The following is a 57,671-nucleotide window of genomic DNA, read 5'->3' as shown; positions in this document are numbered from 1 at the left end:
TTCAAACGCAGACGGGGTTAAGCTACAGCGAGTGGGTAAGAAGGGCGAGATTACTGGAAGCGCTACAGCGGCTGGCGCAGGGCCAGCCTGTGTTACGTGTGGCTCTGGATCTGGGTTACGGCAGCCACAGCGCCTTTACGGTGATGTTTCGCCGGGTGATGGGAATTTCACCCAGCGATTACTTCAAAGACAGCTAACTGATGGCGTTCAATAGTGCCTGAAGAGACGCGCGTGCCACGTCGCTGTCAATGCCGACTCCCCAGCGGCTACTGCCGTCCTGGAACAGACAGCGGATATACGCCACAGAGCGGCTGTCGCTACGTTCTCCCAGGGTATGTTCATGATAATCCTTAATCACAAACGGGGCGTTAACCCAGCGGCTCAGGCCGTTAGCGGCGGCGGATAATAGTCCATTTCCCTGGCCATCAAGCTGGCGCACTTCCCCTTGTGCGATGATGTTTGCCGTCAGACGTAACTGCCCGTCCTGCTGGCTGTCGCTAAGGTAAGATTGCAGGGAAAAGCGCGGTGTCACCACCAGTCCATAGCGGCTGCGGAACAGTTGCCACAGCGCATTCTGCGTCATCTCTTTCCCGTGTTTATCCGTTTCCTGCTGTACGTACTGGCTAAAGTCCTGCTGCAGGACACGAGGCAATTTCAGACCATGATTCTGTTCAATAAGCCAGGCGCTGCCGCTTTTACCGGACTGGCTGTTCACGCGGATCACCGCTTCGTAAGTACACCCAATATCCTGCGGATCGATGGGGAGATAAGGCATCTCCCAGCGTTCGCCGGGGCTACGGGCATCAAAGCCTTTTTTGATCGCATCCTGATGTGAGCCCGAGAAGGCGGTGTAGGCCAGTCGTCCTGCCCACGGATGGCGCGGATGCACTGGCAACTGGTTGCAGGTTTCCACGACTTCCACCACGCGGTTCATATCGCTGAAGTCCAGCTCAGGGCTGATCCCCTGGCTGTAGAGGTTCATTGCCAGCGTTACCAGACAGACATTACCCGTGCGCTCTCCATTGCCAAACAGGCAGCCTTCGACACGGTCAGCTCCTGCCATTACCGCCAGTTCGGCACTGGCGACGCCAGTGCCGCGATCGTTATGCGGGTGAACGCTAATGCAGACATCGCGACGACGGCTAAAGTGGCGACAGAAATACTCAATCTGGTCGGCATACACATTCGGCGTATTCACTTCTACAGTGGCGGGTAAGTTAATCACCATCGGTCGCTCATGGCACGGCTGCCAGATTTCCGCCACGGCTTCACAAATCTCCAGCGCAAACTCCGGCTCGGTAAAGCAGAAGGTTTCCGGGGAGTATTCATACTGCCAGCGGGTGTCGGGGTTCTCTTCACAAAGCTTACGGATAAGGTGCGTGGAACGGGTTGCCAGCTCGACGATCCGGGCTTTCTCCATACCGAACACCAGGCGGCGGAACAGCGGTGCAGTCGCGTTATACAGATGAACAGTAGCCTGCTTCGCGCCGCGCAGGGAGTCAAAGGTGCGAAGGATCAGATCTTCCCGTGCCTGCGTTAATACCTGGATGGTCACATCATCCGGGATGCGGTTTTCTTCGATCAACTGGCGAACAAAGTTGAAGTCGGTTTGCGAAGCGGAAGGGAAGGCGACCTCGATCTCTTTGAACCCGCAGCTTAGCAACAGATCCCAGAACTGCAGCTTGCGTGTGCTGTCCATCGGTTCGGCGAGGGATTGATTACCGTCGCGTAAATCGGTAGAGAGCCAGCGCGGCGCATGAGTAATGCGTTGCTCAGGCCAGCGACGGTCGGGCAGAGAAATGGCGGGAAAAGGCTGGTATTTGTCGGCGGGTGTGTTCAGCATGATGCGCTCCTGTTGTCTTTTCACTATCGTGAATTGATCTCAGGAGCGCTGCTTTATCGGAACTGACAATCGCTGTCGCGTTTTGGACAACGTGGGTTAGTGCGCACCACCACCACCGCTACCGGCACCAAACGGCGGTCTGGCAAACCACACCAGGCCGAGCAGAATGATAAAGATCCCTGCCGATATCCAGAAAATCTCATTTGCAGAGATAATCAACCCCTGGTTAGTGATCTGCTGTGCAATCCAGCCGGAGGCCTGCTGCTCCGTCATTCCCATTCCCTGAAGCTGGTTATACATCTCCCGGGAGTTCGGGTTGAACGGGTTCACCGCTTCGGTCAACTGGGCATGGTGCATCGATTCACGGTTGGTCCACAGGGTGGTGGTGATCGACGTCCCGATGGAGCCTGCCAGCGTACGGGTAAAGTTCGACAGGCTGGACGCTGCCGCCATTCGTTCAGGTGGCAAACCGGAAAGCGTAATGGTCGTCAGTGGCATAAAGAAGCATGCTACGGCAAAGCCCTGAATAAACTGCGGCCAGGCGGATGCGCCAAAGTCCATTCCCGGTTCGAACGTATACGCGCGCCAGTAGAAGCACACGGCGTACATGATAAAGCTGAACGTCACCAGCCTGCGCATGTCGAGCTTATGGGCAAAACGGCCAATAATCGGCGACAGCAGAACCGGAATCAATCCAACCGGTGCAGAGGCAAGACCCGCCCAGGTTGCGGTGTAGCCATATACCTCCTGCAGCAACTGCGGTAGCAGAACAATGGCACCGAAGTAGAGCATGTAGGCGAGGCTGATACACAGGCAGCCTATGGTGAAGTTTCGCGACTTAAAGAGCGAGAGATCGACTATCGGGTTATCATCGGTCAGCTCCCAGACAATCAGGAAACTGAGCGATACCACCGCAACAATCGTCAGGATGATGATCTCCCGTGAGTTGAACCAGTCCAGCTCTTTACCCTGGTCGAGCATCACCTGCAGGCTACCGATGCCGAGGATCAATAACGCCAGGCCCACGCTGTCAATGCGCCGCTGTTCGGTTCGCGTTTCCCTGCCACGCAGCGACTGCAACGTCATCATGACGACGATGGCACCAATCGGTACGTTGATGAAGAAGATCCAACCCCAGTGATAGTTATCGCTGATATAGCCGCCCAGAATAGGCCCGCAAATCGGCGCAACAATCACGGTCATTGACCACAGCGCCAGCGCGATAGAGCGTTTGGCAGGCGGATAGTTGTTCAGCAGTAAACTCTGTGACAGCGGAATCAATGGCCCGGCCACAATCCCCTGAATGACGCGGAAGAAAATCAGCATCGTCAGGCTGGTGGACATGCCGCACGCCCAGGAGGCGAGCACAAAGGCGATGGTTGACCAGAGGAACAGCTTCACCTCACCGACGCGCTTTGCCAGCCAGCCGGTAATCGGAATGGAGATAGCGTTCGCCACCCCGAACGAGGTAATGACCCAGGTTCCCTGGCTCAGTGATGAGCCAAGGTTCCCGGCGATAGTGGGGATCGCCACGTTTGCGATGGTGGAGTCCAGCACCTGCATGAATGTCGCCAGTGACAGCGCAATAGTCATAATGACCAGTTGCGCGCCTTCCAGCGGTTTTTGCGGCTTTTGCTGTTGCATAACGCTCACCTTCGGATTAACCGGCGTTTGCCTTCACGATGTCATCGATCAGTTTGTTGACCGGATCGAGGCTAATTTCACGGGCGTTACTTTCATAAGCCGGGCTGCTACGTACCTGGCTTGCCAGGATCTGTCCATCGCGGTTGGCAGTATCAACCGTTACCAGCGTAGAGAGGCCAATACGCAGCGGGTGGTCAGCGAGCTGTTTTGCATCCAGCTCGATACGCACGGGCAGACGCTGGACCACTTTGATCCAGTTACCGGTGGCATTCTGCGCGGGCAGCAGGGAGAAGGCGCTGCCGGTCCCCATATCCAGACCCACTACTTTACCGGTGTACTTCACGTCATCACCGTAGATGTCGCTGATAACTGTCGCCGTCTGGCCGATACGCATATGGGCAAGCTGCGTCTCTTTGAAGTTGGCATCCACCCACAGATTGTTTGCCGGTACTACCGCCATTAGCGGTGTTGTTGGGCTAATCTGTGCGCCTGGCTGGACGGAACGACGGGAGACGTATCCGGTCATTGGGCTGACAATTTTGGTACGCTGCAGGGCAAGCCATGCGTTGCGCACTTCAGTCGCCGCCTGTTTTACCGCCGGTTGGTTTTCCAGACTGGTACCGAGTACCATCGCCTGGTTGGCGTTGTACTGTTGGATCGCCACATCCAGCTGTGCCTGTGCGCTGGCAACGGCATCACGGGCGTGTTGCAGCTCTTCGCGGCCAATCAGGTTGGCGGTGCCGAGAGGAACACGACGATTGAGGTCGCTCTGCGCCTGGGTCAGCGCGGTTTTTTGCACATCAATGCTGGCCTGAAGCTGTTTACTGTTGATCATCAGCTGGCGGGTTTGACGGACGCTGGAAGCCAGCCCTGTCTGTGCTTTTTCAAACGCCTGCTGGGCGTCGGTCGGGTCGAGTGTAACCAGCACATCCCCTTGTTGCACAAAGTCGGTATTGTCAGCCCAGACTTTCGTCACGCTGCCCGACACCTGCGCCATAATTTGTACCTGGTTCCCTGCCACGTATGCGTCGTCCGTCTCTTCAGCATGACGCAATACTAAAAACCAGTAGATCCCATATGCCACGGCAATAGTAATAAAGAGCAAGGTCAGCAGAAGAAGGGCGCTCTTACGTTTGCCTTTCTTGTTGGCCGGTTGCTGCGGGGTTGCATTCTCCGCATTTGCGCTCATTGTTGTTCTCCACGATCTTCTTATTTTCACATCGGCTGAGCCGACCTGTTGTCAGAAAGGCCAGCAGTGTGACGTGCTGGCCTGTCAGTTTTCTTTTCTAATCTGGATAATCGAGCGTGTCGTCGCGTTAGCGCAGCGCTTCAAGAATAGCGCCATCTTCATCCATCTGATCCAGACGGGTAAGCAGCTTGCGAGTGATGTGCTCAAGCTGGTCGCGCTCGGCGGTGCTGAGGGCAGACCAGAGTTTGTGCAGACAGTTGTGCTGAGGTGGTAACACCTCACGCAGGAATTCGTGACCTTTTTCAGTCAGTTGCAAATGCAGACAACGGCGATCGTTGTCGCTTTCACGGCGCTCAATCCAGCCGCGTTTTTCCAGCTCATCAGCAATACGGGTGGCATTGGTACGGGACGAACCCAGCGCGCAGCTCAGCTCTGATGGCTGGATACTGTGGTTTTCCTGAGACTCCAGCGTAATCAACGCCATAAACAACGTCTCGTTAATCCCTTGAGCTTTCAGCATTTTATTTCGGTTATCCAGTAACTTCCCCTGCATGTGCATGCACAGGCGGGTCAGCAGGATTTCCTGATACGGGAAGTCCTCATGACGACTGGCGCGGAATTTAAGCATTTGTTCAATGGGCGTAAACGAACTATCCATTTGGGTATAACCTCATTAATTACAGCCGATATAGTAACGATGGTGACAAATAATGTAAATGAATTATTTGTGCGGTTATATCCGCCAAATTTATGACACCATCAGAAAGCGCCGGGTAAGTCCGTGACCCGGTGAGCACAGAAAGGACGAGGGATTTGCCCCCGGAAGAGAGGATGTGAGGACGGGGTTCTGAACTATTCATGCCGATTGTAAATATGTCACCCACATTAAAATTTCTGGGATAAATGATTACATTAACATTAACAGACTGAAAGGCCCCTTTATACCCATAAGAGGCCTAAAGCAGTGTAAAACTTAGTGGATTGACTCCTGGCGATGAAACCCACGCCACCAGACCAGCAGATTCAGTGCGGCCACAATTGCCCCTATTGCACATACGCCTGACCAGCCCGCGTGCTGCCACGCCGAAGCTGAAATTAATGAACCCGCAGCACCACCGATAAAATAGCTGGTCATATACCCGGCAGTAAGGCGGTTACGCGCCTCTGGCTTCACGCGGTAAATGACGGTCTGGTTGGTAATATGCACACCCTGCACGGTGAGGTCGAGCACCAGAATACCAACGATCAGCGCCAGTACAGAGGTATGTCCGTACCAGATAGCAGTCCAGGAAAGCAGCAGTAAAACCAGCCCGGTGGAGGTGGTCAGGTGGGATTTGCCTTTATCGGCCAGCCCGCCAGCCGGACGCGCACCCAGCGCGCCCGCCGCGCCAGCCAGACCAAACAGGCCAATCACCCCTTCGGAATAGTTAAACGGCGGCGAGGCAAGGAGAAATGCCATCGACGTCCATAAAATACTGAAGTTAGCAAAGGTGAAACATCCCAGCAGCGCGCGGGTGCGTAGCAGTTTATCCTGGGTGAAGAGGCTGAAAACCGAGGCGAGAAGCTGCGGGTAGTTCAGGTGATTCTCCGGCTTCACTTTTGGCAGCCCACGCCACAGCGCCAGCGCCATCGCCACCATCAGTACGCTGGCTACCCAGTAAACGGTGCGCCAGCCACCCAGGCTTGCCAGCAGTCCCGCAACGGTACGCGCCAGTAAAATCCCCAGCAGCAGGCCGCTCATGATGGTGCCTACCACTTTGCCGCGTTTTTCCGGCGAGGCGAGCGTGGCGGCGAGCGGTACCAGAATTTGTGCCACGACAGAGAACAACCCCGTCAGGGCGGTGCCGATAATCATCATCGTTAACGACTGACTACTGGCGGTGATCAGCATCCCGCCTGCGGCCAACAGGGTCATGGAGACAATCAACATCCGGCGTTCAAACATATCGCCCAGCGGTACCAGGAACAGCAGCCCTGCGGCGTAGCCAAGCTGTGCGGCGGTGACAATAAAACCTGCTGAGCTGGCGGAGAGGTTAAACGCGCGGGCGATGGTATCAAGCAGAGGTTGTGCGTAGTAGTTACTGGCGACAGCCAGACCCGTTGCCACGGACATTAAAAGGATGAGTGCCGGGCTAAGCCCGTGAGTTGTTTTTGTCATTAGGTTCAGGGATCGTGAATTAAGTGATTATTTTTCCAGAACCATAATAACGAATGATGGTGAATGTTGGGGGATTGTTAAGTGATGGTTTGTGCGGTTTAGCTTCCCTCTCCCGGTGGGAGAGGGAAGTGAAATGATTACTTCTGCGCGTCCAGCGCCTCCTTCAACCAACCGTCAAACTGTTTCTGGTGGGCTTTGATCCAGCCGTCGACGTGGCCTTTAACATCCGCTTCAGACGATTTTCCGTCATGCATCATGGCATTCTGGGCGTTGATGTCCGCCAGCGGCAATTTCATCACCGAAAACAGTTTTGCCGCCGCCGGGTTTTTCTCTGCCCAGGCTTTGTTGGCAACAATATGCATGGTGTTTACCGGGAAGCCGTAATTCATGCCGTTTGGCAGCTTAGTGTCGATATCTTTCTGCTCGCCTGGCAGGGAGGAGAACGGTACCTGCAGCCACACCACGTCTTTGCCCGGCTTCAGCACGTCGCTCACCCAGTACGGAGTCCAGGTGTAATAGATGACGGGTTTACCCTCTTTAAAGCGGGCAATGGTATCGGCCATCATCGCGGAGTAGTTGCCGTGGTTTACGTCGACGGTCTTCGCCAGATCGAAGGCTTTGTTCTGGTGGTTAATCACCGCTTCACAACCCCAGCCCGGCGAGCAGCCCATCATGTCGGCTTTACCGTCACCGTTGGTGTCGAACAGTCTGGCGATCTTCGGATCTTTTAGCTGCTCAATATTGGTGATGTGATACTGGTCGGCAGTTTTCTTGTCGATCAGATAACCCTGCGCTGCACCGGTTACGAAGGTCCCTTCGCGGTAGAATTTCTTGTCACCACCGGCGGCGGCATACATATCGTCGTGCAGTGGCTGCCAGTTCACGGCGGTAAAGGTCGCATCCCCGGAGGCAATCGAGGTATAGCCCACGTTGTAATCTACTTCACTCGGCGTATTGACCGTATAACCCAGCTTCTCCAGCGCGCGGCTGACGATCAGGGTCTGGAAACTCTCTTCCGAAATGGTGCTCTGCACCGGCTGCACGGTAATGCCTTTGCCAGGCAGGTCAGCGGCAAAGGCGCTGGTGGAGACCAGGGTGGCAAACGCTGTGGCAAAAAACAGGTTCTGTCGCATCGTTGTTCCTTAGTATTTGGTGAATGGACGGGTGAGTAATCCGACAGGGCCGGTGGTATACCAGCGACGGTTACCGCGACTGCGTGAATCACGACCGACAGCCTGGGTCAGGCGGTCAAGAATAATGGCGAGGATCACGATGCCTACGCCGCCCACGGTCGCCAGTCCCATATCGAGACGGCCAATACCGCGCAGTACCATCTGGCCGAGACCACCTACGGCAATCATCGAGGCGATCACCACCATTGAGAGCGCCAGCATCAGCGTCTGGTTGACGCCTGCCATAATGGTTGGCATGGCCAGCGGGAGCTGGACTTTAAACAGCATCTGACGCGGGCTGGCCCCAAACGAGCGTGATGCCTCGATAAGATCGGCAGGCACCTGGTTAATCCCCAGAATGGTCAGACGAATAATCGGCGGCAGGGCGAAGATAATGGTCACCACTACGCCCGGCACGTTACCGATGCCAAACAGCATCACGATTGGTACCAGGTAAACAAACGCCGGAGTGGTTTGCATCGCATCCAGCAGCGGACGAATAATTTTCGCTGCCCGCGGGCTTCGCGCCAGCCAGATCCCCATTGGCAAACCGATCGCCACGCAGAAGAGCAGGGCGGTCAGGACCAGCGCCAGGGTGATCATCGCCTGTGACCACGCGCCAATGGCACCAATGGCAATCAACGAGATCAGCGTAGCGATACCCATACCTGCGCTGCCAAACTGCCAGGCGATCAGCGAGAACAGCACGATAGCTACTGGTGCGGGCATCCCCAGCATCAGCTGCTGGAAGCCATTCAGGATGTAATCCACCGGGACGCGGATCCCCTGAAATACCGGACGGAAGTGGGTGACCACCCAGTCGATCCCTTCCGTGACCCAGCTATCCAGCGGGATCAGCGTTTTGTGGAACGGATCCATAATATTGAAGTGTTCTGGCGCAGGCGCTGGGGCGCTGTTGAGCCAGTCTGCCGAACTGCCATCGGCTGGCGCAGGTGTCGATGACCCCCACGCGTCGGCAGATTGTGCAGCGCTGTCCGCTGCCTCAGTGGTTCCCCACGGGTTCGATTGATCAGCCATTGTTTGCCCCTTCGCGGTCTAAAGCCTGCAGCAACATGCGTTTTGAGATGATGCCGACGTACTGGTGTTCTGCACCCACTACCGGCACGGCACACGGTGCCTGACCCACGTGAGAGAGCAACTCGCTGAGCGGCGTTTCGGCATCTACGGCAAGCGGCGCGTCGATTAGCGCCGCATCAATTCCCTGATTTTCGCTCAGTGCGGTTTTCAGGGAATCAATCGAGACGATGCCTACAAATTTATTACCGCGTTCAACCAGATAACCGTATTCGCGGTCTTCATCCTGCAAAAGCTTGAGTGCGGAGCGCGGACCGAAACCTGGTGTTTTACGGATAATGCCGTTCGGGGTACGGCGGGCAATATCTTTGGCGCTAAAGACCTGGCTAATATCCACGCCGCGAAAGAAGGTACGCACATAATCATTCGCCGGATTATTCAGAATTTCATCCGGCGTGCCGACCTGCACCACCTCACCATTTTGCATAATGGCAATACGGTCGCCAATACGCATCGCTTCATCGAGATCGTGGGAAATAAAGACAATGGTACGTTGATGTTTCGACTGTAATTTTACCAGCTCATCCTGCATCTCGGTACGAATTAACGGGTCAAGCGCCGAGAACGCTTCATCCATTAATAAAATGTCTGGATTAATGGCTAATGCGCGGGCTAATCCCACGCGCTGACGCATCCCGCCGGAAAGTTCATCCGGGTATGCGTGAGCATAATTATCCAGACCTACCTGACGCAATGCATCCAGCGCTTTTTCCTGGCGCTCATCGGCCGCAATGCCTGCTAATTCCATGCCAAAGGCGGTATTATTTAATACCGTCATATGCGGCATCAGCGCGAATGACTGGAACACCATCGCAATCTTCTTTCTGCGCACCTCACGGAGCTCAGCATCTGATATTCTGGCGATATCCACACCATCAATCAGCACCTGTCCACGGGTGGGTTCAATCAGGCGATTGAGAAGGCGAACCATAGTGGATTTACCCGAACCGGATAACCCCATGATGACGAAAATCTCGCCTTCTTCAATGGCCAGACTGGCGTCTTTAACGCCAAGCGATAGCCCGGTTTTTTCCAGAATTTGCTCTTTCGAAAGTCCTTTTTCGATATATTTGAAAGCACGTTGCGGATGCTCACCAAATACTTTATAAAGATTTTTCACTTCTAATTTAATTGCCATGCAATAGAGAATGTCCTGTTATTTGTTTATGTCGATATGATTACCATGGTAAATAGTTAGCGGGTATTACCCTAACATACTGAGAATCTGAGACAACCCTGAGGCTACTTATGGTGTGAATTTTGCTGCAGGTGAAGTGGCTGAATTTCCCATGAGTAAAGGGCTGAGCGTGGTTTGAATTTTTCTGAATTTTTTGTTGTTGCACAGGGAAATTTCACCTGAACTGGAGTGATTCAGGTGAATATGACGTGGACATTACAGTGTAGATGGTTTGGGCATATTAAGGGTAAATAATGAAGTTTATATTAAATTAATCAGTATTAATTTCCCCTCTCCCTGACCCTCGCCACTTTGGGGAGAGGGCGGATGATAGGGCGTTTTTAAAAATCCCAATCCTTATCTTCAGTCTCTACCGCTTTGCCCATCACATACGATGAGCCAGACCCGGAGAAGAAGTCGTGGTTTTCATCGGCATTCGGCGACAGCGCCGCCAGAATCGCCGGGTTTACTTCCGCCATTTCTGGCGGGAACAGTGCTTCGTAGCCGAGGTTCATCAGCGCCTTGTTGGCGTTGTAGCAAAGGAATGCTTTCACATCCTCCTCCCAGCCGCTTCCAGTGTACAGCTCTGCGGTATAGCTCAGCTCGTTGTCGTAAAGATCCATCAGTAAATCGAGCGCAAAACCTTTCAACTCCTCACGCTTTTCCTCGCTAACTTTCTCCAGCCCTTTCTGGTACTTATAGCCAATGTAATACCCGTGAACCGCTTCATCACGAATGATGAGACGAATCAAATCTGCGGTGTTGGTTAGCTTGCCACGGCTCGACCAGTACATCGGCAGCCAGAAGCCGGAATAAAAGAGAAAAGACTCCAGAAACACGCTGGCGATTTTCTTCTTCAGCGGCTCGTCGGCCTGATAATACTCCAGTACCAGTTTCGCCTTACGCTGCAAAGCGTTGCTTTCTTCACTCCAGCTGTAGGCGGCATCCACATCTTTGGTCTGGCAAAGCGTGGAGAAAATCGAGCTATAGGAGCGGGCATGTACCGCCTCCATAAAGCAGATGTTCGACATAACCGCCTCTTCATGCGGTGTCAGCGCATCGGTCATCAGCGCGGGCGCACCCACGCTGTTCTGAAGGGTGTCCAGCAGCGTCAGGCCGGTAAAGACGCGGATCGTCAGTTGCTGCTCGGCATGACTTAGCGTTTGCCAGGCCGGAATATCGTTGGAGAGCGGTACTTTTTCTGGTAGCCAGAAGTTGCTGGTCAGGCGGTTCCACACCTCCAGGTCTTTATCATCCTGGATTTTGTTCCAGTTAACGGCACTGACAAGTGACAGTTTCATCCTTTCTCCTTACAGCGCGCAGGACACGCAGCCTTCAATTTCAGTGCCTTCCAGCGCAAGCTGGCGCAGGCGAATGTAGTAGAGCGTCTTGATGCCCTTCTTCCAGGCATAAATCTGCGCTTTGTTGATATCGCGCGTGGTGGCGGTGTCCGGGAAAAAGAGCGTCAGCGACAACCCCTGATCCACGTGTTTTGTCGCCTCAGCGTAGGTATCGATGATCTTCTCCGGGCCGATTTCGTAGGCGTCCTGATAGAGCGCAAGATTCTCGTTGGTCATAAACGGGGCAGGGTAGTAAACGCGCCCGGTTTTGCCTTCCTTACGGATCTCAATTTTCGACACAATCGGGTGGATGCTCGACGTGGCGTGGTTGATGTACGAGATAGACCCCGTCGGCGGCACCGCCTGCAAATTCTGGTTATAGATACCGTGGTGCATCACATCGTCACGCAGTTGCTGCCACATCTCGTGCGTAGGAAGCGTTATCCCTGCGCGGGTAAACAGCGCCCGCACTTTCTCTGTTTTCGGCGTCCAGCTGCCTTCGAGATACTGACTGAAGTACTCGCCGCTGGCATAGCGCGACAGTTCAAAACCTGCGAAGCGCTGGTTGCGCTCGCGTGCCAGCTGCATCGAGGTATGCAGCGCATGCCAGGTGATGGTGTAGAAATAGAGGTTGGTGAAATCCAGCCCTTCGGGGCTACCGTAAGCGATACCTTCCCGCGCCAGGTAGCCATGAAGGTTCATCTGCCCCAGACCAATGGCGTGCGACGCGGCGTTACCTGCTTCAACGGACGGTACACTGCGAATGTGGCTCATGTCCGACACTGCCGTCAGCCCGCGAATGGCGGTTTCCACCGTGCGACCAAAATCCGGTGAATCCATTGTGTGGGCAATGTTCAGCGACCCGAGGTTGCAGGAGATATCTTTACCGATGCCCGCATAGTCCAGGTTTTCATCATAGGTGGACGCGCTGTTGACCTGCAAAATTTCCGAGCACAGGTTGCTCATATTAATGCGCCCGGCAATCGGATTTGCGCGGTTTACCGTGTCTTCGTACATGATGTAGGGATAGCCGGATTCAAACTGAATTTCCGCCAGCCGCAGGAAGAAGTCGCGGGCGTTGATGGTCGTTTTGCGGATGCGGTCATCGGCAACCAGCTCATCGTAAAGCTCGCTTATCGCCACATCGCCAAAGGCTTTGCCGTAAATGCGTTCAATGTCATACGGCGAGAAGAGTGCCATGTCCGCATTCTCTTTCGCGAGCGTAAAGGTGACATCCGGGATCACGACACCCAGTGACAGGGTTTTGATACGGATTTTTTCGTCGGCGTTTTCGCGTTTGGTATCCAGAAAACGCAGAATGTCCGGGTGATGCGCATGCAGATAGACCGCGCCCGCGCCCTGACGTGCGCCAAGCTGGTTGGCATAGGAGAAGGCATCTTCCAGCATTTTCATCACCGGGATGACGCCGGAGGACTGGTTTTCAATGCGCTTAATTGGCGCACCCGCTTCGCGCAGGTTAGAGAGCAAAAACGCCACGCCGCCACCGCGTTTAGACAGCTGCAGCGCCGAGTTCACCGCGCGGCCAATCGACTCCATATTGTCTTCGATACGCAGCAGGAAGCAGGAAACAAGCTCGCCGCGCTGGGCTTTGCCGCAGTTGAGGAAGGTCGGTGTGGCGGGCTGGAAACGACCTGACAGGATCTCATCCGTTAAACGTTCTGCCAGCGCTTCATCACCCTGAGCCAGCGTGAGCGCCACCATCACCACGCGATCCTCAAAACTCTCGAGATAGCGTTTGCCGTCGAAGGTTTTCAGGGTATAGCTGGTGTAGTACTTCCATGCACCCAGGAACGTCTGGAAACGAAAACCGCTGGCATGGGCCTTCTCAAACAGCATCACCACAAAGGCACGGTCATAGCGGGCGAGTACCCGCTCTTCGTAATACCCCTCTTTGACCAGGTAGTCGAGACGTTCATTTGGGTGTGCAAACGTCACGCTGTTTGGGCGGACATGGGCGGCAAAAAAGGCGTCCACCGCATCATGGTCTTTGCCAAACTGGATACGGCCATCGCGATCGTAGAGGTTAAGCATCGCGTTTAGTGCGTGGTAATCCGGTATCGCCTGAATTACGCGTTCTGCGGTTGTCGTTGCCAAAATTCGTTTACTCCTTTACGCACGTTCTCTACGTCCTGCTGTGTCCCCATCAGTTCAAAACGATAGAGATACGGCACGCCGCATTTTTGAGAGATAACATCCCCGGCGCGGGCAAATGCCTCGCCGAAATTGCGATTACCTGCCGCAATAACGCCGCGAATAAGCTGTCGGTTGTGGGGATCGTTCAGAAAGCGGATCACCTGACGCGGTACCGTGCCTGCCGTACCTCCGCCGCCATAGCTGGGAACCACCAGAATGTAAGGTTCCTCTACCTGGATCCGCTCGCGTTCGTTGAGCGGAATACGTATCGCTGGCAGCCCGACGCGCTCAATAAAGCGGAGCGTGTTTTCCGAGCTGCTGGAGAAGTAGACCAGCCTGCTCATGCACGGGTGGCCAGGCGATTAATCATATCCGGACGAAAGCCAGACCAGCTGGTTTCTCCGGTGACGACGACCGGGAGCTGGCGGAAACCTTGCGCGCGCAGGGTATCGGCGGCATCCGGGACCAGATCGATATTCACCATCTCGAACGCCACGCCGCGGTTTTCCATTGCGCGTTTGGTTGCGTGGCACTGAACACAATTGCTACGAGTGTAAATAACAATGCTCATGATTCGTATTTCCATTTAAAATGAGAAAACGGCGCGAGTCATCGCGTCAGGTTGTGTGTGTTGCGCTAAAAGAATACTATATGTAGGTGTGGTGATTTTCAACCACACAATATATGGGATGTTTGGCGTGTTATTGCCCCGGTGATGAGCACAGCGGGGCAGGGCAGACGTATCGCGACAGGTCTTTACTTACGCAGGCTGAGCAGAGCCCCTACGACGATGCCGACGGCGGCGACCGTGCCCAGGGCACAGAGCGGTCTCTCACGGACGAAGGTATTTGCACAACTCGCCGCGTCACAGGCTGCCTGCGTCGCACGATGACGGCCATGCATTCTGGCGCGGGTTTCACGCAACAGAGACTGAGCCTTACGTTTTACGGCATCCGTTTCGTCCTTTGCATCAGAACCCCAGGATTTCAGTACTTCTTCCAGCGCGTCTGCTAATTGGCTGACATCATTACGAATATCCTGGGTGTCGTGGTTAATATCATTCCGGTTCGGTCTGTTAAACATACGATCCTCCGTAATTTTACCTTCGCATTGAGTTTAGCCCAGAATTTTAATATCTGAAGCGAGTCACGACTTATCCGGCAGTTTATGGAATATTCTGAAAGCCCTGCTAATGCTGAATACGGTAAGGTTGCCCGGCAGGAAAAAATAACGAGGAAGATATATGTATTTACGACCCGATGAGGTGGCGCGCGTTCTTGAAAAAGCGGGATTCATCATGGACGAAGTGACACCAAAAGCCTATGGATATCGCCGTGGTGAGAATTATGTTTATGTTAACCGTGAAGCGAGAATGGGGCGTACGGCTCTCATTATTCATCCGACGCTGAAAGACAGAAGCCAGTCATTTGCTGAGCCTGCCTCGGATATTAAAACCTGCGATCATTATCAGCAATTCCCCCTCTATTTAGGTGGGGAAACGCATGAACATTATGGTATTCCGCATGGTTTCAGTTCGCGTATGGCGCTGGAACGGTTCCTGAAGGGACTGTTTGGCGAAGTACAATAGGTCTGCGACTGGCATACGCCAGTCGCTCCTGATCACGCTTTTGCCTGGTCGTACTGGCTGACTTTAAACAGGCGACGACAGTAGTCGAGAAAATAGCCATACACCGCGCCCATCAACATTGAAATCACAATGTTCGAGCTCACCGCAGCGGCAATTTGATGCCAGTCTGCGCCAACCGTGAGCAAAATCGCCACGTAGACCGGAGACTGGAAAGTGACATATGCCAGTACGTCTGCCAGATTTTTCACCCAGCCTGCCGGGCTCATACGACGGGCGAAACGCATCACCGCATCGCGGTATAATCCGTAAGGCCATGCAATAAGGATGTTTACCGGGATCGCCACCAGACGAGAAGAAAGCGACTGCTCGAAGGACATTCCGGAGAGGAATATTTCAATCAGCATGTTCACGACGGAACAGTAGACAACCATCGCGACGGTATCCGCTACCGCATGGCGCAGGCGAGATTGCGGTGAGAACATGTCTGAACTCCTTGAGAAGAACACGATAGTAACGTTTTACCCGAAGCTTTTAGTGCTTTAGGTTGCTTTGTTTGGTGTGTATAGCGTATATCTCTGGTTTAAAACTAACAATTAGTGATTAATTTTTATTTATTACCATTTTGTCCACAAAACTCTCTAAAATCGATTGATTTTTAATCGCCTCGTTATTTTCTTTTTCTTTATTATTTTTGTTGTTTAAAATCATGTTGTTATGATCTGTTTGCATGATTCTCCCTCCCGGATTAACCATGTTATCAGCATGGTGTTTCTTGTTTTGAACAAAAAACATTCGCTTCATGATAATTGTTCTTCATTTTTTAATTTTGCAGATAAAAATGCTGATTTTGCTCAGTCTGTTTTATTCTTCTGTGTTGCATTTTTATGCATTCGCTCATCGTGCAGCGTTATATCCCCCCATGCTTTATCCAGAATTAGAGCAATATTAAGTTTAAATATTTCAAACTATTTACAGCAATGGCTGAGAAATTAGATGGGTAGATATTGAAGGGGAAATGAATTATTCTGTTCTTTGATTTCTCGACTTACCACAAAAAAGGTTTTCAATTAATATGTCTTTGACGTTACAGAATCTAAATAATATCCGTACACTGCGTGCAATGGCGCGTGAATTATCCCTGGATGTTCTTGAAGAAATGCTGGAAAAAGTCAGGATCGTTGCGGAAGAGAAACGTAGCGAGCAGGAAGAGTTCGAGCAACAACGCGCTGAACAGCAGGATAAAATTAATGCTTTGCTGGAACAGATGAAAGCTGATGGTATTTCACCTTCCGATCTGCTCGGTTCTCAACTGGCTCAGACGGGCAATCCGGCGAAAAAACGCAAAGCGCGTGAAGCAAAATATCGCTTTATTGACGTGAACGGTGAAGAGAAAACGTGGACCGGTCAGGGCCGCACGCCGAAACCAATCGCCAGCGCACTGGCAAACGGTAAATCACTGGATGAATTTCTGATTTAATCCGTGGGCCGGGCGGAAAACTCCGCCCGGTTGCATATTTAGCAGACGCCGAAATCACCGTCTTCGGTGTACAGGGCAACATCTGCGGAGCTCAGCGTGAATTTCTCACCCTGCTCATTGCTGGCCTGCACTGCCACAATACTCTCGCCGTTCACTTCGAGAATTTTCAGTTTCGGGCCGCCTTTACGCGGTTGCACATAATCACCGACAGAAAACATAGTACCTCCTCATCGTTATCGTGTTCTCCACCTTAGCCCACGTCTGGCACTGGGTACAGCCTATTCTGCCGGGGTACTGCTTACGAGGTACGTCGGTTCCACGGCATCACTTTCAGCAGACGCGCCATTCCACAAAAACCGGTTACACCGGCAAACAGCAGCCCGGCACCCACAAAACCACTGAGCAGGAAAAAGCCGCTGGAAATGCTGTAACCAAGCACGACGCCGCAGAGAATCAACAGCCCGGCGGCAATTTGCACCTGCCGCATCAGCGGGAGCGGCTGCGATTTGTCTTCAATGGTCTGCAGCCCGGCCAGTTTCCAGCCCTGAATACCGCCTTCGACCACGTAGGCCTGAGCAGGGGATGCGGCCTGCGCCAGACGGGCGGCATTGTCTGATGTCCGTGCGCCAGACTGGCAGTGAAAAATTACCGTTTCACCAGGTTGTGTCTTCAGCCCGCCAGGCAAGGTTTCCAGCGGAACCGACTGTGCGACTGGAATATGCTCGCGGGCGTATTCGTCGGCATCACGAATATCAATCAGTTTTGCGCCGACATTGACGAGCGCATTCGCCTTTTGTGGAGAAATAAGAGGAAGAGACATGGCGGCTCCTTATGGACAATAAAGGGTTTTCAGGGTGCTGATGAGCTGATTCACCGCATCGTTTTTAATGAAATAAAGAATGCGCTGCGCCTCGCGGGTGCTATCGATAAGACCCTCTTCACGCATACGTGCGAGATGCTGAGATGTGGCGGAGGCGCTTAACCCCGTGGCACGAGCCAGTTCCCCCGCGCTGGTACCGGGAGCACCGCACAGCATGCACAGGATTAATAACCTGCGCGGGTTACTCATGGCTTTTAACAGCGCTGCGGCTTGTGCTGCGCTGGCCTGAAGTTGTTCGAGTTCGTTCATATTAGTTTAGTATTTTCTTAATTAAGGTAATGCTAAACTAATGACGCGAACTTAGCCAGTGCCAAAAGTGTAAAGAAAGGAATAAACCATCAGCTGGGCACGCCAGCGCTGAAGGCCAAACTGATCATCAGCGCCGGAAGTGACTCAATAACCTACTTTATACACCCGTCCGCTTTGTACCCCTTCCACACTGCGGCGGTAGGCCAGGGCAACGGTGGCGGCAGGAACACTTTCAAAGCCGGGGAAGAATCCATCATACGCTTCGGCGGATTCCGTCAGTACCGTTGGGCTGATCAGGTTGATGCGAATGCCGCGCGGCAGTTCACAAGCCGCAGCACGGACAAACCCTTCCAGCGCGGCGTTCACCGTAGTGGCATTGACGCCCTGCGCAATGGGTTCGTGCGCCACAATCCCGCTAATCAGGGTAATCGAGCCACCTTCGTTCAGATAGTGCTGTCCGGTCAGCGCCAGACGCACTTGTCCGAGCAGCTTATCCTGTAAGCCCTGGTTGAAGTTGCTGTCTTTCATGGTGGCGAGTGGGCCAAAGAACAGACCGCCGCTGGCCGAGACAATGGCATCCACCGGACCGATTTTTTCGAACAGCGCCTGCACACTTTCCTGAGAGGTAATATCGACCTGATGATCGCCCTGAGTACGACCCACGCGGACAACCTCGTGGCGACGACCCAGCTCTTCCGTTACTGCACGACCCACCGTACCGCTGGCACCAATAATTACGATTTTCATAGCAGACTCCTTATGTTGTGAGCCTTCATTCTTTAATAAATCAAAAGTCAGATAAACTGGGCTAAAGTTAGATGATTGCTAATCAGGGGTTTGTAATATGGATAAGCTTCGCAGTATGGAGACGTTCATTGCCGTGGTTGAAAGTGGGAGTTTTACCGGCGCGGCGTCACGGCTTGAGATGTCGGCGGTGATGGTGGGGAAGTACATTGCGTTGCTGGAGTCTCAGTTTGGTACGCGCCTGCTGGAGCGTAATACGCGTCGTCAGAGCCTGACAGATGCCGGGCGTGTCTATTTTGAAGAGGCAAAGCGGGTACTGGAGCAGGTTGCTATTGCCGAAAATGCGGTTGAGCGGCTACGCGCGACTCCCGCCGGAACCTTGCGTGTCACGGCTCCCACCTCGTTTGGCGGATGTGTGATTGCGCCACTCACCGCCACGTTTTTGCAGCGCTACCCGGAAGTTCGCGTGGAGCTGGATCTTACTAACCGGAAAGTGGATCTGGTGGATGAAGGTGTTGATCTGGCTATTCGTATTGGTGACATTCACAACGACGATCTGGTGGCGAAATTTCTTTGCCCGTACCGGATGGTGATTTGCGCCGCTCCGGACTATTTAGCACGCTACGGCACGCCGCAAACGCCTGCCGATCTGGTGGATCATCTGTGCCTGTCACATACGGTCTGGACTGCGCGCAACGAGTGGCGGCTGCCGGGTGCGGAAGGGGAGGTACGCTGGAAGCGGGATGCTATCCTGCGTTGTAACGATGGCTACGGGCTACGCATGGCGGCAAAAGCCGGGGCGGGATTATTACTGCAACCGGAAGTGCTGGTGGCAGAAGAACTGGCAAGCGGCAGGCTGGTGCGGGTGCTGGAAAACAACACCCCGGAGCCGAGGCCGGTGCATCTGTTGTGGCGGCAGGATCTCAGACCGTTACCCAAGCTCACTGAATTTATCGCGCATATTATGCAGGCGGTGCGCGACCCGGCAGATCCATAAAAGTAATTATCAAAATCGCAGACATGTGCTACTAAGATTAGGCACATCATAAAAAAGAGAAGGTAACGAGAGAATGTCTGTGAGTAAACTCGCCAGCAGTGCGCAGGGCCTGCAATCATCTGCCATCCGTGAATTATTAAAACATAGCAAAATGGCAGGCGTCATTTCTCTGGGAGGCGGCATTCCTAATCCGGCACTTTTCGATCATGAAGGCCTGAAAATTGCTGCAGATGCCGTGTTATCCCAGCATTTTGACGAGGCGTTTCAGTATGGTCTGACGGAGGGTGTTCCGGGACTGCGCGAGGGTATTCAGCAGATCTGTGCGGGTCGTGGTATTCAATGCAAGGCCGACGATGTGGTCGTTACGTCCGGCTCGCAACAATCTCTGGATGTGCTGGCGCGCGCATTAATTAATCCTGGTGATATCGTCGTTGTAGAACGTCCTACTTATCTGGCCGCATTGCAGGTATTTGGTCTGGCACAGGCGAAATTTGAATCTGTGGGGACTGACGGCGAAGGGATGATTGTCGACGAGCTGGAAACGCTGGTGGCAAATAAAACGGTTAAAGCGGTTTATATTGTCCCGACGTTTGGCAACCCGGGCGGGGTAACGCTGTCCGAAGAACGCCGCAAACAGCTGGTGGAATTATCGAAGCGTTATGATTTCGTCATTATCGAAGACGATCCCTACAGTGAAATAAATTACACCGATGAAGTCTTCCGCCCGTTAATTGCGCATGCCAGGGCCATCGGTAATGAAGACAATGTGGTTTACACCTCGACCTTTTCTAAAATTCTCGCACCGGGAACCCGGGTGGGCTGGGTGATTGTACCGGAGTGGCTGAAAAGAGCCGTGGTGAATCTGAAACAAACGACCGATCTGCACACCAGCACACTGTCGCAGCTGATGACGTATGAATATCTGAAAACCGGCCGTCTGGCTGACCAGATTAAAATGATCCGCGAAGCCTACCGTCAGAAATACCAGACATTCGCACGTGAGCTGGAAGCCGAGCTGGGTGATGTGATGTCATTCCATAAGCCAAAGGGCGGGATGTTCCTGTGGGCCAGAATGAACAATGGCATTAATACCACCCGCTGGCTGGAAAAGACGTTAAGCAACGGCGTGGTTTTTGTGCCGGGTGAATTCTTCTACTGCAATGAGCCAGATCACACGACGTTGCGTATGTCGTTTGTCACGCCAACGGATGAACAACTGAAAGAGGCGGTGAGACGCCTGAAGATCTCACTGTAAACCGGCCTGCGCATAATGGCAGTTACGCTGTTATGCGCAATACTTATCGAATTCCTGATTTCTCGTCACCAGCGCGGTGAACCACATGGCTGAATTCATTACGGGTGTTGTGAGCCACACGCCCATCTGGGTGTGGGTGCTTTTTGTCTTTCTGATTTCCCGCGGTGTCAAAGCCCGCAAACCCGCCACGGTTACCCTGGAAAAGCTTGCCATCATTCCGTCGATTTTTCTGATCTGGGATATTTACGATCTGGTGATTTACCGCCAGCTTAGTGTCGCCACCATCGCTCTGTGGATGGCGGGTATTCTGGCGGGAGCTGCGACAGGGTACGTCCTGATTAAACCGACGGCGATCAACCGCGCCGCTGCACCGCGCAGTATTTTCCGTCAGGCTGATTACACGGCACTGCCGTTTATGATGCTGGCGTTTCTGGTGAAATATGTGCTGGGCGTGATGAGCGCCATTTCACCGCAAACTTTACAACAGCCCGCCATGAGCGCATTTTCGATTGTCTCCGGCGGAGTTTTTGCAGGGGTGTTTATCGGTAAATTTACCCGCTATGTCGGTGTCTATTTTACAGCACAACCGCAGGAAACAGAGTAATGACAGCAACCCTTTTGTCACACCGCTAAGCCTGCCGTCCTGATGAACGGTCAGGCGACATCCGGCTGGCCAGACTTTTTCTTTGCCAGGATCTCCGCAACGCACTTGATACGGCCTAACTCTTCCTGCGTCCGTGAGTTGGTCTGCACTTCCCAGATGTCTACGTTCAGCTGCAGGTTCAGCCAGAATTCGATGGTGGTATCAAAGGCTTTAGCCAGTCTGATAGCCATATCGGCAGTCAGCTTACGGTTATTATTCACCAGCGCACTGATGGTGTTGCGGTGCACATTCAGCATGTCCGCGAGATCGCTGATTTTCAGATTGAGCGGTTCAAGATACTCATACTGCAACACATCACCCGGCGTGGTGGGTTTGCGAAGTGCCTGTTGGAGTGCCATAAGTCATGCCTCATTTGTATAGCGTGTATTTATGGGGTGAAAGATAGAGATCGTCTGCTTTACCCTCTACCCACCTGAATACCAGTCTGTATTGCCTGTTAACGCGAATTGAGGAAAACCCCTTTAGTGGAGGATTCAATGTTTCGTACATATTGCCTGGTGGCGATCGCAGATCCCGGTGAGATGTTGCTGCATTGATAATATCCAGCTTTCTCGCCAGTGCTGCTTCAAGGCCAGAAGGGATCACATTGCTCGATTTCCCATAAAGAAAAAAATCCTCAAGCCATTGATCGCGAAAATGATTAATCATAATGCTTGTTAGCTCCGCTCCATGAAGCTGAGTGAATTTTATTGCACTTCAGCACTGTGCGCAAGTGCATTTTTTTGGTGCTGTATGTTGTGGATGGAGAGCAGTGATACGCCTCTCTGAAGCGCTTTGTAAGGGGGATGGGCAGAATAAGTTGAGTTTGCGAGATGGCTTCAGGGAAAATGTATGGCGTTGCACAAACGGTATCCCTCTCCCCTGAAAGGAGAGGGCGTCGTATTATCTACTCTCTCACCATCGTGCGGATAACCGGCAATGCTTACCGTTCCCTCAGCGCTTCTTTTGCCCGGTTAAACGGCTTAATCATATAATCCAGCACCGTTTTCTCTCCGGTTTTGATATCCACTGTCGCAATCATCCCCGGTACAATCGAAAAGTGTCTCCCCGCTTTATTCGTCAGATAGTCCTGGCTGGTTCGGATAAACACCCGGTAATAGAACACCTCTGGTTTGGCTTCGTCCTGAATGGTGTCCGGCGAAATGGTTTCAACTACCCCGTGAAGCCCGCCGTAAATCGCGTAGTCATAGGCCGTGATCTTGACCAATGCTTCCTGGTTAGGATGGATAAAGGCGATATCACGCGGCGACAGACGGGTTTCAATCAGCAGATGATCGTCCACGGGAACAATCTCCATCAGCACGCCGTTAGGTGGGATCACACCGCCGATGGTGGTGACTTTGATGTTTTTGACGATCCCACGCACCGGGGATTTTACCGTCAGGCGTGCGACGGAATCCTCACGCCCTTTCAGGACGGCAGTGACCATATCCACTTCTGCGTTGGCTTTGGATAGCGCCTCGCGTGCCTGAACGTAATACTGCGAACGTACGTCGGTGAGTTTCAGTTCCAGATCGCTTTTTTGCCGCTGCAAGCGCAGGGCTTCCACGTGACTCGCTGCCCCGGTTTTAACCAGGCGCTGGGTGATCGCCAGCTCTTTGTTGGCGAGATCTAATGCGGCGCGCAGCTCGCGTTGCGTGTCTTCCAGCTGAGCACGTCGCGAGTTATACAGCCGGGTTTCGGTGGCTGTCAGCTCCGTCCATTTTGCCAGTGAGGGGGGAAATTTCAGCGGGAGATCGTTGACCTCGGCATACAGACGCGCGCTGGAAGCCAGCGACGCGCGGTAGCGTGCGGCACTCTCGCCGGCGTTTGATTCTGAGCGCGTCGGATCAAGCCGCGCCAGTACTTGTCCGGCCTGCACCTGGTCACCCTCGTGAACGTTGAGTTCGGTGAGGATCCCGCCGTCCAGCGATTGTAAAACCTGTTCGCGCGAGCTGGGGATCACTTTCCCGGTGCCGGTCGAAACCTCATCCAGAATGCCGTACCACGCCCAGACGCCAGTGACGATAAACAGCAGCAGGGTTAACGACACAATACGGCGCGCGCCGGAATAACCGCTTTCAGAATCAAGTGAGTTATCCAGATCGTCCATCGCGGCGGCATCATGCTGACTGATTTTCATTTTTCCACTCCCGTCCGTTTGCCTGTTGTTGCATGCGGCTGCTGTTGAGCGCCTGCGCTTTTGGAGCGTCCATCACCAGCATGCCTTCTTTCAGCACAACGACGCGTTCTACCAGTTCCAGTACCGGAACGCGGTGGGTTGCCACCACCAGCGTGCGGTTACCCAGCCATGCGCCAAGGCGCTGAATAAATTCGCGCTCGGTGTGTTCATCCAGCGACGCAGTAGGTTCATCCAGAAGTACGATATTGGGATCGCGCAGGAGCATGCGTGCCAGCAGAATGGACTGTCGCTGGCCGCCGGAAAGCCCCACGCCGTTCTCCATAATCGGGTAATCCAGCCCCTTTGGCAGTTTCTGCACAAAACTTGCCGCGCCGCACATCTCCAGTACGGTGAAGATCTCTTCATCGCTGGCGTGTGGCAGACCCAGGGTGATGTTCTCGCGCAGGGTGCCGTGGAACAGCCGTGCATTCTGGGTCATCAGGCCGACGTTGCGTCGCAGATCCGCCACGTCCAGATGCGGCAGGCTCAGGTTGTCCAGCCGTAGTTCACCGCTCGCCAAATCCATACCGCCCGCCATTGCCTGAAGCAACGTCGATTTCCCCGCCCCGTTGCGGCCAAGTATGGCCACACTCTCTCCGGGGTTGATCTCCAGTCGGTTGATCCGCAAAGCCATACGCGGATCTTCCGGGTGGTAGCGAAACTGTGCCTGGTCAAAAAGATAATGTCCGCGCAGCACATCCTGGCGAATGGGCGTCTCTTCCCGCTGGTTCTCGGTGGGCAGTTGCATAATGCTGTCCAGACCTTCTTTTGCCGCTTTCACTTGCTGCCAGCGCGCCAGTACGCCACACAGGGTAGCCATCGGGGCGATCATCCGTGACGCCAGCATCGACGCGGCGACCACGGAACCGGTTGTTAACGTACCTTCAATCACCATCGGTGCGCCGACCACAATGACGCCAGCGTAGACCAGGCTCTGAATGGTCATCCCCCAGTTGATCAGCGCCTGGCTCAGCTCGCGGGTGCGCAGGCCGGATTCGGCGGTGATCTGGATGTAACTGTTCCACTGTTGCAGGAAGCGGTTTTCCGCCTGCATAAGCTTGATGTCTTCCAGCCCCTGCACGCTCTCTACCAGCACCGCGTTGCGCAGGGTGGACTCATGGGCAGACTGTTTCGCCAGCGTGGCCAGTTTTGTCTGCAACAGCAGACCTGGAAGTACCATAACCGCGGCAGCGACGGGGGCGATCCACGCCAGCTGCGGGGCGATGATCGCCAGTACCACCACAAACAGCAAAAAGAACGGCAGATCGACGATGGTCGAAATGGTCGATGACGTCACCATCTCGCGGATCTGCTCCAGCTCGCGCAGCTGCGAAATAAAGCTGCCGGTTGAGCGTGGAACGGCGCTGTTACGTAGCCGAAGGGCGTGGCCGAATACCCGGTCGGAAACGCGCAGGTCGGCGCGTTTTCCCAGCAGATCCATGATGTGCCCGCGGGCAAGGCGCAGCACGAAGCCAAACAGCGTGGCGATCAGTACGCCAATCGTCAGCACGTAGAGGGTGGGATAGGACTGGGCGGGGATCACCCGGTCATAAACCTGCATGGAAAAAACCACCCCGGAGAGTGACAGAACGTTGATAAACAGTGCCGCCAGCATCACCCACGTGTAGGGGCGTAAATCGCGCATCACCAGCCGGTAGATCCAGTCCGGGCGGTACTTCGAAATGTAGGCGTCAACGCGGCTGTCCTTCAGGGCTGCCAGCGGGCGCAGGGCGATCACATGACGAATGTTGGGCAGCAGCGCTGTCAGGGAAAGGCGGTTGGTTTGCGCGGTGTCGCCGACAAAACAGATCTCCAGCGTATCTTCACCATCGTAGTGTTCGATAACGCCAATCTGGCCTTCAGCGAGTTCCACCACCACGGGCAGACGCCAGCTGTTGAGGCTATCTTGTGTGGTTTCCAGGGGCTGGAACGACAGCCCTGCTTCCCGCGCCAGCTGAGTGAGTGCTGGCACCATTGGTTTGCCGCATAGCCAGGGGGCGCTGGCCATTAGTGCGCCGGGGGAACAGGCCACACGGTAATGGTCGGCGACATAGCCAAAGGCCTGCGCCCACTGCGCCAGCGCCTGCCCGGTCAATACATCATCCTGCGGAATGTCGGTGTGTTTCATGGCTGGATCTCCACAGACTGAATGGTGCGGTTATCGAGGCTGAATGCATGGCGGATGCGGCCCGTGTTATACAGGCAGTTAAGCTGAAGCTGGTGCAGTTGCCCGAGGGTTTGTTGTTGGGTAAAGCGTGCCTGATACACCTCCTGCTCGGCGTTCAGTACGTCAAGCAGCGGACGTGAACCAAGATCAAGGTATTGTTGCTGGTACAGCTCGCGCGTGCGGATGTTGAGCGACTCCTGGCGGGACTGAATTTGCAGGGTACTCAACAGGCTCATCACCTGGCTACGGGATTCCAGTAGCTTTTGCCGCACGTCAAGGCGCGTGCGCTGGATGGTAGATTGCGCCGCTTCCACCGCGTGTCCGGCTGCGTTACGCCGTGCGGTCAACCCGCCGCCCTGGTAGAGAGGCATCTGTACCTTGACCCAGGCAGAGTACTGGGTGCGATCCAGTGAGCCGTGTCCCGCATAATTGTCATTCAGATAGTGGCGCACTTCGGGTTCGAGCGAGATGGTCGGCGTCATCTGGGCATTGGCGTTATCCAGATTCGCCTGCGCGACACCGGCCTGTGCCCATGCGGCAAGCACCGATGGCACCAGCCGATCGTCAGGCTCGGCGATGTCACAGCTGCGCTTCAGGCTGTCGGGGAAGTCGTTGCTGATGGCGCTAAGGCTGTTCCACCCCAGGTTGCTCATCAGCGTGGCGCGTGAACTGTCAAGATTGGCCTGGTACTGCATCAGCTGGGCGCGCGCACCTTCGATGCGGGCATCGGTCTGGACGACGTCAGAGAGCGAGGTGGCCCCTTCGTCATTGCGCTGTCGCGTCAGTTTACCAATAGCGTTAAGGGCATCAAGCTGCTCTCTGGCCGTTTCGACCATCTGTTGCCAGGTCTGAACCTGCACCATTGCGGTGGCGGTATCATGGGCGATGGTATCAATGTTGACCAGCACGTTGGCCTGCTGTTGGGCGACACCCGCGTTCTCGGCGCGAACCTGGCTTGCCACTTTGCCGAAGTCGTAAAGCATTTGCGAGAGGGATAACACCAGAGAAGGCGTAAAGCCGGAATCCCCGCCATTGTGGGTATAGCCGTTGTCCATACCGGCGTTAACCTGCGGATAATACTTCGATTTGGCGACGTCGACCTGTTCAGATTGCTCGTAGAGTTTTCCTACTGCCTCACTAATTGCCGGGTGCCAGCTCACGGCGCGTGTGACGGCATCGTCCAGCATCAGTACGCCCGGGGGAGTTTTACTGGCCGGGAGTGCAACGCGTCCTTCCAGAGCGGGTAACTCTTGTTCCTCGCTGAGTTGTTGGGGATTGATCACCACTGCAGCATGTACAGTGGTGGATATGGCGATCAGGCAGCACGAAAGCCACCAGCGAGGCATTCTTTTTCTCATGTCTTGTCCCTAATAAAAGAGTACTGCTTTATTGTCTTTATGCCCGGGCGACGAGCGCCCGGGGTATTTTTTGTTGTCAGGTAATAATGTTGTGGTGCTGATTCACAAGCTCGTCATAGCTGGTCTGAACGTTATCCAGAGTGACCAGGGTTGTGTTGGCGTAGGTGCTTCCCGCACCGTCGCGGTCGATGGAAATCACGGTATTACTTCCGCTGGTCGTGACGTGCAGGTAGTTACCGAGCGTTGAAGACTGACCGTTCCAGCCGACCAGCAGATCGCTGATGTCGATCTTATCGCCCTGTGAGACGGAGAAGTTCGTCCAGTGGTCTCCCGTGCCATTACCGCCCGTAGCGGCTCCCACAGTGGTATCGAGCACGTGATAAATCAGCGTGTCGCCATAGACGCTTCCCGTCAGGGTGTCGTTATGGTTGGTGCTGATCATCTGCGGCGACAGGTTGATGGTCAGCGAAGCGCTGTCCGTTTGCCCGTTGGCTGCGGTGAGGGTGTAGTTAAAGACCTCCTTGCTGGTCATGGTCGCCAGCGAAATACCGCTGTTCAGCGTGTAGGTGTAACTACCGTCGACGCCAACAGAGAGGGTGCCGTAATGTCCCACAACGGTTGCTGTGGCGTTGCTGGTGGTATACGGGTCGAGCGTACTGACATGGCCGTCATAACCGGTGATGCTCAGGCGCGTATCCACCGACGCCAGCTGATCCAGCGCCCCTTGTGAGTCTGTCCCGTCGAAGATGTTGCCGATGACGGAATGGCCTGAGGTGGTTTCGTCGTTATTCAGGAACACTGAGGTACCCGTGACGCTCGGGGTGATCGTGATACCACCGATGCTCAGTGGCCCGGCCGTACCGGTGAAGCTCAGGGTGTAGGTACCGGCATCCAGATCCAGGCTGCTCAGGTTGATGGTGGTAGAGCCTCCGGTAAACGAGTCAGAAATGATGGGGGTGGATGCACCCTGCAGGGTGATAGACCAGCTCACGGCCAGCCCACCCAGCGGCAGCAGGGAAGAGATATTAAAATGCAGCACGATGTCGTGCAGGGCGGTGTTCTGATCGACGATAAAGGTTCCGCTGCCGGTTCCGCTGGTGGATTTCAACAGGGCCGTCGTCCAGTTGGTGCTCCCGACGGACGTATCGCTCCAGGCCACGGTATGTTGCACGGTGTCGAACGTCATCACCTTGCTGACATCGTTGATGGCGTCCAGCGCGTGTGGCGTTGGGGTGATGTTGAGCGAGGCGCTGTCCTTATGGCCGGTTGAATCCGTGAGGGTATACACGAAGGTATCCGGCGTGCTGATTTTATCCGCCCCGACGCCGCTGTTCAGGGTATAGGTGTAGTTCCCCTGTGCGTCGATCGACAGTGTGCCGTACAACCCCTGGATGGTGGTCAGACCGGAGGCGTTGACGTGTACGCCGTTCACATCGGTGACGGTGGCGGTGACGCTGGTCGGCAGAATGTCATCGGCCATGACGTTACCGGTAGTGCTACCGCCAGTACTGGAGACGGCGTAAACGTGATCCTCAAGCACGTTCAGGGTGTAGCCGGTCAGGGCGGTGATGCCGGATGCCGTGTTGAGCAGGAACAGATACTGACCCGCCGGGAGATCCACGGTCAGCTTCCCGGAGGTTCCCCCCAGCAGCGGCGCAGTCAGCCAGCTTTTTTCATACCGGTATTGCTGGTAGGTCTGGGTCGCGGTATTGAATTTGTAGACGTAAAGGTCGAACACTGAGCCAATGGCCACGCCACCCACGCTCGCCTGCAGCGTCATGGTGCGGGTGGTACCCTGATCGACGTTATAGATGATTGAATTGCTGAGGTCGCTCAGCACATCAAGCGTCAGCACATTTCCCAGACCGATACCCACCACGGTAAAGCCACCCTGCGACGATGTACCGTTGTCGACAGCATGAACACTGGTATCGAAGGTAAAGGTCGAAGAGTCATCCACGGCGATGGCGTGGGTGTTTTGCGCACTGCTGCCCAGCGTGATCACCAGCTGGGCACTGGCCGTTACGCCGTTGTGCATAATGGTATAGGTGAAGTTCTCCGTACGACCGTAGGCGGTCGCGCTGGTGGTGGTTAGCGTGTAGGTGTAACTCCCGTCGGCGCTAATGGTGAGATCGCCATACTGCCCGTGAACCACGGTGCTGCCCGTTGCGTTGATGGCCGTCGCCTGACCCAGAGCATTGGTCACCTGCGTGAGCAGCGTGCCGGCTGGTGCATTATCGCTGCCTGCACTGGCGTCCACATCGGTGATCACGTTTCCACTGACGTTGAGGTTAGCGCCAACAATAGTGCCCGCGCTGGTCTGGCTGACATCGACATCCAGACTACTGTAAGAGCCGGTTGCCAGCAGGCTGGTGTTGTAGGTCAGAACCCGATACTGACCCTCTGCCAGCCCGGTCAGGTTCAGGGAAACGCCGCTGGCCCCGATGGTTAACAGGTTCAGGGTACTGTTGTTCCCGGTGTCCACCACGGTTGTCCAGACATTGTTGGTCGCATCCCAGTGCTGCACCACAAGCTGCATACTGTTGAGCAAACCGAGCACCACCCCTGTCCCGTAGGCATTGATGGTGATATCCGCTGACGCACCGTTGTCGACGTTGAAGGTCACCTGCGCACTGTTGTTCCCCAGCAGCGAGAGAACGTTGCCCACCGCACCAACCAGCAGGACACCGTAATCACTGTATTGCGCGTCAGTGACGGTGGCTGTGGTGGTGAAGTTCAGCTCATCAACGTTGTTCGCGGCAGAGAGCGGCAGATTGGGTGCCAGCACCTGACCCGGCAGAGACATATTCCCCGCAGTATCGGTCGCCGTCAGCGTCAACGTACCGCCATCAGTCTGTTTGTTAACAAAGGCCAGCGAGTAACTGCCGCTGGCATTGGCCGTTGCGGTGTACGTTGTGCCATCGGGCAGGCGGATCGTCACAGTACTTCCCGCCTCTGCCTGGCCGGTGAGCACGCTGCCATCTGCGTTGAACTGACCCGTAGGGGCATTCGGCGCGGTGGTGTCGACGATCACGGTCATTGCGGCTGAGACAGGACCCGTCCCGGAGCCGTTGGTTGCGGTCGCGGTAAAGGCGTGACTGCCTTCCCCCATCGCTGGCGTGGTGAAGCTCCAGTTGCCGCTGCCATCGGCAAGGGTTGTGCCGATTAATACTCCGTTATTGTAAAGGGTGACGGTGGAACCGGGCTGTGCGGTACCTGCCAGCGTTGGCGTGGTGTCGTCAGTAGTTTGCCCGTTAGACAGCGTGCCTTTCAGGGTGCCGGCATCGTCGCTCACGGTGGCAATCACTGGCGCATTTGGCAGGGTGGTAAACGGCGCGGTGATGCTGGCGGAAGCCCCCAGGTTACCGGCTTTATCGGTTGCATATGCGGTCAATGTTTCGCCGTTGGTCTGCGCAGGTGAGAGGGGCACGCTGAAATGACCGCTTCCGTCCACCGTCGCTGTACCGAGCACCGTACCACCGCTGGTGGTGATGGTGACGGTACTGCCCGCTTCTGCTGTCCCGGTCACAAGGGTTCCCACATTCACGACTGCAAGTGCGCCCGGGGCGAGCGGGGCGACGGTATCGACCACGATGGCGCTGATGGTTGAGGCGGCGCTGGTATTGCCTACCGCATCGGTCGCGGTCACGCTGAAGTTATGTTGTCCGTCACTGAGTGCTCCGGTGGTGAACGTCCAGTTGCCGCTGCCATCGGCAGTGACCTGGCCAATTTGTGTGGCTCCGTCGTAGATACGTACTACGGCGTTGGCTTCAGCCGTACCGTGAAGCTCTGGCGTGTTGTCGTTGGTGGGGACTGAGCTGGTAACTGGACCGGTCAGGGTACCCACATTATCAAGAATGCTGGTGATAGCGGGTGTGTTCGGCGCGGTGGCATCCACCACGATGTTAAACACGCTGGAGTCTGCGCTTGGGTTGCCCACCGCGTCACTGGCGGTGGCCTTCAGGGCATGAGGGCCGTCGCTCAGTGCTGTTGCGGGGGTAAAGCTCCAGCTGCCATTGGTAGCAACCACGCTACCGAGGAGCGTGGTACCGTCATAAATGCGAACTAACGAACCGGCAACCGCTGTTCCTGACAGCGTTGGCAGATTGTCGTTAGTGGCCTGGCCGTTGGTCAGCGGGCCGGATATTGATCCAACATCATCCACCACCGCGGTGATAACGGGGGGAGCCGGTGGGGTGGTGCTAATTGTCAGCGTGAACGGTGTGGAGGGATCGCTGAGGTTTCCTGCGGCATCACTCGCCCGCACGGTAAAGCTGTGCGTTGTCTCGCTCAGGTTAGACGAGACCTGATACGTCCAGTTACCGCTGGCATTGGCGGTGGTGGTTCCCAGCAATGTGAGACCATCATAAACGTTGATTGTCGCCAGCGGTTCACTGGTGCCTTTCAGCAACGGACTGGTGTCGTCAGTAGATTGACCGTTGCTCAGCGTTCCCTGAACGGTGCCGACATCGTCCACCGCCTGGGTGATAAGCGGCACGGACGGTTTTGTGGTATCGACGACTACCGTGAACGGTGTCGATGCCGGGCCAACGTTGCCTGCTGCATCGGTGGCGGTAAAGGTAAATCCGTGGCTACCTTCGCTCAGTGCTGGCGGCGTATATGTCCAGGTACCCGTGCCATCGGCTGCGATTTGAGTAAGCAGTGTACCGTTATCGTAAACACTGATCAGCGCGTTCGGCTCGGTTGACCCGGTAAAGGATGGCGTGGTGTCATCCGTGGATTGCCCGCTGCTGAGTGGCGTTTGCTTCGTGCCCACATCGTCGGCAACGGAGATAACAAGCGGAGCCACCGGCGCGACCGTATCAACGGTAAACGTGAGCGTCGGGTTGACGAGGCTGCTGTTTCCGGCCGGATCGGTGGCCGAAATCACCAGATTATGCGTACCTTCTGACAGCGCTGTGGCCGGGGTGAATGTCCAGGTGCCACCGGCCGTCACGACGGCGGTGCCTATCTCCGTACCCCCATCGGTAATGTGGATGGTGGTGCCTGCTTCGCCCGTACCACTGAGGGTTGGTTTGCTGTCGTTGGTGGTTCCCCCCGCGCCGATTTGCCCGGTTACCGGGCCAACATCATCCAGCACGCCAGTAACCACCGGGTTAGCCGGTGGGGTTGCATCAACAGTTATGGCAAAGGCTGGCGTGGTTGTTGAAGTATTGCCCGCGTTATCGCTGGCGTAGACGCGCAGGTTATGTACCCCCTCGCCAAGCGGTACTGTGGGTGTAAAGCTCCAGGTTCCGTTCGTGACAATCGCGGTGCCAACGGGTGAGCCATTATCCAGAATATGGATGGTGGTGCCGTTAACCCCTGTACCGTTGAGCGTCGGCGTGCTGTCGTTAGTGAGCTGGCCGTTGGTCAGGTTCCCCGTACCGGACGGGAGATCGTCATACACGGTATCCAGCGTTGGCTGTGCCGGTGGTGTGGTGGCAACGGTCACGCTGTAGTCATCCGAAACGACACTTTGATTACCGACGCTATCGGTGGCAACTACCGTGAAATCATGTGTGCCGTCATTCAGCGCTTTTGTCGGTGTAAAGGTCCAGGTACCGCCAGCGCCTGCCGTCACTGTCCCTATCTCAACGCCATTATCGCGAATGGATACGGTACTGCCCGCTTCGGCGTGGCCTGAAAGGGTCGGTGTGGTGTCGTTTGTGGCGGTATTTTTGTCTACGTTTCCGGTCAGCAGTGGGACATCGTCTGTAACGGTATCAATACCAGGTTTCGTGGGCGGGGTGGTATCCACCACCACCACGAACGCTTCAGACGGTACGCTGGGGATGTTAGTGATATCGGTGACGGTAATCGTCAGGCTATGGCTTCCGTCAGAGAGTGTGCCTGGGGTATAGCTCCATTTACCGTCAGCACCGGCGACCACGTCGGCAAGTTTCGTCAGTCCATCATAGATGGTGACGGTGTTATTCGCACCGGCTGTGCCGCTCAGGGTTGGCGTGTTGTCGTTGGTGGTCTGGCCGTTTGTCAGCGGGCCGGTATATGGAGCCACATCATCCGTCACCGCGCCGATCACCGGCGTACCTGGGGTCAAAAGGTTGATGGTGACACTCGCCTGGTCGGAGGAGGCACTGGTGTTCGCCCCCAGCGTGGCGGTGGCGGTAAAACTGTGCGCCAGCGGAGTCAGCGGTACGATGAGCTGGAAACTCCAGTTGGTTTCACCTGGCAGCAGCGTGATGGTCGTCAGGAGTATGCCATCCTGGTAGAGGTTAACCGTACTGCCTGCCTGAGCCGTGCCGCTGATGGTCGGGAGGGGATCGTCAGAGATGCCACCTTTAACGTTCCCCTGAATCAGCCCCACATCATCGAGAATGGCATCAATCACCGGTGGCTGCACGGTACCCGTCACCGTCCAGGACGTCGCGTTACTGGTATTTCCGGCGCTATCTTCGGCGGTGATACTCAGGTTATTTCCTGACGCCTGTGGTGAAGAGAGCGTGACAGTGAAGTGGTTATTAACATCCGCAGTTCCGGTGCCAATCAGCGTGTTGCTGGCATCACGTACTTCCACGGTAGAGCCTGCTTCCGCCGTCCCTGAGAGGATGGTGCCTTGTCCGTTGATGCTCAGCCCGGAAGGCTGATCTGGTGCAACGGTATCCACATTAACGGTGATGGTTGGGCTTTCTGTACTGATGTTGCCTGCCTCATCCTTCGCCGTGGTGCTGAAGGTGTGGTTGCCCTGGCTTAGCGCAGTGGATGGCTGGAAACTCCAGTGACCGGTCGGGTCGACCGTTACGTTGCCCAGCACACTTTTGGTGCCATTGACGTTGTCATACAGGGTGATCACCGCACCGGGTTCACCGGAACCGCTTAATACCGGGCGGCCGTCGTTTGTTGAGCCGTTGTTGCTGACCGGGCCGGTGTGGGCATCCACGTTGTCGGTGACCACCGGAGCCGCAGGTGTGGCTGGCGCACTGGTATCAATGATAATGGTTGCAGCCTGCGACGCGGCGCTTTCGTTGCCCGCACCATCTTTGTCCGTGGCTGTAAGACTGATGTCGTAGGTGCCGTTAGGCAGTGGAGGATTAGGCGTCCAGCTCCAGTGACCCGTGCCATCTACCGTTGTGGTACCCAGCGGAGTGCTACCGTTATAAATGGTGATCACATCACCCACATTACCGCTGCCGCTAAGCGTTGGGGTGGTATCCCGCGTGGGTTGTCCTGGAGACAGAATGACGTCCACACCGTCCGGGTTGACGGTGACTACCGGTGTTGACGGGGCTGCTGGGGCAACGGTGTCGACTTCCACGACAAAAGGAGCGGAGGTGGCGGTATTGCCCGCAGCGTTAATGGCAACGGCAGTGATGTTGTGCGTGCCATCGGCTAACGGGATGCCTGGCGTGAAACTCCAGTGTCCGGAAAGATCGACGGTGGCATTGCCCAGCAGCGTATTACCGTCATAAATGGCAATGGTATTGCCTGCAGTGGTTGTGCCCTCCAGCAGAGGCCGGTTGTCATCGGTTGGCTTACCGCTGGTCACCGTGCCCTGAGTGCTGCCAACGTCATCGGTAACCGAATCAATGGTCGGGACCCCAGGTGCGGTGGTGGAGAGATTCACCTGGAAGACAGAGGTCGGGTTGCTATGGTTACCGGCTGCATCCACGGCGACAAACGTCAGGTTGTGCGTGCCGTTGCTCAGCCCGCTGGCAGGCGTCCATGTCCAGACGCCATTCGCGTCGATATTTGCCGTACCAATGACGTTCCCCCCCTCCATGACGTTGAGGGTCGCCCCCGCTTCGCCAGTACCGCTAAAGGTTGGGGTGCTGTCGTTGGTCACCTGGCCGCTGGTGATGGGGCCGGTATTTTCTGCAACATCATCCAGCACATTTTTCAGTACGGGGGTATCGGGGAGGGTGGTATCGACAGTGACATTCCAGGCCGCAGAAATGCTACTTGCCTGACCTTTCCCATCCACCGCCTGTGCGGTAATAACGTTCCCGCCTTCAAACAGTGGTGCGTTTGCCGGGAATGACCAGCTGCCATCTGGCTGGATCACCACCGTGCCTATCAGCGTGTTGTTGCTGTAAAGACTGAGCGTAGTACCCGCTTCACCTTTGCCGTAAATTGTTGGGTGGTTGTCGTTCGTCAGGCCACCGTTGCTGATATTGCCGGTAAAGTCGGCCACATTATCAACAACACCCAGAATTTCAGGTGTTTGCGCCGGCGTGGTGTCTGGCGCGAGTAGGGTTCCTGGCGTGCTGGTATTCCCGGCCTCATCGGTAGCGGTGGCGGAAAGGGTTTCGCCATTGCGCTGGGATGGGGTGAGCGTAACCGTGAAATTACCCTGATCGTTCGTCACCGCCGTGCCGACAACGGTGGTGCCGTTGCTGATGGTGATGGTGCTACCGGCTTCGGCTTTACCGGTCAGCGTACCGCCGTCGACGGTGATGGCGAGATTGGTTGGTGCGCCCGGTGCGGTGGTATCCGGGGCGATAGCCAGCGCGGGCTGGCTGGTATTGCTCGCGCCGTCGGTGGCCGTCACGTCCAGCACTTCACCGTTTTTCTGTGGCGTTGAGAGGGTGACATCGAAATGACCGCTGCCATCTGCCTGACCAGTGCCAATGATGGAGCCTTGCTCGTCCTTCACGGTGACGGTACTGCCAGGCTCTGCTTTCCCGGTGACATGATCGCCATCGTGGTTGACCACGACATTTGTTGGAATGGCCGGAGGCGTGGTATCCGGAGCCGTCAGGCTGGCGGGTGGGCTGGTGTTGCTTGCGGCATCGGTGGCGGTCGCTGAAAGGGTTTCACCATTAACCTGGGCGGGGTGAAGTTGCACCGTGAAATTGCCCTGAGCGTCCGTCACCGCCGTGCCAACAGTGGTCGTGCCGTTGCTGATGATGATGCTGCTACCGGCTTCGGCTTTACCGGTCAGCGTGCTGCCGTCGGCGGTGATGGCAAGATCGGTTGGTGCGCCTGGTGCAGTGGTGTCCGGGGCGATAGCCAGCGCGGGCTGGCTGGTATTGTTCGCACCGTCGGTAGCCGTCACGTCCAGCACTTCACCGTTTTTCTGCGGTGGTGAGAGGGTAACATCGAAATTACCGCTGCCATCTGCCTGACCTGTACCGATGAGGGTGCCTTGCTCATTTTTCACGGTGACGGTACTGCCAGGTTCTGCTTTCCCGGTGACATGATCGCCATCGTGATTGACCGCAACCCCCGTCGGAATGGCCGGAGGTGTGGTATCCGGAGCCGTCAGACTGGCGGGCGGGCTGGTGTTACTTGCGGCATCGGTGGCGGTGGCTGAAAGGGTTTCACCATTCAGCTGGGCAGGGTTGAGCGGTACCGTGAAATTGCCCTGGGCGTCCGTCACCGCCGTACCAACAATGGTGGTGCCGTTGCTGACGATGATAGTACTGCCCGCTTCGGCTTTACCGGTCAGCGCGCCGCCGTCGGGGGTGATGGCGAGATCGGTTGGTGCGCCCGGGGGCGTGTTATCAACAATAAAGTCCAGTGGTCTGGAGATGCCGCTGGTGTTCCCGGCCGGATCGGTTTCCGTGATCGTCAGGGAGTGTGTACCTTCGGTCAGTGTGGAACCGGGGGTAAAATGCCAGTTTCCGTTACTGTCGACGTTGGCTTCGCCAATTTTCACCCCTTGATCGTAGAGGGTGATGGTATCGCCAGGCTCACCTTTTCCGGAAATCTCAGGTGTACCGGTATGGGTATAGTGACCGCTCTGAATTTGTGTCGCCGTCGCACCGTTGCGCTCAGTTGCGTTCAGGAGCGTGGGTGTGTCCGGCGGTGTGGTGTCCACAACCACGGCAAATGAAGAAGAGCCTGGGCCAGTGTTCCCGGCAGCGTCGGTGGCTTGGGTGGTGATGTTATGTGTACCTTCGCTTAAATCTGTCGACGGGGTAAAACTCCATTTGCCGTCACTGCCTGCCGCTACGCTACCGATGGCTGTCCCGTTGTCGTAAACCGTTACCGTTGATCCGGCCTCTGCTGTTCCGCTAAAGGTTGGTCGGGAGTCATCGGTGCTTTGACCACTGGTGAGTGCGCCCTGGACTGTACCGACATTGTCCGTTACGCCGGAAATAGCAGGTGCAACGGGAGCTGTTTTATCCGGGGACGGAGGGTCTGCGGGATCCGCTGGGTCGCTACTTCCGCTGTTGCTATGTCCACTGCCACTGCCACTGCCACTGCCACCGCCACCGCCACCGGCAGCCAGCGCTATGCCTCCGGCTGCCGCAATGCCGCCCAGAACCCAGGGCCAGATTGCACCACCGGTGGTTGATTCACCGCCTGCAGCGGCCAGCAAAACGTCCGTTGAGGCAATGGATTCATAATGCGCGGCTGCTGCAGTGGGGTCTTCAATCCACCACAATGCGCCGTTGTCATCTTCCAGTACCAGCTGACTAAGACCCTGTGCATCCGTGACGTAGAAATTCTTGATGACGATGGTTTCACCAGAATGCAGGGTGAGCACCAGATCGTTGTTATTTCTGGAAAAATGCTGAATATCGGCGCGCTCCAGGTGAAGCTTAACGATAGAGGAATGATTCAGCGAGACCTGAGTCCCTTCCGTGGTCGTTTTCACGCCAGTCAGTTTTGAGATAACAGATATTTGGCTCATGAGATTACGGCTCCTGGTGGTGATGCTATTTTGATGAGTAACACGATGATGATTTCTTCAGTGCGAACGAAGCCCGCCAGAATAAAAATTGGCTATACGCGTCCGATATCTATTATTTCCTTCAGATAATATTAAGTTGTTTTTTTCTTCTTTATATAAATCCCTTTAATTCGTAGTGTTATTATTTTTTGTTCGTCTAAAAATGATATAGCTATAAAAATTCAATTACGCAAACCTGATGGAGAGAATAAATATTAATGCAGCAGAGAGGTGGTTTTTTCGTATGTATGACTTTTAACGCCAGGTGTGGCGCGGGGTTGAAGGGGGGTTGGTTCGTGGTGGAGAGAGATTAATTTGCGATAGGGAGTATTTTCTGGTGATGTTAATTTAATTTATTTACACGATCATTTATTGCGGCTTAACCTCCATTTAAGCCGCAATAAATGGAGCGTGGTGTATGATATATTATGTTTGCTATTTTATTTTTAGTTTTTTCGTGACGCGTATTAATATAATCACGCTAATAGTGATTCACTTATTATTCATATGCTGAATGCACTATTGAGAACCAATGTGTAGCCACTCTCCCGGGGATGAATGAGCCCGGTGTGCAGAAAAAATGTTCAGGTGATGAATAAAAACGCGCTACTGCGCGTTAACGCTATGTACACCTACTGTGCATTCACCCTGGAGCAAAATATGAAAACCTTCGCCACCGTCCGCTATCTGGCCGTTCCGGTGCTGTTATTGTTCCTGCATGCCCCACAAGCGCTGGCTATGGGCAATAATAGTACTAATAGTAAAACGCCTGACTGTCCTTCCGGACAGGTGTATGACAGCACCACCCAGAAATGCGTGCCTGATAAAAGCAGCAGTCTTAGCGATCAGGACAAAACTAACTATGCCTACCATCTTGCTAAGAAAGGGGAGTATCAGGCGGCATTAAACCTTCTCAACACCCTGAAAAATAGCAATACGGCAGAAGCCTGGAATTACCGGGGGTACGCCACCCGCAAACTGGGCCGCACGGATGAAGGGATTGGGTATTATCAGCGCTCTCTTGCCCTGAACCCTAACTATGCCAAAGCGCGTGAGTATCTGGGTGAAGCCTGGATGGTAAAAGGACGCCCCGATCTGGCGAAAGAACAGCTGAACGTTATCGCCGGTATTTGTGGCCAAACCTGTGAGGAATATCGTGACCTGCAGGCTGCCATTAACGGACATCCGGAATCCTGAGTTCAACCGTGAGGGTCGTAAAATCACAACCAGTGACGTTCGCCAGCAGCTTGCCGCACACCTCACGCGCCTTTGGCGCTACGGCCTGGTGTTGTCGCATAATCGTGATACGGCGGAAGAACTTGTCCAGTCAACCTGCGTGCGCGCGCTCGAAAAGAGCGCGCAGTTTACGCCAGGCACGCGCATCGACAGGTGGCTGTTTTCTATTCTCCACTCAATATGGATTTCCGACCTGCGTGCGCGTCGGGTTCGCATGGGGCAGGGATTTGTGGAAAGTGACGATCTGGAGGCTCCAGACACGCGTGACCAGGACGATGACAGCCTGCGTTTTCGGCAAATTATGCTGCGGGTTAATGCGCTACCAGAAGCGCAGCGTAATACCGTGTTTTTAGTCTATGTCGAAGGGTTTACCTATCAGGAGGCGGCAGAAACCTTATCGGTACCCGTCGGCACGATTATGAGCCGGTTAGCCACCGCGCGTGCCACGCTGGCAAGGTCGTTTGACCTGCCGCCCTCTGCACAGGAGAAACGCTCTTGAAACCGATTCGTTTTGCGCCCCCGTATAACGACGATGCCATTGTCACCTGGCTGGATGGCGAGATGGAGAGTGAGGATGCACGTCAGTTTGAACAGTGCCTGCGCGGTGACACGCAACTGTCTGCACGAACCGCCGAATTGATGAAAAGCCATCAGGATTATAAAAGTGCCTTTGCGTCCTGGCTGAACGATGCCCCGCTTGCAAGAATGCAGGCCAGGCTGGAGCAACATCTTGCGGAGCACCCTGAACCACGCGCAAGCGTTAGCCGCCGCGCATTGATTGCCGCTTCGCTGAGTTTTTTGGTCTTAGGAAGCGGTCTGGGATATCTGGTGCGCCCGGCATCAGAAAAACAGGATGAAAACGAGCAGATTCGTGATCTGGAGGCGCAATACATGTCGCTTTACAGTGCTGAAACGCTGGTGGATGTCGACAGTGGGGCCGCGTTACTCCAGAAAGGGTTGACCCGTACGATGCAGGATTTAGGGTTACAACTCAATGAACAGCAGCTGATGCTGCCAGGTGCAGAGCTGAAAATGGTGCGTATTCTGCGGTATGAACGAACCTCTATTGCGCAGATTGCCTGGCTTCACAATGATTATGGCCCGATGGCGCTGTGCATCTCCGCAACGGAGCAGGGGAAAACCACACCCGTTCAGGCGGAAAAACGGTACAACATGAACATTGCCTGGTGGAACCGTCGGGGTCATCAGTTTGTCCTGATTGGACGTAACCCCACATCACAACTGCAGGAGACCGCGCAGGCGTTATTGCGCATGATTGGTTGATTCGCGCCCGGGCCGGGCCTGAATATCAATATTGATCGCAATCCGGTCATCGACAACCAGGGCAAAGCGATCCATGTTAAAAGACGCGCGCGAGATAGCCGTAGTGGCATGGAGCGCTAAAAATGCCAGGTTATGCTCTTTGAGCATGACATCCAGAATCACCGGCCGTCGTATCTCTCTCACGTTCAGTGTGCCAAATACCCGAAAATGATCCTTTTGCAGCGTAACTACCCGGTCACTGATAAAGATGATTGTCGGGTAGCGTGCAGCATCAAAAAACATATCGCTTTTGAGTTGCCAGGTGAGCAGACTATTGGATGCCACCAGTGTGGCTACGGGGATCGTGACATGGATCTGGTCGTTGAATTCGTTCGCTGGATCGAGGATGACATCGCCCGTAACCCCTTTGAGCCATGCCTGCGAGAGTATGCCACCGAACGCGCGCCAGGAGAGCACAATTCCTGTTTTTTGCTGGTCAATGGCATAGCGGACAGGGGTTGCATTCACCATCGGGCTAAGCAATATCACAATCAGCAGAGCGATATTACGCATCATCTAAGCATCTCCATCATTCAGGCATTGTATTAACGCCTGACGCAGAGATTTTATTCGCCGCGTAATATCCGAACCGGCCCCGTCGGGCCGGTCCAGGGTTCAGACAATGTGAACAATATCAACGGAGATTTCAACGGCCGGGGTGCTACCGCGATTTTCCAGCCAGTGAATCGTGTTGTGATCTTCAGGCCAGCCCACGCCCGGGCCATAGTCTGTTGCAATGCCATTTCGGTGATCGGTAATGATGCCCTGTAAAATGTAGACAGTGCCGGGACGATCAACATGGTTATGTACCGGGCCAAACACACCTCCCGGATCGATAGTGACCTTACGCATACGAAGCTGACGGCCTTCCATCCCGGCAATTTCAGGGCCCAGGTCAATGCTGGCAAGAAGCTCAACGGTGACGCCACGGGTTTCAGGTGCGACTTCCTTAATGTTCATCTGCGTGTACCTCTCTTCAGGGAATGAAGAATATGCGGTCTTCACGCTTTTATTTTAGCGTTTCCGGTTGGTATGGAAGGAGGACAGGGGAGGTAAATAAAAAAGGCCGCTTGCGCGACCTTTCGGAGGGGTTATTCAGTGACTTTCTTTTCCAGCTCAGCGGCACCCTCTTTGGCCTTATTCCAGCCTTTTTCTGCACTGGCTTTGGTTACGTCCCAGCCTTTCTCGGTACCCTCTTTGGTTTTATGCCAGGCTTTCTGGGAATCTTCGCTGACCTTGCTGCCAAAGCTTTCGCTTTTACCTTCTGCGGCATGCTTTTGTTTCAGCTTCAGCTCTTCACCTTTGTTCTGTTCTTCATGCAGCTTTTGCTTCGCCGTGCTGGCGTGCGCGTTCGCCGTGGCGACGGTATCGTCGGTTGCATGTGTGGTCGCCGCAAAAACAGGAGAAGCCAGCAGAACGGCAGATAATGCGATAATTGTTTTTTTCATCATTTATCCTCAATTAACGTTTTCGTGTTATGAGCGTGATTAAGGATGACATGCGAAATGCGCGGGTGGCTTTAGGAATAGACTGTAAGTGAAGCAGAACGCCACACAGCATGATATTTAGTGACTGGAGGATGTCAGGGGCTGTACAAGTATTGTATCTTACCGTCAGTAACAAAAACTCTTTGCTCAGGAATATGTTATGTTTTCTGGATTGCTGAAAATGCTGCCAACATTTCGAAAGGACAATGTCAAAGACACTGAAAGTCCTTTGAACTATGATGACCTGATTTCTCTGGATGCTGAGACATTGGCTGAAGAAGGGATTGCCGGGGCTTATCAACGCTTGCTGCCTGAGTTAAAAAAACATATCCGCAATCCCGCTCAGATTTATGAGTATATTGATTCTGAAATCCCAGAATACAAAGTGTCGTGTAATGGAGAGGAGTTCACTATATATTCTGCAGAAGTCCCTGGTTCTGAAGAGGAAAGTTGGGCAAGAGCAACATATTCTCTCTTCGTTATTGTTAACGCTCAACTTTGTGACTCAGAGATTACGTTTTTTGCTATTGATGCTGACAACAATCTTTCAGGGATGTTTTTAACCGAGCAAGAAGCAATGGCTGCGCGAAATATCATAAAAAGCGAAGCTGACTGGCCTTATATTCCAACGCTCGATGCTCCTTTTTATGGGCAATATCACGAGGGGAAATCTGCGGGTTGTATGTCGCAGTAAGCGGCTGCAGGGACTTCTGGATAACCCGGTGTCGGATGAGTGCCTGATGATGGCTTAAAATGTGGAAGTACTCAAAAAAGTAGGTGGAAGTAAAACAGGGTGCTTACAATATTATCGACGTAAAAAATGGGAAATTAATCAGGCTGCCGGTCGCTATATTAGCTCGCATGAGGACGTGCAGCGCATCAGCATCCTCAACCGCCTGAATGATTTTATGCAGGCGCACGGCGCAGAGCTGACCGCCTCACTTGCCCCCGAACTAATGGGCTATAACAACCAGCATCCCGCTGTAAAACACTGCGTGATGCAGTATTCGATGGATTACCTGCGTGAAGCGCTGTCAGTGTGGCTGGCTGCCGGTGGAAAAATAAATTATTCCGCACAGGATAATGACATTTTGACAGCCATCGGGTTCAGGCCTGACGTGGCTTCACGGGATGATAATCGTGAAAAATTCACGCCTGCACAAAACCAGAATTACGTCCGAAAACGCGCTGAACTGGCCGCGCAGTAGCCCGTCAAAAAATCCCCGTAAATCCCGCCATTTTCCCTGAATTAAGCCATGCATGTATAAGGTGCATGGTTTTGCATACGTTTTCACGCTCCCGCCCACCTCACCAACGCTAGCTCCGGCGCGGCCTGAGGTCGCCCATGCACCTGCATTAAAAGCGACCCATTAAGCGGGCAGGCGGGGCGGGGAGAGCATTGCGCGCATATGGGACAAATAAAAAAATTATGATGATGAAAATATGCGCAAGATACTAGTTTCTGATACTCGAGATTGATATCTTACTTCTCAAAAGGATATGAGATAAGGAGTGTATAAATGGCTAGGCCGTTACCACTGAATAAAGATTTGATAGTTTGTGTTCCCAGTAATTATTCTAATACCTCAAGAGGGAAGTTTTTCGAGAATTTTTGTGCTGACATACTCCGACGGCAATCGTATAGAATTGATGGCATGGAGGTCAGAAAATCAGGTATGGAAATTGATATTCAGGCCACTCATACACCATCAAATGAAAAACTGTATGTAGAATGTAAATTCATGCAGCAAAAAATTGATTCATCTGTGGTTGATTTGGCATTTTCTCAATCATTTAGATTGAAAGTTAAAAAAATTGCACTTTTTTCAATTTCTGATTTAGGTAAAGATGCTCAGTCAACTCTTGAGGATTATAGACTTGATGACCGTATAGATTATTCGTTTTTTGATAAAAAAGAGATTCTTATATCTATACTGGCAACAGGTAAGGTTGAGGATGTTCCAGAAGATGATATCCCAGCAAAATATACTAGCGCGACTCTATTGGTTCATCCGGAAATAGAAATGACCTGGCTTTTGCAAGAGGTTGAAAATGGTAGCCCTATAAGAGTTGTTCCGTTCGCTATAAACAAAAATAATAAAACCCCAAGTGTCAGTCGTATTAGTGAGATAATAAGGGAGTAAGGGCTTTTTGAAGGGTTGGAAGTTACTGATTTTTACATATTAGCTGAACCAGAAAAAACAATTTCGTCTTCAAGTTTATCTGAAGGTTACGAAAAAGAAATAGTGAGTGAAATAATTCTTGCTGATGATTTTATGGATTATAAACCATGTCAACCTAAAGACTTTGTTGGTAGGGATTATATACAGAAAGAGGTTTGGGATTATCTTGAGAGTGTCAGAGGAAATAGCTCTCAAAGTAGAGTGCTGTCACTGGTAGGCGGTTCAGGAAATGGAAAGTCATCTTTAATAGCAAGGCTCTCTTCAAGATTTAAAAATCAAAAGTGGAAAAACAAATTCTTCCTTACACCTGTAGACGTACGTTCTGCTAGAGGTGGCCGTTTTGTTGCAGAAGCTGTCGTTAAAGCTTTCAGCAGGGCAATCAAAGAAGGTTTTATCGAATATGAGAAACCATTCCTAATCGAAAGTATTACGGATATCATAGGAGCAGAGAGCGTTCAGGAATGTTTAAAATACCTTTCCAAGCATGATAAGGTATTAACAATTTTCTTTGATCAGTTTGAAGAAGTATTTATGAAAGAGGAGTTGTTCGGTCTATTTAAAGAGTTTGAACGATTCGCACTCGATGTCTCTGCATTACAAAGCAATTTAGTTGTAGGATTCTCATGGAGGACTGGTATTACTTTGGGAGATGAAAACCCAGCATATTCCATATGGAATAGACTCAAAGACTATAGGGTTGAAAAGAAACTTGAGCCTTTCGATTTGAAAGACTCATCTAAATTGATTAGCAGTTTTGAGTTGAATACAGGATTTAAATTAAATAAACCTTTACGCACGCGCCTTATTCAGCAAGCTCAAGGTTATCCATGGTTATTGAAGAAGCTTTGCATTCATGTGTTCAAAAAGCTGAAAGGAGGTATCTCACAGGATCAAATGCTGGTTAGCCAATTACAGATCTCTAATTTATTCCATGAGGATTTAGATAGGCCTGAAAAGCAAAATTCATGTTTGAAGTTCGTGGCGAAAAACTTTCCGGTTAGCCAATATGAAGTTACTAAAGAGTTTGGGAGTGATACTGTCTTAGAGCTAATTTCAGATAGAATGGTGATTAAAACAGGTGAGAAATTATCAGTATATTGGGATGTTTTTCGAGATTACTTGAAAGGAAATGATCTCCCGGTTATACCATGGTCGTATATGCCATCAACATCCCCGAAGATGGTTTTGCTAATTCTGGATGTTGTAAATTCATTCAAAACTATTAGCTTGGATGAACTGCAAAACAAACTCGATTATAGTCGAGGAACATTAATAAATGTTTTAATGGATTTGCAATATTTTGTTCTCATAGACAGAGATTCTAATGGGAATATAGTTTGCAAGCAGACAATAACAAATGTCCCGGAGTTTCTCCGTGAGCATTTTAAGAGTCATAGTGTTTTGTTGGAATTGGCGGAGAATATAGTTGAAGCTGATTTAAGAAGGGTGCCTATCGATAAGTATGAATCTATAATAGCACGTACCTATAAGAATAAAGATGGTGGTTATCCTAAGTCCTATAGTTCACGATTATTGGCTTGGTTACAATATACAGGGCTAATAGCGGTTATCGGAAAGTCTGTCGTTATATACGATGGTGAGTTGTTTTCTCCAGCATTTGGGGCTATTGATCTTGATAAAAGAGGTGCTCGTAATAGAAGAGGATCGCTCTTCTTGGCTGCCACTTCACCAGAAAAAACACTCGAAGTTGCTGAGTATTTGTGTGAAAATAAAAGGATGAGCCATACGTTTATTCAAGCTAATAAGCATAGAAATGCAGTGCAAGATTTAATTTCTCTTGGTTTTTGTTCTCGGCAAGATGATGGTGTAGTGATAAATAACAAAATAGAAATCATATTAGAAAGCATCACTCTTAAAAGGGCTTTGGCTAGACTAGTCACTGAATCGCCAGCTATTAAAATATTAAATGCCTATGTAAATAAATTTGGCGATGATGATAAGAAAATGATGGGGGCAGCACTAGCAAAAGAACTAGAGAGGACGTGGACACCAGCATCCACTACAAGATATATTTATGCTTTAATGAGATATCGAAACTTCTCTGTGGAAACTTTGTGATTATTAAAACATAGGGCGACAGCCCTATGTTTTTACTTTCGTACCCCACCATGACATCAATTCTTTACGTTGCTCTAAATAAATAGAACGATTGTAAGCCCGCCGTACTTCATTTTTATCTATATGTGCTAAAGCTGCTTCTATAATATCAGAATTAAAACCAGCCTCGTTCAATGCGGTACTAGCGATAGAACGAAGTCCATGAGCAACGAGTTTGCCGCCATAACCAATTCGTTTAAGAGCTGCATTAGCAGTCTGGCTATTCATTGCCTGTCTGGGGTTATTCCTGCTAGGGAATAAATGTTCACGGTGAGAACTTATAGATTTCATCACTTCCAGAATCTCTAATGCTTGTGGAGATAGAGGCACGATATGCTCACGCTTAGCCTTCATGCGCTCGGCTGGGATTATCCAGAGTTTTGAATCGAGATCGATCTCTGCCCACCGAGCGCCTGAGGCCTCAGAAGGACGTACCAGAGTTAGGAGCTGCCATTCAATTAGGCAGCGAGTGGAAACAGAGAGATTCGACATAACCAAAGAACGCATGAGTTTTGGTAATTCTTCAGGGCGTAGCGTCGGCATGTTTTGCTTTTTGGGTTTCTCAAATGCCATACCAACACCTGATGCTGGGTTAGTATCAATCAAGCCGGTGTTGATAGCATAAATCATTATCTCATTGATGCGTTGCACCAATCGACGCACAGTCTCAAGCGCTCCACGAGCTTTAATTGGCTCAAGCGCTTCTACCAATGTTCGGGCTTTGATTTGCTGAACGGGGATCTCACCGATGGCAGGGAATACATCTTTCACCAGTGAGCGCCAAATGTCTTTTGCATAATCAGGGGTAACGCTTTTGCTTTTGAGCTGAAACCAGTTAGCGGTCACCGTCGAAAAAATGCTGTCCAGAGCGATTTGCTGCTGTTCCTCTGCAACTTCAACTTGAATTTGCGGGTCGATTCCATTGGCTAATAATGCAAGGTAGTTCGCTCTTAACCCTCGAGCATCAGCAAGCGAAAGGGCGGGGAATGCACCGAGCCCCATCAATGTCCGCTGCTTTGTTGCCGGACGTTGATAACGGAAACGCCAGAGCCTTTTTCCACTGGTTTTCACTATCAGGAAAAGCCCATCGCCATCATGCAGCGTTAGATCCCTCTCTAACACTTTAGCGCGCAGAACTTCGGTGTTGGTCAGAGGGCGTGCTGTCCGTGCCACTGTGGCCGCTAGGAATTGGTACACGTTTAGGTATACATCCTACTGTATACCTAAACGTGTACCAATTCTCTCTGGATTCAGGCGGATGTTCTCGGACAACGACAGGCACAAAAAAGCCCACAGGGCTTGCGCCGTGCGGGCTCTTAGGACTTCATCGGATGACTCTGGTAATCACCGATGGAGAATTTTGGTGGGCTGGCGGAGTCTGAATAAAATCTGCAACTGATTGTTTATTTATGTTTTTTCTTAATTCAACTTTCATTGGTATACCTAAACGTATACCAATGGTGGTTTGTTACAGCGTTTCTTGAAGTTAAGCAAATGTGTTTTTACATGCTTACACCATGAAAAAAACTTTTTTTTAGAAAAACTGTTCACACTGTTCACTCGGCATTATTTTCTATTTATTTCAGTGGCATAGATAGTGAATAGTCAGTGAACAGTGAACACTTTACTGTTCACTTTCCGGGATTACAGGTAAAAAAAGACCGGCTGATGCCGGTCTGGGTAGGTTACAGGGCTGTGGTTTCGTCACACCGGGGCAGCCAGTCGGCGTTGCTTTCGTCCCTGAGCGCGAGATTGGTCTGCATCCCCTGATTCGTTCGCCGCTTGCCGTAATTCAGCCCGAACTCCTTCAGCATGGCCGACAGCCCTTTACCGAACATGGTCAGGCTGAGCGTGTTCTTGTAGCCGTGCGCCTCCATATAGACCAGATAGGCGTGATACAGATACAGGCGCGGCTGTTTCGGAATGATGTTCGCATTCCCCATATACATACCGTCAGGCTCGGGCAGCGCTTCAAGGTAGCCACAAAAATCAAATGTCGGGTCTGAATCGCGTTTGATGCTGAGCGCCTCGTCGGAGTTCTGCTGTGACTGCAGCAACGTGCGCGCCGTCATCGGGTCGCTGAATTTCTGCATAAGCTGACGCACAATAACGGCCAGCTCGCGTGCAATTTTGTCTTTCAGTTGCGGGTCGCGCTCTTCCGGGGCGATTTGTTCCGGGAAATGGATAATCACCCGCCGACGCGATACGCCGCCGCTGCGGTCGGTAAATCGCATCGGGTTATTGTTCACGGCCAGTATCACCGCCGGAATATGGGTGGAATACGCATCGCGGTATTTCGGGTCGACGGACACGGCATCGCCGCCGGTGATGGCCTTAAGGCCTGCACCGTCCCCGCTCCATTTCTCCTGGTCAGGCAGGCGTATCAGCGAAAAGCCAATCAGCGCCGCACGTTCGCGTGGTGATTCCAGCGTCTCGATGGTGGCCGACGTGGCGTTATCTTCCCCGGCCAGCATCGTCGCGATTTCGGCCAGAATACTTTTCCCGCTGCCGCCGGGGCCGGTGACTTCGAGAAAGAGCTGCCAGTCATAGCGGTTCGCCAGCACCATAAACAGCGCGGCAAGTATCACGTCACGCTTGTCAGCGCGTGAACCGGCTGCGCGGTCGAGCCAGCGCCAGAAATTCGGCGCATGGGCTTCCAGCGTTTCTCCCTTCACCGGCGGGGTAAAATCCACATCACAGAGTGTTCGCAGCCAGTGTGCCTTGCTGTGCGGACTGAATACGCCGGTAGCGGTATCGAGTACGCCGTTACGAAAACCAATCAGGCGACGCGCAGGAGCGTCCTGCTGCGGAATAATCAGTTTCAGGGTGTCAACCACCGAGGCGATTTTCCCGGATGAGAACGGGGCGCGCAGGCGCTGGAAAAGTCCTGCCACATCACGTGCAAAGTCCGACGGCGGAATAATTTTCCATATCCCGGCCTCATAGCGGGACAGGAGCTGGCCGTTCGCATCCACGGCCAGCGCTTCGCCGTAATGCTCATGCACCCGCATCGCCTTTTCACTGGTGCTCATGGCGGTAAATTCAGCCTCGCTCATGGTGCTGAAGGGGCTTTCAGTCGCTGGCCGGATGGTGTCATAAATCGCCTTGCGCGTGGCCTCCTCCCCTTTCTGTATAAACGCATCATTCCAGTCACCGAATACCGGCGGGAGGGCAACCGTGCCCTCACAGACCTGTGCGGCCGCTGCGGCTCTGGTCTGGCCGTCGCCGTTAAGGTCGCGGTCGGCGGCGAGGACAATCTGACAGGCCGGGTGCTTTTGCCGGGCAAGGCTCGCCAGAGAAAGGAGGTTCACCGACGACAGCGCCACCATGACGGTTTCCCCGGTCAGGTGATGCACGGTGAGGGCGGTCGCATAGCCCTCTGCTATCCACAGACGTTTTCCTGCCTGTTTCTGCCCGTCGATGGTGTGGCATGCCCCTTTTACCTGTCCGCCTTTCAGGGTGCGTTTGAGACCCTCAGCACTGATAAGCTGAACGTTAACCAGTGCGCCGGAATCGTCATGCAGCGGGACAACCACATCACCGGCGCGGTACGTCACACCGCCGGTTTTATGCGTGGCCGTGAGCATGAGAGATTCCTGACCGGGGAATCCCTTGCGGGTCAGGTAGGCGTTGCCGGTGGCCGTGCGGGTTTTCTCCATGAGTCTGACGGCCAGCGCGGCGGCCGCCTGGCGGTCAGCATCGGTTTCAGCCTCTGAGGCCGCCATCGCCTCCGGGGCAACCGGAGGCAGACTGCCGGTCACGGCATTCACTTTTTGGGCTGCCTCAGACGGTTTTACGCCGAACACTTTTTCGACCAGCTTGAGACCATCCCCCGCGCCGCACTGGTTACAGAACCACGTCCCGCGCCCTTCCTTATCGTCAAAGCGGAACCGGTCAGAGCCGCCGCACACCGGGCAGGCCTGATGGCGGTTTTTAATCACCTTCACCCCCAGCGCCGGGAGAATGCGCGGCCAGTGGCCGCACGCCAGTCTGACGGTTTCCGTTACGTTCATTTTCATCGTTTTTTCTCCCTCAGTGCACAACCGGCACGGCGATATGACGGGCACAGAGTTCATCCATCACGGCCAGCCCGAGAAAGGACAGCGACGGGGCGGCTTTCAGCGGGCTGGCTTCCATTAAATCTTCCAGTAGCGCACAGGCTATCTGACGGCCTTTTTCCTCGCCGTGCTGGCGTAAATAGAAACCCTCCAGCTCCGTGGTCATGGCATTTTCCAGTACATCGAGTGTGAGCTGTGGATAGCGGTGCTGGCGGGCGCACAGAGTAAGCCAGGCACAGGCCACGGCGCGGCGATACAGCGCGGCGCGTAATACGGGCGGTAATGGCTGTTTCATACATCAGCCTCCCCGGTGAGCCAGCGCTGGTTGCAGCGTCCGACCACATCGTCGAGCTGGGCGGTCATGAGGTAAATCACGGAGGTGAGCTGTAACGGCTGCGCCGGGTCGCGGCGCACGGTGGTGCAGTCCTGCACCTGCATCAGTTCGCCGACGAGCCTGCCGACGTTGCAAAGGTGTTCCAGAGAGTTGAGGTCGTGCTGACTGAGCGCAACATGACGCTCTTTCTGTATTAAGGCCGGGTTATTAACAGACATAATTCCGTCTCCTGAGCACGTGCGTATCCCTGCGCAGATACGCACATTTTATTTTTGGGTGTCGTTTTTAATTACAGATAATGGCGGTAGCTGTTATCCGGTTTTATTTCCGCTTCCGTTGCGACATTATTCCGCCATTTTCTCGCCACCGGCGCTGGCCGTCTGATCGGGGAAATATCACCCGGATACTTATCGAGATTTCGCGCACGGTATTGCTGTAATTCCGGGTCAGCGGCAATTTCACGTAAAACCGTGTGACGGTTTTCAGGGCTGCGCTTAAATACGTCGGGGCGCTCACAGGTAAAGTCCCGCAAAAAACGACCGAGCGGAATTTCTGCCATGCCACCAGTAGCGATAATACGAATGAGGATGGTGTAGGTGCGCCGGTACGGGTTCCAGACCAGCCCCGGACAGCGGTACGGCATATCCCACGGAATACCACCGGCCAGCACGCCCGACACCACCACGTCAGGAAAACCTGAACAGCGGTACGTTTCGCCCGGTTGAGGGAAATCAAACATGGTGCTCACCTCCGTTCACGGACGACGGGGCAATAAAATCACGACACAGGCCTTTGGCCTTGAGCTCCTCCAGTACGTAGCTGATGTCTTCATGCAGATAACTCAGAATATGAGGGACGGAAAGCTGGTGCAGGCCGGAGAGCTCACGCTGTTTCAGATCCAGCCCGACAAAATGCGTCATGGCGCTGGCGCGGTTGAGTTTGTGAAACGATTCGGGGCTCAGGTGCTCACTGATGGTATTGAGGTCATCACGACACGCTGAGACGGTCTGAGTGCTGTTATGCATGGCACACCTCCGCAACCGGCAGGCGGGCAGCAAGGGAAAGTACGTAATCGCGAACAAGGGAGCGACGTGCGGTGTGTTCGTCACCGGCAACAGTGCGGAGCATACAGATACGGGGCGTGCGGTCTGCGCGGCGAACGGCAGCAAACACAAAGACATATTCAGGGTGTGACGGGGTGAGGGTCGTAGCCATAAGGCAACCTCCGATAACAGCGTTAACGACGCTATCGCCGGAGTTCTCACGCTCAGTGGCGATAGCCCAGACGGGGGTGAGAATACCGGTGTTATCGGAAACCGGCCAGCCCGAGGGCTGCCCCGCCTGAGCTACCATTGACATAGCGGCATAATGTACGAATACGGGCAGGAGACGGAGAGTCACACCTGCACGAATGACCGCACACCACACCATTATCTGGCGCTCTGTGGCGTTGATTTCGACACAAAAAAAGACGCATGGCGCGTCTGGTGTCGCCGATAACATACACGGGTTCTCACGCCCGGCTGCCGATTTTGCGGCAACGGCAAAACTGTACCAGGAAACACACAACAGATGCAAGCCAGAAAAAGGGGCTTTTTGAAATCGGCTCTGATTCATGCATCGCATTTCCGGTTGCGGTGAGCGATGCGTTCCGCCATCCATGCGGTAACTTCGGACTGGAGCCATGCGACGTTTTTCCCCCCGAGGGAGACCTGCGCCGGGAAAGCATCACGGGCGATTAAATCGTATAAGGTGGAGCGGGACAGGCCACATAAATGCATCACTTCGGGGAGGCGTAAAAATCTCTCCTGAGCGGCATCAGATATCGGCATCAGAGATGCTACAGGAACAGAAGAATGAGAAGAATAAACAGTTTGCATTAAGCCACCTCGTTACAGTCCATACAGCGCCGGTCGTATCCGTCTGGCTTCGGGTAGCTCTCTATTTTGTGAATATTTTTCTCCAGTGCAACAGATGCATGTTGTGTCGTAGAGCAGCATTGTTCGTTATTTATACAGAGAATGAAAAAAGCGGAAAATAATCGACACACGACGCGCTGAGACGTTCACAAAATCAGATTGATTTGTTTTATCTATTAATCCAGAAAAATAAAATCATAAAAACAATGAATCACTCCAGAGAGAATTGCCGCAAGCGGTGAACAGTAGTGAACAGTTGGTGAACACTTCTATCTCAACTGTTCACCTCTTAACTTACTGTATTAACTCTATTTTTATTTAAAGTGAACAGTAGTGAATAGTTATATGTAAAAAAACAAACAGAGAGAGGGGGTTTCCTGAGACCTTTCTCTGGCCAGCCGGGTTTTAAAGTCCTGTTTGTGCCATGTCTGCTACAACGACAATGAATCGAGTTGTTGTGCGGGGCGATGCAGAATCTCCTCAGCTTGACATCACTGAGGAGTAACAACATGACCATCACGACCATTCCTGACTATCTGGCTCCGGCATTCCGGCAACTGGACGCAGCCAGAGCTGAGCATCTTGAAAACGCCCGCATGATGGATGACACCGCCACCGCGATTGCCCTTACGGCACAGCAAAAAACAGAACTTGAGCAGGAGAGCGGTAGTGACGCGAGTGAATGGCGCACGGCATTTCGTGCCGGTGGTGCGGTGCTGACGGATGAGCTGAAAAAACAGCATCTGGCGCGTGTCGCTTCCCGTGAACTGGCACAGGAGTGTGACCAGCTCGCTGAGGTGCTGACTTTTGAATGTGACCGGCTGAAAGGTAACTGTGACAGCACGGCCAGAGCCTACCGTCAGGCACATCACAATGTGCTCAGCCAGTATGCGGGAAAAGAGCTGGATAACGCGTTACGCGATACGTGCGGGGCGCTTGTCCGGGCGATGAAACTCAAAATGCTGGCACTGGGGAATCCTCTCGCGAACACCGTCGGGATTCAGGGCTATGTCGAGCCGGATAAAGCGATTATGCAGGAGGTGCAGACGTGGCTTAAGCAAGCGGTGAAAGACTGTCATATCCGTCTGGCTGATGAGCCGGTGCTGTTTAAAGCCGGGCTGTCGGCCGAGACGCTGCCGCATATGAATTACGGTGTCGCAGTAACCGCCGGTCAGCGTAAGAGCTACTTTGACAAGCTGAGTGTGCGAAAGGCTGACCTTGAAGCGCGAGGATTGCTGTCATGATGCACTGCCCGTTCTGTAAGTGCCCGGCACATACCCGTACCAGCCGCTATCTGTCTGAAACCGTCAAACATGCCTATTACCAGTGCACCAACATTCTCTGTTCGGCCACATTCCGGACGATGGAGTCGCTCGACTCGGTTATCAGGCCGCCTTCAGAGACGGAATTAAAGGATGACGAATTTATCTCGGCTCATGCCGGGAAAGCGAAAAAACAAAGTCTGTAACGTCGACGGAGACACCCGATGACAATATTAACGCTGGAGCAGGCTTTTGACGTCTGTCAGAACAACAAAACCAGCTGGCTGACCCGCAAACAGGAGCTGGCTGAAGTCGAACAGGAATACGGAGAGCTGTTAGCCACCGGTGAGACTAACAGCTCCCGCAACCTGCAAACGCTGCGCGATATTATCGACGTAAAAAAATGGGAAATAAATCAGGCTGCCGGTCGCTATATTCGCTCGCATGAGGACGTGCAGCGCATCAGTATCCGCAACCGCCTGAATGATTTTATGCAGACGCACGGCGCGGAGCTGACCGCCGCTCTTGCACCTGAGCTGATGGGCTATAACAACCAGCATCCCGCTGTAAAACACTGCGTGATGCAGCATTCGGTGGATTACCTGCGAGAAGCGCTGTCGGTGTGGCTGACAGCCGGTGAAAAAATAAATTATTCCGCACAGGATAATGACATTTTAACAGCCATCGGATTCAGGCCTGACTCGGCTTCGCGGGATGATCATCGTGAAAAATTCACGCCTGCACAAAACCAGAATTACATCCGAAAACGAGCTGAACTGGCCGCGCAGTAGCCCGTCAAAAAATCCCCGTAAATCCCGCCCTTTTTCCCGAATTAAGCCATGCATGCATAAGGTGCATGGTTTTGCATCCATTTTCACGCCCCTGTATCTCCCGCCAGCGCCAGCTTTGGCGCGGCCTGAGGTCGCCCATGCACCTGCATTAAAAGCGCCCCATTAAGCGGGCAGGCGGGGCGGGGAGAGCATTGCGCGCAGATAAAAGAGATTAAACAATATCTTAAAATGTATTTTACGATGACAAACTATTTGCAGTAATAGTTCGCGAGCTCCAGTGTTGAATAATATTCTGAGTGAAATCATTCCTAACGAGTTTTGCTCTGAAAAACGTTTCTTCATTATTTGAAGCTCTTACGTAGATACCCTCAGCCAGAGAGTCGCTATAAAAAGATTTTTTAATAAACTTGGGCAACTCTTCCAAAGAGAAAAAACCTTTTTTGATCAATGGGACAGTCTCGATGCCCATGAGTGTAATGAGTTCATTTCGTTGTTCGAAATTAATGAATTTACCTGAGGCTTTGTTGTAAATATCAAATGCCAAAAAATAATCTGGGAGGTGTGTGTAATGAATTGAATGTTTAGCGTAGCACCACTCGCCAAAAAGTATATACTTATCGCCTAACACATCAAATAGAATGTCTTTTTTTGATGATGTCCATTTCTCTAAAGGCTTCCATTGCCCAGTGAATGGGGGCATTAAGATAGTGCCTCTGTTTTGTAAAATAATATCAGCGTCTGAGTTGAAAGATATTCCTAGATTAGCGCCATCAATTTTTTCTTCAATAATTAACTCCTTATTGAATATTTCTTGCTGTAAATTTTCAAGAAGAACTTTATCATTTCTTACGTCCTTTTTCGTTGAAATCGAAAAATGTGGTGTGCTTGGGAATTTTAAACTAATCTCATTCATTTGCATTACCCATTTTTCTTTGGTAAATTGCTTGAATATATTTTTCATCCATGAAATGCACTTCAATACCAACTTCCGCTAATGCGTTTTTCCATCCCCACCATTTACTATCAACTGCCTGATAAATGCAAGGTTTATTCGGGTGCGCATTGGATACTGCTACAAATTTCCGATCTGAAATATCGAAATTTTCCAAGCCTTGGTGTTCAGGAAACTCCACATAAGTATCATTATGCTTTGTTATGTTTACTCTATCTTCCTCTGGGAAATTCCATCTATTATCATGTAGCCATTTCATAAATGCATCCCCCTGACCAGGGGAGCCGCCAAGATTTAATTGACCTCGATATTCATTAAATATTTCGTCTGAAGCATCAAGAACTAGTCCTTTATCTTTTGTGCTAGTTATTTTTTCTAATAGGCTAATGCAACTCATTACACAATCATAGTTTTCAAGAGTAACTCCAACACCACCAACTGCTAGGTTTGCAGTTTTTGGAACATTTGTATCTAAAATATAATTATTAGGAATTTTCATTTTTATTCAACTCCTTAAACCTTTTTTGCATAGCAGCTTTTGATTGTGCAGTTATATCACCCATCTCATCGCCGAAGAAATGCTCAGGCCAGTTTTTTATATTCCCAAAGTCATCAATTAATAATGGGGTTAGTGTCGGTTTGTCTTTTATAAAATCTGAAAAATATGCCGATACTTTTTCTTTGCTAATTTCATTTTCCGCGATTCGTCGCTGTAACCTTCTCAGAAAATGTTCGGAATGAGTCTCAATTATTAACTGAATGTTTCTATCTGTACCATTTTCTTTCGACCGAATTACATCAATTAAAACATCGGCTAAAACAGATTGAGCCTTCGGGTGAAGATGTATTTCTGGTTGTTCCATAAGTATAACCGATCCACTAGGAGCATAAAAACACTGTACTAGAACCGGTAATACTTGAGATATGCCAAATCCGACATCAGGTAAATCCACCCAAGAACGTGAACCCTTGGTGCAAACTTTAACCTCATACTCTTGGCGATTCTCAGATATTGGCTTTACGATAAAATCATCAATGAGACCCATTTCCTTTAACTTAAGAGCTATAATTTCTTCGAATGGCTTAGCCGTTTTTCTATAGCCAAGGCCAATCTTACGCTCTTTAGCGGAGAGAATGGCGGAAATTGTATTCTCACCAGCAAAACCAACGCTTTCAGGTCTTATTCCTGACCAAGGGTATAACCTAGATGGTTTAATTCTTAATGGGCCAAGATAATAAAGAGAGCGAAATAATTGCTCATGGCGAAGATTTAATTCTTGTACAAAGTCTGCATTCTGATAATAAGCTACAACCTCATCTGGGAAACCATAGAATCGGACTGCTTCTTTAATTGACCATACTCGACCTTTCTGCCTTATTAAATTATAATTTGAAAACTCTGTTTTGAAATCATTCTTGGAGTTTTCATTTCTATTTAGTCCAACGGAGAAAGTTAATTTGCTTTCTTTATAAATGTCATAATTAAATCCCGCCAGTTCAACAAGGCGTTGGTTTGCATTAAAGGAAACCGATGCGCTAAAAGATATTTCGTCACCTAGGAACGTGTTTGTGCTGATAGGATCTCTAACTTTTAATTCATCGGAAAGATCCCATGTGTATTCGAAAGATATATTTTTGGAAATATCTCTTTGGTTTACCATCTCATGGTATGAACCAAGTTGTACTGCTGTTTGTGGTCCACCAGAGTACAGGGGGCTTTTTCTATCTGGTGAATCAATGGTTTGTTTAAGCATCATCAAAAGCTGACCAATGCTTGATTTACCCGAGCTATTCCCCCCAAAAAATAAAGTGATAGGAGCCATAGCAATATCTTGCGTGTCTCCCCATGCTTTAAAATCTTTTATTCTTAATCTCTTAAACATTTCCTCTCCCAACTAAATTTTATAAACAGCATTACCCCACCAGTGCATTAGATCTACCCTTTGCTCTAGGTAGGTTGAGCGGTTATAAGCCCTACGCACTTCATTTTTATCGGAGTGAGCCAAGGCAGATTCAATCACATCAGGATTGAAGTTCGCTTCATTTAGAGCGGTGCT

Annotated in this window: 55 protein-coding genes and 1 pseudogene (2 of these 56 running past the window's edge); 16 read left to right on the top strand and 40 right to left on the bottom strand. The window is 52.7% G+C overall.

The genetic code is table 11. The features are described from left to right. Positions 1–197, top strand: partial view of an AraC family transcriptional regulator gene (locus HV318_RS08490; protein WP_182272406.1) — the end only. 568 nt of this gene lie to the left of the window's left edge; only the last 197 of its 765 coding nucleotides appear in the window; its start codon lies beyond the left edge, outside the window; it ends in the stop codon at positions 195–197. On the opposite strand, the gene leuA is transcribed toward HV318_RS08490, so the two are convergent. From leuA to HV318_RS08425, 13 genes are all read right to left on the bottom strand, one after another. Beyond that, positions 194–1,843, bottom strand: a complete 1,650-nt coding sequence (gene leuA / locus HV318_RS08485; protein ID WP_182272405.1) for a 2-isopropylmalate synthase — start codon at positions 1,841–1,843, stop codon at positions 194–196. The two genes, HV318_RS08490 and leuA, sit on opposite strands and share 4 nt — an antisense overlap. A 96-nt stretch (positions 1,844–1,939) precedes the next feature. Continuing rightward, complete coding sequence (gene emrB, locus HV318_RS08480) at positions 1,940–3,487, bottom strand: multidrug efflux MFS transporter permease subunit EmrB (protein WP_182272404.1); 1,548 nt, start codon at positions 3,485–3,487, stop codon at positions 1,940–1,942. 16 nt (positions 3,488–3,503) lie between these two features. Next, entirely contained in the window at positions 3,504–4,676 is a 1,173-nt protein-coding gene (emrA, locus tag HV318_RS08475; protein WP_182272403.1) for a multidrug efflux MFS transporter periplasmic adaptor subunit EmrA, read from the bottom strand. 127 nt (positions 4,677–4,803) lie between these two features. Beyond that, positions 4,804–5,334, bottom strand: coding sequence for a transcriptional repressor MprA (mprA, locus tag HV318_RS08470; protein WP_182272402.1), 531 nt, complete (start codon positions 5,332–5,334; stop codon positions 4,804–4,806). 315 nt (positions 5,335–5,649) lie between these two features. Continuing rightward, a complete protein-coding gene (locus HV318_RS08465; RefSeq protein WP_182272401.1) occupies positions 5,650–6,834 on the bottom strand; it encodes an MFS transporter in 1,185 nt (394 codons plus the stop codon). A gap of 137 nt (positions 6,835–6,971) precedes the next feature. Next, positions 6,972–7,967 (bottom strand): glycine betaine/L-proline ABC transporter substrate-binding protein ProX, encoded by a 996-nt coding sequence (gene proX / locus HV318_RS08460; RefSeq protein WP_182272400.1) that lies wholly within the window; start codon positions 7,965–7,967, stop codon positions 6,972–6,974. Positions 7,968–7,976: 9 nt separating this feature from the next. Continuing rightward, positions 7,977–9,044 (bottom strand): glycine betaine/L-proline ABC transporter permease ProW, encoded by a 1,068-nt coding sequence (proW, locus tag HV318_RS08455; protein ID WP_182272399.1) that lies wholly within the window; start codon positions 9,042–9,044, stop codon positions 7,977–7,979. After that, a complete protein-coding gene (proV, locus tag HV318_RS08450; RefSeq protein WP_182272398.1) occupies positions 9,037–10,239 on the bottom strand; it encodes a glycine betaine/L-proline ABC transporter ATP-binding protein ProV in 1,203 nt (400 codons plus the stop codon). Before proV ends, proW begins: the two co-directional genes overlap by 8 nt. Before the next feature lie 380 nt (positions 10,240–10,619). Then, a complete protein-coding gene (gene nrdF / locus HV318_RS08445; RefSeq protein WP_182272397.1) occupies positions 10,620–11,579 on the bottom strand; it encodes a class 1b ribonucleoside-diphosphate reductase subunit beta in 960 nt (319 codons plus the stop codon). Between the two features lie 9 nt (positions 11,580–11,588). Then, the gene (nrdE, locus tag HV318_RS08440) at positions 11,589–13,733 is read right to left on the bottom strand and encodes a class 1b ribonucleoside-diphosphate reductase subunit alpha (protein WP_182272396.1); all 2,145 of its coding nucleotides are present in this window, start codon (positions 13,731–13,733) and stop codon (positions 11,589–11,591) included. After that, positions 13,706–14,116, bottom strand: a complete 411-nt coding sequence (gene nrdI / locus HV318_RS08435; protein WP_182272395.1) for a class Ib ribonucleoside-diphosphate reductase assembly flavoprotein NrdI — start codon at positions 14,114–14,116, stop codon at positions 13,706–13,708. Before nrdI ends, nrdE begins: the two co-directional genes overlap by 28 nt. After that, entirely contained in the window at positions 14,113–14,343 is a 231-nt protein-coding gene (gene nrdH, locus HV318_RS08430; protein ID WP_182272394.1) for a glutaredoxin-like protein NrdH, read from the bottom strand. Before nrdH ends, nrdI begins: the two co-directional genes overlap by 4 nt. 185 nt (positions 14,344–14,528) lie before the next feature. Continuing rightward, on the bottom strand, positions 14,529–14,855 hold the full coding sequence (locus HV318_RS08425; protein ID WP_182272393.1) for an ElaB/YgaM/YqjD family protein: 327 nt from the start codon (positions 14,853–14,855) through the stop codon (positions 14,529–14,531). Between the two features lie 160 nt (positions 14,856–15,015). On the opposite strand from HV318_RS08425, the gene HV318_RS08420 reads away from it, so the two are divergent. Continuing rightward, the gene (locus tag HV318_RS08420) at positions 15,016–15,360 is read left to right on the top strand and encodes a DUF2002 family protein (protein ID WP_182272392.1); all 345 of its coding nucleotides are present in this window, start codon (positions 15,016–15,018) and stop codon (positions 15,358–15,360) included. A gap of 32 nt (positions 15,361–15,392) precedes the next feature. On the opposite strand, the gene alaE is transcribed toward HV318_RS08420, so the two are convergent. After that, positions 15,393–15,842, bottom strand: coding sequence for an L-alanine exporter AlaE (alaE, locus tag HV318_RS08415; protein ID WP_182272391.1), 450 nt, complete (start codon positions 15,840–15,842; stop codon positions 15,393–15,395). A 118-nt stretch (positions 15,843–15,960) separates the two neighbouring features. Then, a complete protein-coding gene (locus tag HV318_RS08410) occupies positions 15,961–16,161 on the bottom strand; it encodes a hypothetical protein (protein ID WP_182272390.1) in 201 nt (66 codons plus the stop codon). 271 nt (positions 16,162–16,432) lie between these two features. Between HV318_RS08410 and stpA the strand changes: the two genes are divergently transcribed. Further along, positions 16,433–16,837: a DNA-binding protein StpA gene (gene stpA, locus HV318_RS08405; protein ID WP_182272389.1), complete on the top strand. Its 405-nt coding sequence runs from the start codon at positions 16,433–16,435 to the stop codon at positions 16,835–16,837. A 38-nt stretch (positions 16,838–16,875) separates the two neighbouring features. Here the strand turns inward: stpA and HV318_RS08400 are convergent, their stop codons facing one another. The 4 genes from HV318_RS08400 to HV318_RS08385 form a co-directional block, all read right to left on the bottom strand. Beyond that, entirely contained in the window at positions 16,876–17,055 is a 180-nt protein-coding gene (locus HV318_RS08400) for a GDFGVC terminal motif YodC-like protein (RefSeq protein WP_182272388.1), read from the bottom strand. A gap of 80 nt (positions 17,056–17,135) precedes the next feature. Beyond that, positions 17,136–17,657 (bottom strand): rhodanese family protein, encoded by a 522-nt coding sequence (locus HV318_RS08395; RefSeq protein ID WP_182272387.1) that lies wholly within the window; start codon positions 17,655–17,657, stop codon positions 17,136–17,138. Between the two features lie 9 nt (positions 17,658–17,666). After that, positions 17,667–17,966, bottom strand: a complete 300-nt coding sequence (locus HV318_RS08390) for an ArsR/SmtB family transcription factor (protein ID WP_182272386.1) — start codon at positions 17,964–17,966, stop codon at positions 17,667–17,669. 144 nt (positions 17,967–18,110) lie between these two features. After that, positions 18,111–18,713, bottom strand: coding sequence for a short chain dehydrogenase (locus HV318_RS08385; protein ID WP_182272385.1), 603 nt, complete (start codon positions 18,711–18,713; stop codon positions 18,111–18,113). Between the two features lie 97 nt (positions 18,714–18,810). On the opposite strand from HV318_RS08385, the gene HV318_RS08380 reads away from it, so the two are divergent. From HV318_RS08380 to HV318_RS08370, 3 genes are all read left to right on the top strand, one after another. Then, on the top strand, positions 18,811–19,707 hold the full coding sequence (locus HV318_RS08380; protein WP_182272384.1) for a LysR substrate-binding domain-containing protein: 897 nt from the start codon (positions 18,811–18,813) through the stop codon (positions 19,705–19,707). Positions 19,708–19,780: 73 nt separating this feature from the next. Further along, positions 19,781–20,962, top strand: a complete 1,182-nt coding sequence (locus HV318_RS08375; protein ID WP_182272383.1) for an aminotransferase-like domain-containing protein — start codon at positions 19,781–19,783, stop codon at positions 20,960–20,962. Positions 20,963–21,038: 76 nt separating this feature from the next. After that, the gene (locus HV318_RS08370) at positions 21,039–21,566 is read left to right on the top strand and encodes a DUF6622 family protein (RefSeq protein ID WP_346010679.1); all 528 of its coding nucleotides are present in this window, start codon (positions 21,039–21,041) and stop codon (positions 21,564–21,566) included. A 50-nt stretch (positions 21,567–21,616) separates the two neighbouring features. Here the strand turns inward: HV318_RS08370 and HV318_RS08365 are convergent, their stop codons facing one another. The 6 genes from HV318_RS08365 to HV318_RS08340 all read right to left on the bottom strand — a co-directional run bounded on the left by HV318_RS08365 (position 21,617) and on the right by HV318_RS08340 (position 37,912). Continuing rightward, positions 21,617–21,964, bottom strand: a complete 348-nt coding sequence (locus HV318_RS08365) for a HigA family addiction module antitoxin (RefSeq protein WP_182272381.1) — start codon at positions 21,962–21,964, stop codon at positions 21,617–21,619. A 10-nt stretch (positions 21,965–21,974) separates the two neighbouring features. Beyond that, positions 21,975–22,274 (bottom strand): type II toxin-antitoxin system RelE/ParE family toxin, encoded by a 300-nt coding sequence (locus HV318_RS08360; RefSeq protein WP_182272380.1) that lies wholly within the window; start codon positions 22,272–22,274, stop codon positions 21,975–21,977. 274 nt (positions 22,275–22,548) lie between these two features. After that, entirely contained in the window at positions 22,549–23,718 is a 1,170-nt protein-coding gene (locus HV318_RS08355; protein WP_182274564.1) for a beta-barrel domain-containing protein, read from the bottom strand. A gap of 10 nt (positions 23,719–23,728) precedes the next feature. Continuing rightward, positions 23,729–25,915, bottom strand: coding sequence for a type I secretion system permease/ATPase (locus HV318_RS08350; protein ID WP_182272379.1), 2,187 nt, complete (start codon positions 25,913–25,915; stop codon positions 23,729–23,731). Beyond that, complete coding sequence (locus tag HV318_RS08345; RefSeq protein ID WP_182272378.1) at positions 25,912–27,312, bottom strand: TolC family outer membrane protein; 1,401 nt, start codon at positions 27,310–27,312, stop codon at positions 25,912–25,914. Before HV318_RS08345 ends, HV318_RS08350 begins: the two co-directional genes overlap by 4 nt. 76 nt (positions 27,313–27,388) lie before the next feature. Further along, positions 27,389–37,912 (bottom strand): BapA/Bap/LapF family large adhesin, encoded by a 10,524-nt coding sequence (locus tag HV318_RS08340; protein WP_182272377.1) that lies wholly within the window; start codon positions 37,910–37,912, stop codon positions 27,389–27,391. A 699-nt stretch (positions 37,913–38,611) separates the two neighbouring features. Between HV318_RS08340 and HV318_RS08335 the strand changes: the two genes are divergently transcribed. Genes HV318_RS08335 through HV318_RS08325 form a run of 3 tightly spaced genes read left to right on the top strand, consistent with a single transcriptional unit; the run spans position 38,612 to position 40,471 of the window. Next, positions 38,612–39,148: a tetratricopeptide repeat protein gene (locus tag HV318_RS08335; protein ID WP_182274563.1), complete on the top strand. Its 537-nt coding sequence runs from the start codon at positions 38,612–38,614 to the stop codon at positions 39,146–39,148. Next, positions 39,108–39,686, top strand: coding sequence for a sigma-70 family RNA polymerase sigma factor (locus tag HV318_RS08330; RefSeq protein ID WP_182272376.1), 579 nt, complete (start codon positions 39,108–39,110; stop codon positions 39,684–39,686). The genes HV318_RS08335 and HV318_RS08330 overlap by 41 nt, the downstream gene beginning before the upstream one ends. Next, a complete protein-coding gene (locus HV318_RS08325; RefSeq protein ID WP_182272375.1) occupies positions 39,683–40,471 on the top strand; it encodes an anti-sigma factor family protein in 789 nt (262 codons plus the stop codon). Before HV318_RS08330 ends, HV318_RS08325 begins: the two co-directional genes overlap by 4 nt. On the opposite strand, the gene HV318_RS08320 is transcribed toward HV318_RS08325, so the two are convergent. From HV318_RS08320 to HV318_RS08310, 3 genes are all read right to left on the bottom strand, one after another. After that, the gene (locus tag HV318_RS08320; protein WP_182272374.1) at positions 40,451–41,026 is read right to left on the bottom strand and encodes a YceI family protein; all 576 of its coding nucleotides are present in this window, start codon (positions 41,024–41,026) and stop codon (positions 40,451–40,453) included. The two genes, HV318_RS08325 and HV318_RS08320, sit on opposite strands and share 21 nt — an antisense overlap. A gap of 99 nt (positions 41,027–41,125) precedes the next feature. Beyond that, a complete protein-coding gene (locus HV318_RS08315) occupies positions 41,126–41,470 on the bottom strand; it encodes a cupin domain-containing protein (protein ID WP_182272373.1) in 345 nt (114 codons plus the stop codon). A gap of 131 nt (positions 41,471–41,601) precedes the next feature. After that, complete coding sequence (locus HV318_RS08310) at positions 41,602–41,958, bottom strand: KPN_00521 family repetitive protein (protein ID WP_182274562.1); 357 nt, start codon at positions 41,956–41,958, stop codon at positions 41,602–41,604. Between the two features lie 199 nt (positions 41,959–42,157). Between HV318_RS08310 and HV318_RS08305 the strand changes: the two genes are divergently transcribed. The 4 genes and pseudogenes from HV318_RS08305 to HV318_RS08295 all read left to right on the top strand — a co-directional run bounded on the left by HV318_RS08305 (position 42,158) and on the right by HV318_RS08295 (position 46,259). Further along, the gene (locus HV318_RS08305; RefSeq protein WP_182272372.1) at positions 42,158–42,691 is read left to right on the top strand and encodes a hypothetical protein; all 534 of its coding nucleotides are present in this window, start codon (positions 42,158–42,160) and stop codon (positions 42,689–42,691) included. Between the two features lie 121 nt (positions 42,692–42,812). Continuing rightward, positions 42,813–43,205, top strand: a pseudogene (locus HV318_RS08300) (phage polarity suppression protein); the annotation flags it as partial. Between the two features lie 312 nt (positions 43,206–43,517). Continuing rightward, positions 43,518–44,141: a restriction endonuclease gene (locus HV318_RS24175; protein ID WP_249421796.1), complete on the top strand. Its 624-nt coding sequence runs from the start codon at positions 43,518–43,520 to the stop codon at positions 44,139–44,141. Between the two features lie 15 nt (positions 44,142–44,156). Next, positions 44,157–46,259, top strand: coding sequence for an ATP-binding protein (locus HV318_RS08295; RefSeq protein WP_249421795.1), 2,103 nt, complete (start codon positions 44,157–44,159; stop codon positions 46,257–46,259). A gap of 24 nt (positions 46,260–46,283) precedes the next feature. Here the strand turns inward: HV318_RS08295 and HV318_RS08290 are convergent, their stop codons facing one another. From HV318_RS08290 to HV318_RS08255, 8 genes are all read right to left on the bottom strand, one after another. Next, positions 46,284–47,471, bottom strand: a complete 1,188-nt coding sequence (locus HV318_RS08290; RefSeq protein WP_182272370.1) for an integrase domain-containing protein — start codon at positions 47,469–47,471, stop codon at positions 46,284–46,286. A gap of 512 nt (positions 47,472–47,983) precedes the next feature. After that, positions 47,984–50,317: a primase-helicase zinc-binding domain-containing protein gene (locus HV318_RS08285; RefSeq protein WP_182272369.1), complete on the bottom strand. Its 2,334-nt coding sequence runs from the start codon at positions 50,315–50,317 to the stop codon at positions 47,984–47,986. 13 nt (positions 50,318–50,330) lie between these two features. Beyond that, positions 50,331–50,651 (bottom strand): DUF5375 domain-containing protein, encoded by a 321-nt coding sequence (locus tag HV318_RS08280; protein WP_182272368.1) that lies wholly within the window; start codon positions 50,649–50,651, stop codon positions 50,331–50,333. Continuing rightward, positions 50,648–50,908, bottom strand: coding sequence for a hypothetical protein (locus HV318_RS08275; protein ID WP_249421794.1), 261 nt, complete (start codon positions 50,906–50,908; stop codon positions 50,648–50,650). Before HV318_RS08275 ends, HV318_RS08280 begins: the two co-directional genes overlap by 4 nt. A 71-nt stretch (positions 50,909–50,979) precedes the next feature. Then, entirely contained in the window at positions 50,980–51,429 is a 450-nt protein-coding gene (locus HV318_RS08270; RefSeq protein WP_182272367.1) for a hypothetical protein, read from the bottom strand. Continuing rightward, positions 51,422–51,715, bottom strand: coding sequence for a derepression protein (locus HV318_RS08265; protein ID WP_182272366.1), 294 nt, complete (start codon positions 51,713–51,715; stop codon positions 51,422–51,424). The genes HV318_RS08270 and HV318_RS08265 overlap by 8 nt, the downstream gene beginning before the upstream one ends. Further along, positions 51,708–52,307 carry a host cell division inhibitor Icd-like protein gene (locus tag HV318_RS08260; RefSeq protein WP_182272365.1) on the bottom strand — a complete coding sequence of 200 codons (600 nt, stop codon included), beginning with the start codon at positions 52,305–52,307 and terminating at the stop codon, positions 51,708–51,710. The genes HV318_RS08265 and HV318_RS08260 overlap by 8 nt, the downstream gene beginning before the upstream one ends. Next, positions 52,304–52,570, bottom strand: coding sequence for a helix-turn-helix transcriptional regulator (locus HV318_RS08255; RefSeq protein ID WP_182272364.1), 267 nt, complete (start codon positions 52,568–52,570; stop codon positions 52,304–52,306). Before HV318_RS08255 ends, HV318_RS08260 begins: the two co-directional genes overlap by 4 nt. Positions 52,571–53,118: 548 nt before the next feature. On the opposite strand from HV318_RS08255, the gene sid reads away from it, so the two are divergent. Genes sid through HV318_RS08240 form a run of 3 tightly spaced genes read left to right on the top strand, consistent with a single transcriptional unit; the run spans position 53,119 to position 54,662 of the window. Beyond that, positions 53,119–53,853, top strand: a complete 735-nt coding sequence (gene sid, locus HV318_RS08250; RefSeq protein WP_182272363.1) for a capsid size-determining scaffold Sid — start codon at positions 53,119–53,121, stop codon at positions 53,851–53,853. After that, on the top strand, positions 53,850–54,077 hold the full coding sequence (locus HV318_RS08245) for an ogr/Delta-like zinc finger family protein (RefSeq protein ID WP_047352759.1): 228 nt from the start codon (positions 53,850–53,852) through the stop codon (positions 54,075–54,077). The genes sid and HV318_RS08245 overlap by 4 nt, the downstream gene beginning before the upstream one ends. An 18-nt stretch (positions 54,078–54,095) precedes the next feature. Beyond that, a complete protein-coding gene (locus tag HV318_RS08240) occupies positions 54,096–54,662 on the top strand; it encodes a phage polarity suppression protein (protein ID WP_182272362.1) in 567 nt (188 codons plus the stop codon). 235 nt (positions 54,663–54,897) lie between these two features. Here the strand turns inward: HV318_RS08240 and HV318_RS08235 are convergent, their stop codons facing one another. The 4 genes in view from HV318_RS08235 to HV318_RS08220 are tightly spaced (at most 12 nt apart) and all read right to left on the bottom strand, a layout consistent with a single transcriptional unit that may run on beyond the window. Next, positions 54,898–55,581, bottom strand: a complete 684-nt coding sequence (locus HV318_RS08235; protein WP_182272361.1) for an RNA ligase family protein — start codon at positions 55,579–55,581, stop codon at positions 54,898–54,900. Beyond that, the gene (locus HV318_RS08230) at positions 55,568–56,113 is read right to left on the bottom strand and encodes a hypothetical protein (protein ID WP_182272360.1); all 546 of its coding nucleotides are present in this window, start codon (positions 56,111–56,113) and stop codon (positions 55,568–55,570) included. Before HV318_RS08230 ends, HV318_RS08235 begins: the two co-directional genes overlap by 14 nt. Further along, the gene (locus HV318_RS08225; RefSeq protein WP_182272359.1) at positions 56,100–57,497 is read right to left on the bottom strand and encodes an AAA family ATPase; all 1,398 of its coding nucleotides are present in this window, start codon (positions 57,495–57,497) and stop codon (positions 56,100–56,102) included. Before HV318_RS08225 ends, HV318_RS08230 begins: the two co-directional genes overlap by 14 nt. 12 nt (positions 57,498–57,509) lie before the next feature. After that, positions 57,510–57,671 carry the final stretch of an integrase domain-containing protein gene (locus HV318_RS08220; protein ID WP_182272358.1) on the bottom strand. Its footprint extends 1,029 nt past the window's final position, so 162 of the gene's 1,191 nt are visible here — the last part of the coding sequence; the start codon falls outside the window, past its right edge; the stop codon is at positions 57,510–57,512.

It is taken from the genome of Enterobacter sp. RHBSTW-00901 (assembly GCF_014103115.1).
In the GTDB taxonomy this organism is placed as follows: Bacteria; Pseudomonadota; Gammaproteobacteria; order Enterobacterales; family Enterobacteriaceae; genus Enterobacter; species Enterobacter cloacae_P.
The sequence above is the reverse complement of the archived record's forward strand: the minus strand, read 5'-3'. Positions and strand labels throughout refer to the sequence as shown.

Bases quoted from the DNA above. Each gene is read 5' to 3' on its own strand.
- leuA (WP_182272405.1), bottom strand. From the start codon at position 1,843: ATGCTGAACACACCCGCCGACAAATACCAGCCTTTTCCCGCCATTTCT.
- emrB (WP_182272404.1), bottom strand. From the start codon at position 3,487: ATGCAACAGCAAAAGCCGCAAAAACCGCTGGAAGGCGCGCAACTGGTC.
- emrA (WP_182272403.1), bottom strand. From the start codon at position 4,676: ATGAGCGCAAATGCGGAGAATGCAACCCCGCAGCAACCGGCCAACAAG.
- mprA (WP_182272402.1), bottom strand. From the start codon at position 5,334: ATGGATAGTTCGTTTACGCCCATTGAACAAATGCTTAAATTCCGCGCC.
- HV318_RS08465 (WP_182272401.1), bottom strand. From the start codon at position 6,834: ATGACAAAAACAACTCACGGGCTTAGCCCGGCACTCATCCTTTTAATG.
- proX (WP_182272400.1), bottom strand. From the start codon at position 7,967: ATGCGACAGAACCTGTTTTTTGCCACAGCGTTTGCCACCCTGGTCTCC.
- proW (WP_182272399.1), bottom strand. From the start codon at position 9,044: ATGGCTGATCAATCGAACCCGTGGGGAACCACTGAGGCAGCGGACAGC.
- proV (WP_182272398.1), bottom strand. From the start codon at position 10,239: ATGGCAATTAAATTAGAAGTGAAAAATCTTTATAAAGTATTTGGTGAG.
- nrdF (WP_182272397.1), bottom strand. From the start codon at position 11,579: ATGAAACTGTCACTTGTCAGTGCCGTTAACTGGAACAAAATCCAGGAT.
- nrdI (WP_182272395.1), bottom strand. From the start codon at position 14,116: ATGAGCAGGCTGGTCTACTTCTCCAGCAGCTCGGAAAACACGCTCCGC.
- nrdH (WP_182272394.1), bottom strand. From the start codon at position 14,343: ATGAGCATTGTTATTTACACTCGTAGCAATTGTGTTCAGTGCCACGCA.
- HV318_RS08425 (WP_182272393.1), bottom strand. From the start codon at position 14,855: ATGTTTAACAGACCGAACCGGAATGATATTAACCACGACACCCAGGAT.
- HV318_RS08420 (WP_182272392.1), top strand. From the start codon at position 15,016: ATGTATTTACGACCCGATGAGGTGGCGCGCGTTCTTGAAAAAGCGGGA.
- alaE (WP_182272391.1), bottom strand. From the start codon at position 15,842: ATGTTCTCACCGCAATCTCGCCTGCGCCATGCGGTAGCGGATACCGTC.
- HV318_RS08410 (WP_182272390.1), bottom strand. From the start codon at position 16,161: ATGAAGCGAATGTTTTTTGTTCAAAACAAGAAACACCATGCTGATAAC.
- stpA (WP_182272389.1), top strand. From the start codon at position 16,433: ATGTCTTTGACGTTACAGAATCTAAATAATATCCGTACACTGCGTGCA.
- HV318_RS08400 (WP_182272388.1), bottom strand. From the start codon at position 17,055: ATGTTTTCTGTCGGTGATTATGTGCAACCGCGTAAAGGCGGCCCGAAA.
- HV318_RS08395 (WP_182272387.1), bottom strand. From the start codon at position 17,657: ATGTCTCTTCCTCTTATTTCTCCACAAAAGGCGAATGCGCTCGTCAAT.
- HV318_RS08390 (WP_182272386.1), bottom strand. From the start codon at position 17,966: ATGAACGAACTCGAACAACTTCAGGCCAGCGCAGCACAAGCCGCAGCG.
- HV318_RS08385 (WP_182272385.1), bottom strand. From the start codon at position 18,713: ATGAAAATCGTAATTATTGGTGCCAGCGGTACGGTGGGTCGTGCAGTA.
- HV318_RS08380 (WP_182272384.1), top strand. From the start codon at position 18,811: ATGGATAAGCTTCGCAGTATGGAGACGTTCATTGCCGTGGTTGAAAGT.
- HV318_RS08375 (WP_182272383.1), top strand. From the start codon at position 19,781: ATGTCTGTGAGTAAACTCGCCAGCAGTGCGCAGGGCCTGCAATCATCT.
- HV318_RS08365 (WP_182272381.1), bottom strand. From the start codon at position 21,964: ATGGCACTCCAACAGGCACTTCGCAAACCCACCACGCCGGGTGATGTG.
- HV318_RS08360 (WP_182272380.1), bottom strand. From the start codon at position 22,274: ATGATTAATCATTTTCGCGATCAATGGCTTGAGGATTTTTTTCTTTAT.
- HV318_RS08355 (WP_182274564.1), bottom strand. From the start codon at position 23,718: ATGGACGATCTGGATAACTCACTTGATTCTGAAAGCGGTTATTCCGGC.
- HV318_RS08350 (WP_182272379.1), bottom strand. From the start codon at position 25,915: ATGAAACACACCGACATTCCGCAGGATGATGTATTGACCGGGCAGGCG.
- HV318_RS08345 (WP_182272378.1), bottom strand. From the start codon at position 27,312: ATGAGAAAAAGAATGCCTCGCTGGTGGCTTTCGTGCTGCCTGATCGCC.
- HV318_RS08340 (WP_182272377.1), bottom strand. From the start codon at position 37,912: ATGAGCCAAATATCTGTTATCTCAAAACTGACTGGCGTGAAAACGACC.
- HV318_RS08335 (WP_182274563.1), top strand. From the start codon at position 38,612: ATGAAAACCTTCGCCACCGTCCGCTATCTGGCCGTTCCGGTGCTGTTA.
- HV318_RS08320 (WP_182272374.1), bottom strand. From the start codon at position 41,026: ATGATGCGTAATATCGCTCTGCTGATTGTGATATTGCTTAGCCCGATG.
- HV318_RS08315 (WP_182272373.1), bottom strand. From the start codon at position 41,470: ATGAACATTAAGGAAGTCGCACCTGAAACCCGTGGCGTCACCGTTGAG.
- HV318_RS08310 (WP_182274562.1), bottom strand. From the start codon at position 41,958: ATGAAAAAAACAATTATCGCATTATCTGCCGTTCTGCTGGCTTCTCCT.
- HV318_RS08305 (WP_182272372.1), top strand. From the start codon at position 42,158: ATGTTTTCTGGATTGCTGAAAATGCTGCCAACATTTCGAAAGGACAAT.
- HV318_RS24175 (WP_249421796.1), top strand. From the start codon at position 43,518: ATGGCTAGGCCGTTACCACTGAATAAAGATTTGATAGTTTGTGTTCCC.
- HV318_RS08285 (WP_182272369.1), bottom strand. From the start codon at position 50,317: ATGAAAATGAACGTAACGGAAACCGTCAGACTGGCGTGCGGCCACTGG.
- HV318_RS08280 (WP_182272368.1), bottom strand. From the start codon at position 50,651: ATGAAACAGCCATTACCGCCCGTATTACGCGCCGCGCTGTATCGCCGC.
- HV318_RS08275 (WP_249421794.1), bottom strand. From the start codon at position 50,908: ATGTCTGTTAATAACCCGGCCTTAATACAGAAAGAGCGTCATGTTGCG.
- HV318_RS08270 (WP_182272367.1), bottom strand. From the start codon at position 51,429: ATGTTTGATTTCCCTCAACCGGGCGAAACGTACCGCTGTTCAGGTTTT.
- HV318_RS08265 (WP_182272366.1), bottom strand. From the start codon at position 51,715: ATGCATAACAGCACTCAGACCGTCTCAGCGTGTCGTGATGACCTCAAT.
- HV318_RS08260 (WP_182272365.1), bottom strand. From the start codon at position 52,307: ATGAATCAGAGCCGATTTCAAAAAGCCCCTTTTTCTGGCTTGCATCTG.
- HV318_RS08255 (WP_182272364.1), bottom strand. From the start codon at position 52,570: ATGCAAACTGTTTATTCTTCTCATTCTTCTGTTCCTGTAGCATCTCTG.
- sid (WP_182272363.1), top strand. From the start codon at position 53,119: ATGACCATCACGACCATTCCTGACTATCTGGCTCCGGCATTCCGGCAA.
- HV318_RS08245 (WP_047352759.1), top strand. From the start codon at position 53,850: ATGATGCACTGCCCGTTCTGTAAGTGCCCGGCACATACCCGTACCAGC.
- HV318_RS08240 (WP_182272362.1), top strand. From the start codon at position 54,096: ATGACAATATTAACGCTGGAGCAGGCTTTTGACGTCTGTCAGAACAAC.
- HV318_RS08235 (WP_182272361.1), bottom strand. From the start codon at position 55,581: ATGCAAATGAATGAGATTAGTTTAAAATTCCCAAGCACACCACATTTT.
- HV318_RS08230 (WP_182272360.1), bottom strand. From the start codon at position 56,113: ATGAAAATTCCTAATAATTATATTTTAGATACAAATGTTCCAAAAACT.
- HV318_RS08225 (WP_182272359.1), bottom strand. From the start codon at position 57,497: ATGTTTAAGAGATTAAGAATAAAAGATTTTAAAGCATGGGGAGACACG.